Consider the following 57,671-nt stretch of genomic DNA (forward strand, 5'->3'; position numbering starts at 1 on the left):
AGCTCGTGGGGCGGGGAAGCCTGGTGGGGCGGGTACCGCACGCGGGGCGGGGCACCGGACGACGTCCGGTGCCCCGCCCCTCGTGCGTCCCCCTGCGTGCCTCCGTCCGTGCCCGGCGCCGGGCCCGGGCGAGACGCTCAGCCCCGGAGCGAGGCCATCCACTCCTCCACGGCGCCCGGGTCGCGCGGGAGGGCGGCGGAGAGGTTCTCGCAGCCGTCGGCCGTGACGAGGACGTCGTCCTCGATGCGCACGCCGATGCCCCGGAGCTCCTCGGGGACGAGCTCGTCGTCGCTCTTGAAGTACAGCCCGGGCTCGATGGTGAAGACCATGCCGGGCTCGAGGACCGCGTCGAGGTACATCTCCCGCCGCGCCTGCGCGCAGTCGTGGACGTCGAGGCCCAGGTGGTGCGAGGTGCCGTGGACCATCCAGCGGCGGTGCTGGCCGCCCTCGGCCGACAGGGCCTCCTCGGCGTCCACCGCGAGCAGGCCCCACTCGTCGAGACGGGCCGCGATGACGCGCATGGCCGCCTCGTGGAGGTCGCGGAAGCGCGAGCCCGGGCGGGCCACGGCGAAGGAGGCGTCCGCCGCGTCCAGCACCGCCTGGTAGACGCGGCGCTGCGGCTCGGTGAAGCGGCCGTCGACCGGCAGGGTCCGGGTGACGTCGGCCGTGTAGAGGCTGTCGACCTCGACCCCGGCGTCGAGGAGCACGAGCTGCCCGGGGCGCACCGGCCCGTCGTTGCGGGTCCAGTGCAGGGTGCAGGCGTGCTCGCCGGCGGCGGCGATCGTCTCGTAGCCGACCCCGTTGCCGTCCTCCCGGGCCCGGGCGGCGAAGGCGCTCTCGACGACCCGCTCGCCGCGCACGTGGTCCAGGGCGCGCGGCAGCGAGCGCACGACGTCCTCGAAACCGCTGGCGCTGGCGGCCACGGCCAGGCGCATCTGCTCGACCTCGTGCTCGTCCTTGACGAGCCGCAGCTCCGACAGCGCGACGACGAGCTCGTCGTCGGCCACCTCGGCGGCCGCCGGGTCCGTGCCGGCGGCCGTGCGCAGGGCGGAGACGCGGGCGGTCAGCGCGGGGTCGGCGTCCGCGACGACGCGCAGGGGCGCACCGCCCTCGGCGAGGAGGTCGTCGAGGTCGCGCGCGTCCCGGCACGTCAGCCCGAGCTCGGCCTCGGCGTCGGCGAGCGAGGGGCGCGCGCCCACCCAGAACTCGCCGTAGCGAGCGTCGGCGAAGAACTCCTCCGACGTGCGCGGCGTGCGGGGGCGGAAGAGCAGGACGGCCTCGTGCCCCTCGTGCCCGGCCTCTCCCCGCTGGGCGCCGTCCTCCGACGCGCGGGGGTCGAGGACGAGCACGGCGTCGGGCTCGCGCTCGCCGCCCAGGCCCGTGAGGTGGGCGAAGGCGGAGTGGGCGCGGAAGCGGTAGTCCGTGTCGTTGGAGCGGGTCTTGAGCGGACCCGCCGGGATCACGAGGCGCTCGCCGGGGAACATCCGCGAGACCTCGGCGCGGCGGGCGGCCGCGAAGGGCGCGGCGGCCGCGCGCCCGGGGGTGCCCTCCTGAGCGGCCGCCCAGCCGGACGCCATGAGCGCGCGGAACGCCTCGGACGTCGGGCGCTGGCGGTGGCTGCGCGCGGCCTGCCGGGCGGCGACGTCGTCGGGGGCGGCCCCGCCCTCGCCCTCGGAGGAGGAGTCGCCCTCGCCGGGGTGCGCCGGCGGCTGCAGCGGGGCGCCGCCCTCCGTCGCCGGGGCGTCCGCGCCGGGGGAGGTGCGGGCCTGCTGGGCCGGTGCGGTGGACGTGCGGGGGGCCGGCGTCGTCGGCGTCGTCATGCCGCCAGGATGCCACCGGTGCCGGCCCGCGGCTGCGGGCGACGGCGCTGCCCTCGGCGTCGTCGTCAGCGCTGCGCGCGGTGCTCTCCGTCCGCGCTGCGCGGGAGGGCGCACCGGGTGGCACCGTGGGGCGGTGGTCAGCGGTGCGGGCGGAGCGGGTGCGCGGGGCGGCTCGGAGGGCGAGCTGGCGGACGGCGTCGTCGAGCACCTGCGGCAGCAGGCGGCGACGTGCCGTGGCCTCGGGGCCCGCTTCACGGCCGCGCTCTGCGAGGCCGCCGCCGACGACGCGGAGCGCGGCGGGCCGGTGGCCCGCGTCCTGCGCGGGCAGGAGGGCGAGCCCGGTCCCTCGGCGCTGGCCCTGCGCCTCGTCGGCGCCCTCGGCCGCCTGGTGCTGCGGGGGGCCGCGCCGGAGCTGGCCCGGGCCTACCCGGCCGACGAGGGCGACGACGGCGCGCCGGGGCCGCGGCCGGGCGACGCGGCGCGGGCCGCCGCGCTGCTGCCCGGGGTCGTGGCCGCCCACGAGGACGCGCTGCGGGCCGACCTCGGTGCCGCGCCGCAGACCAACGAGGTGGGCCGCGCGGCGGCGCTGTGGGGCGGCCTCCTCCACGTCCTCGCCGAGGGGGCGGGCCGGGGGGTCGCGGGCGCGGACGACGACGTCCCCGTGCGCCTGCACGACGTCGGCTCCTCGGCGGGGCTGCTGCTGCAGGCCGACCGGATGCGCATGACGGCCCGCGACGGCGGGGCCTGGGGCCCGCCCGGCTCGCCGGTGCAGCTGGGGGGCGCCTGGGACGTGGCGCCGTGGCGCGCGGCGGGCGGGGGCGACGCCCCGCCCCGCGCCGTCGTCGTCGAGCGCGTCGGCGTCGACGTGGCGCCCCTCGACCCGGGCGACCCGCGGGACGCCCGGCGGCTGCTCTCCTTCGTCTGGCCCGAGCAGCGCGAGCGCGTGCACCGGCTCCGCGGCGCCCTGGAGCTGGCCGCGGCGCACCCGGTGGCCGTCCGCCGGGCGGGGGCCGGCGACCTGGCCCGGGGGCTGGCGCTGCGCGAGGGCGCCGTCACCGTCGTCTGGCAGTCCGTGGTGCGCCAGTACGTGCCGCCCGCCGAGCGCCGCGCGGCGGAGGCGGACCTGGAGGCGCTCGGGCGGCGCGCCTCGCCGTCCGCGCCGCTGGTGCTCCTGGCCCTCGAGCCGCGGCGCCTGCCGGGCGAGCGCCACCAGCGGTTCTGCGTCGAGGCCCGCGTCCACGGCGCGCCCCCCGGCTCCCGGGCGGCCGCGGCGGGCGCCGGGCTGCGGCTGCTCGGCGAGGCCGCCCCGCACGGGGTCCCCGTCCGGTGGGGCCTTCCGGGCTGAGTCCGGTGGGGCCTCCGGGCTGAGTCCGGTGGGGCCCTCCGGGCTGAGTCCGGTGGGGCCCTCCGGGCTGAGTCCGCTGGGGCCCTCCGGGCCGAGTCCGGTGGGGCCCTCCCGGCTGAGCCGCGCGGCCCCGGGCGGACGGCGGTGGCGGGCGCGGGTGCGGCGGGGCGCTCGCCCGGCGCCACCTAGGCTGCCGGGGTGACGATCGACCTCCACGCGCACTCCAGCGCGTCGGACGGCACCCAGCCGCCGGGCGAGGTCGTGGCCGCGGCGGCAGCCGCGGGCCTCGACGTCGTGGCCCTCACCGACCACGACACGACGGCCGGGTGGGACGAGGCCGTCGCCGCCTCGCTCGCCACGGGGACCGCGCTCGTGCGCGGCGTCGAGATCTCCTGCCACAGCGGCGGGGTGAGCGTGCACCTGCTCGCCTACCTCCACGACCCGGCGGCCCCGGGCCTGCGGGCGGCGCTGGCCCGCTCGCGCGCCTCCCGGCTCCACCGGGCCCGCGCCATGGTGGACCGCCTGTCGGCCGACCTGCCCCTCACGTGGGAGGACGTCCTCGAGCAGGTCGACGGCGAGGCCACCGTGGGGCGCCCGCACCTCGCCGACGCGCTCGTCGCGAAGGGTCTGGCCCGCGACCGCGGGCACGCCTTCGCCACCGTCCTGTCGACGCGCTCGCCGTACTTCGTGGGCCACGCGGCGCCCGACGCGGTGGAGGCGGTGCGCCTGGTCCGGGAGGCGGGCGGGGTGCCGGTCTTCGCCCACCCGCGCGCCGTGCTGCGCGGGCGGGTCGTGCCCGACGCCGTCGTCGAGGAGCTCGCGGACGCGGGCCTCGTGGGGCTGGAGGCGCACCACCGCGACCACGACGCGCGCGCCGTGCGCGAGCTCGAGGACCTGGCCGCCGCGCTGGGGCTCGTCGTGACCGGCTCGAGCGACTACCACGGCGCCGGGAAGGCCAACCGGCTGGGCGAGCGCACGACGAGCCCGGCGGCCCTCGAGGTCGTCGAGGCCCTCGGCGCGCTCGAGGTCGTCCGGCCGTAGGGGCCCGGTCGGCGGCGGTCAGGCGAGCAGGCGCTCCCCGGCGTCGCGGCCGGCGGCGGCGAGGCGCTCGCGCGCGGCGCGCAGGGGCGGTGGCTCCCGCAGCGCGGGGACGACGACCTGCAGGCCGCCCACGCCCGCCCGGACGGCCCGCAGCGCCGTCGTCGTCGCGGCGTCCGAGGCGCGCGCGAGGACGGCCGGGCGGGGCACCGCGTACAGCCGCAGCGCCCACGGCGGCAGCGTGGCGAGCGCGAGGCCGGCCATGGACGCCCACAAGGGGAGGGCCGGCGTGGCGAGGGCGACGACCAGCGGCATCGGCGGGGCGACGACGCGGGCGACGGCGTCGCGCGCCGCGGGGCTCGAGCGCAGCGCGGGCCGGTAGGACTCGAGCGCCCGGGTCAGCTCGACCCGGTTCGCCGGGGCGCGGTCGGCGGGGATGCCGACGAGCTCGGCGGCCCGCACCTGCTCGCGCACGTAGGCGTCGCCGTCCTCGGCCGTGAGAGGGGCGCCCGCCCGCTCGGCCGTGGTGAGGAAGCTGTCCACGAGGCAGCAGTGCACCCACCGGAGCAGCTCGGGGTCGGAGGCGGCGTAGTCCTCGCCCGTCTCGGGGTCCGTGCCCCGGACGCGGCGGTGAACGCCGCGCACGCGGGCCGCGAGCGCCGTCGCCTCGGCCGTCGACCCGAAGGTCGTCGTCGCGACGAAGTCCGCCGTCGTCGTGAGCCGCCCCCACGGGTCCACGCGGAAGCGCGAGTGCTGGTCGACGCCCGCCATGGCGAGCGGGTGCAGCGCCTGCAGCAGCAGGGCGCGCAGGCCGGCCACCCCCGCCACGGGGTCCGCGTGCAGGCGCCAGGTGACGCTGTCGGGACCGAAGAGGCCGGGATCGCCCGCCGCCGGGTCCCGGTCGGCGCCGTCGCCGCGGCGCGCCGGCCCGCCCGGCCCGGTCCCGCGTGCGGCGCGCGGCGTCACGAGGCGAGAGGTGCGCTCGCCCGGAGCTCGAACCAGACGCACTTGACGGGCCGGCCGTCGTCGTGGTGGCGCCTGTCGTGGAGGCGGGAGCCCCATGCCGACGACAGCATCTCGACCAGCTGCAGGCCCCGGCCGCCGAGGTCGTCGAGGTCCGGGTCCTGCGGACGGATCGGGCTCGGGCTCGCGTCGTCGACCTCGACCCGCACCACGCCCGCACTGACCTCGGCGTGGACGTGGACGGGCGGGCGCCCGTGGCGGACGGCGTTGGTCACGAGCTCGGAGGCGAGCAGGAGGGTCGTGTCGGTCGCGTCCTCGTCGAGCTGCCAGGCCTGCAGGGCCCGACCGAGCAGCTGCCGGGCCCGGGGCACCTCGGCGGTGTCGGCCTCAAGCTCGGCGATCAGCTGCACGCCGGGATTGTGCCCTACGGCACCCGTGTCCCGGTCGACGGGGAGGTCGGTCGGCACGCCGTCACCCCTCGGTGGACGTGTCGGCGCCCGGCCGGCGCCCGCTCGCGAGGGAGCCGCTGGGCAGCTCGCCACCGGTCTGGCGGGCCGCGGGGGCGCCGCCCTCGGCGCGCCCCTGCCCCTGCTTCGGTCCCCGGTCCTGGGTCTGGCCCTGCGGCTGGCCCTGGCCGCCGGTGGCGCCCCCGCGGCCACCCCGGCGGCGCCGGCGCGGGCGCCGGGTGCCGTCCGCGTCCGCGCTCCCGCCGCCCGCACCGTCGGAGGTGCTGGGGCCGGTCGACGGCGCGTCCGCGGGGGCCTGCGCGGCCGCCGTCACCGCGTCGTCGTCGCCGCGGGTGCGACGTCGGCGGCGCGGGCGTCCCTCGCCCTCGCCGCTCCCGCGCTCGGCGTCCCCGCGCTCGGCGTCCCTACGGCCGCCGTCCCCGCGCCCGCCGCTGCGGGGCCTCTCGTCGCGGCCCCCCTCGCGGGAGCGCTCGCGCGGGCCGCCCCGGCCGCCCCGGCCGGTCTCGCCGAGGTCCTCGAGCTCCTCGGCCGCGAGGCCCGCGCGCGTGCGGCGGCTGCGGGGCAGCCGCCCGGTCGTGCCCTCGGGGATGTCGAGGTCGGAGAAGAGGTGCGGGGAGGTGGAGTAGGTCTCCACCGGCTCCGGGTGCCCGAGCCCGAGCGTGCGGTCGATGAGGCCCCAGCGCGGGACGTCGTCCCAGTCGACGAAGGTGACGGCGATGCCCGTCTGGCCCGCGCGGCCCGTGCGGCCGATGCGGTGCACGTAGGTCTTGTCGTCCTCGGGGCACTGGTAGTTGATGACGTGGGTGACGTCGGTGACGTCGATGCCGCGCGCGGCGACGTCGGTCGCGACGAGGACGTCCACCTTGCCGCTGCGGAACGCGCGCAGCGCCTGCTCGCGCGCCCCCTGGCCGAGGTCGCCGTGCAGCGCGCCCGCCGCGAAGCCGCGCTCCACGAGGTCGTCGGCCACCTTGGCCGCCGTCCGCTTGGTGCGGGCGAAGACGATGGTGAGCCCGCGGCCCTCGGCCTGCAGGATGCGCGCCAGCACCTCGACCTTGTCCATCGCGTGGGCGCGGTAGACGACCTGGCGGATGGCCTTGACGACGGCGCCGGCGTCGTCGGGCTCGCTGGCCCGGATGTGCGTCGGCTGCGTCATGTACCGCCGGGCCAGGGCGACGACCGGGCCCGGCATGGTCGCGGAGAAGAGCATCGTCTGGCGCCCGGCGGGCGTCATGGCGAGGAGCTTCTCGACGTCGGGCAGGAAGCCGAGGTCGAGCATCTCGTCGGCCTCGTCGAGGACGACGGTGCGGGCGTGGGCGAGGCGCAGGTGCCCCTGGCCGGCCAGGTCGAGGAGGCGGCCGGGGGTCCCGACGACGATCTCGACGCCCTTCTCGAGCGCCTCGACCTGCGGCTCGTAGGCCCGCCCGCCGTAGATGGTGAGGACGCGCACGGAGCGGCGCGCGGCGGCGGCGGTGAGGTCGCCGGACACCTGGACGGCGAGCTCGCGGGTGGGCACGACGACGAGCGCCTGCGGCGCGCCCGGCTCGGCCAGGGCGTCGAAGCCCTCCTCGCCCGGCCCGGCGGCGCGCTGGATCGCCGGGATGCCGAAGCCGAGGGTCTTGCCGGTGCCGGTCTTCGCCTGGCCGATGATGTCGTGGCCGGACAGCGCGACGGGCAGCGTCATCGCCTGGATGGGGAAGGGGCGCTCGATGCCCTTGGCGGCGAGCGCGTCGGCGATGGCCTGCTGGACGCCGTGCTCGACGAAGGTGGGGACGAGGGCGGCGGCCTCGGGCGCGGGCGCCTCGAGGGTCTCGACGGCGACGTCCTCGACGTCGGCGGGCGCGCCGGTGGTGGTCTCTGCGGTCTCTGCGGACATGGGGGAGGAGGCCTTCGGGTCGTCGGGCGGGGCCGCACGCGGGCCGGGCGCTCGGGCGCTCCGCACCACACGGGCCTCTCGCGCCGGGGGGGTGGCGGCCGATCGCTCTTGACGACCGGGCGTAGGCGTGTTCCCGTCCATGGTAACCACGAGCGGCTCGCCCCCGGGCGCGCGCGACGTCCGCGCGGCCGCGCGGCACCCGGCCCGGACGCGCCGAAGGCCGCCACCCGGGCGGGTGACGGCCTTCGGCGGCGGTGCGTCGGTCAGCGGCGGACGCTCTTGCGACCGCTGGTGCCGCCCACGATCGCCACGCCGATGACGGCGAGGACGACCTGGATGATCAGGGTGATGATGGAGAAGCCGTCGTCACCGCCCGTGATCGCGTTGCCGATGAAGCCGCCGATGAAGGCGGCGACGAGGCCGATGAGGATCGTCAGCAGGATGCTGATGTTCTGCTTGCCCGGCAGCACGAGCCGGGCGAGGGCCCCGACGATGAGCCCGACGATGATGGCGCTGATGATGCCGCTGACGGTCATGGCGGTGCCTCTCCGTGAGGTGACGTCACCGGTCGAAGGCCCGGTCGGGCCGGTGGTGACGTCTGGTGATCACACCGTGCCAGAGGCGCACCGCACCCGCGCGTCGAGATCGCGGGCGGCGACGGGCCGGGCCCGCTGACCACCCGGTCGGGTCGTCACCGGGCCCCGCCGACGGCGGTGCGGGTCGCGCTCAGGAGGAGCCGAAGCCGACCCGGCGGGGGCTCTCGGCCGCGACCTCCACGTAGCCGAGCACGCCGGACGGCACGACGACGCGGCGGCCGCGCTCGTCGACGAGGTCCAGGACCGCCGCCGAGCCGGACAGGGCGGCGTCGACCGCGCTGCGCACCTCGTCGGCCGACTGCGACGACTCCAGGACGATCTCCCGCGCCACGTTCTGCACGCCGATGCGGATCTCCACAGCTGCTCTCCTCTGGGTCGGGTGGCGGGCCGCGGACGGCTCCCCGGCGCTCGGCGCCGCGGGGGCCCGCCTGCGGCGAACCTAGCCCCGGCGCGCCCGGCGGGCCGCCCCCGGGCCGCGCTGTTCGCCAGCGGCGCAGCCGGTGCCGTGGTGGGGCGGGCCGTCAGGGCGGACGGGGCGCCGGGCGGGCCGGGTGCGGGGCGCGAGGGGCTCGGGCCCTCAGCGCTCCTGGCGGGGCAGGCCCCGCAGGCCGCGCCAGACGAGGGAGGAGATGAGCGCGGCGGCCTCCTCGCGCGGGACCTCGCGCCCGGCGGCCACCCACGAGCGCGCGGCGACCTGGGCGCTGCCGGCCAGCGCGACGGACAGCACGTGGGCGCTGGCGCGCGGCAGGCCGGTGTCGGCGGCGACGACGTCGGCGATCGCGGCGGCGCACGCGGACTCGAGCGCGTCGAGCCGCTCGCGCACCGCGGGGTCGCTCGTGAGGTCGGACTCGAAGACGAGGCGCGCGCCGTCGTCCTCGTCGACGAAGGCGAAGTAGGCGCCGATCGTCGCCGCGACGCGGACCCGGTTGTCGTCCGTCCCGGCCAGGGCCGCGCGCACCGCGGCCTCGAGGTCGGCGCAGGCCCGGTCGACGACGGCGAGGTAGAGGTCCCGCTTGCCGGGGAAGTGCCGGTAGAGCACCGGCTTGGTGATGCCGGCGCGCTCGGCGATCGCGTCCATGCCGCTGCCGTGGTAGCCGGCCCGGGCGAAGACGCGCTGGGCGGCGCGCAGCAGCTGCGCGCGCCGGGCGGCACGGCCGAGGCGCGCCGGGGCCGTCGCGGGTCCGGCCGCCGGCGCGCCCGCAGCGCCGTCCGGGGTGCCGTCGGTGTCGTCCGGGAGGCGGTCCACGGCTCCTCCTCGGGGCGGGCGTCGTCGGTCGGTGCGCTCGTCGGCGGGCCTGCCCGGCCCCGGCAGCCGCCGATCGTAGGCTGCGCCGGGTGGTGAGCAGGAGGGTCGTCCGCCGCCGCCGCCAGGTGCTCGCCGGCGGCGTCGGCGTCCTGGCGATCGGCACGGCGCTGGCCCTCGCAGGCGGCGGCGACGAGGACCGGGGCGATCCGGGGGCGGCGGCCCCGGCGTCCTCCGCGCTGCCGCCGCCCTCCACGCCGGAAGCCACCGGCGCGAGGGTGGCCGGCGCGTCCGGCGGCCCGGACGGCGAGGCCCCGCCGGACGCCCGGCCCGGCGTCCCCGCGGAGGAGGTGCGCCCGGCGGGGGCCGACGAGCGCGCGGGGGTCCTCTCGGCGGAGGTGCCCGACGCGGGGACGGGCCGGCTCGTCACCGTGCCCGGCACCGCGCCCGCGGCCGAGGGCGGCGGGGACGGGCCGGTGGTGCAGGTGCGCGTCCAGGTCGAGGAGGGCCTGCCGGCCGACGGGGCCGCGGTCGCGGGCACCGTCATGGACGTGCTGCAGGACCCCCGCGGCTGGGGTCCCGACGGCTGGGCCTTCGCCCGCACCGACGACGCGGCCGGCTCGCCCGCGGCCGACGTCACGGTCGTCCTCGCGAGCCCCCGCCTCACCGACGAGCTGTGCGCCCCCCTGCGGACGGGCGGGGTGCTGTCGTGCCGGGACGGCGAGCGCGCGGTGCTCACGTGGTACCGCTGGGCGGGCGGCGCCGAGGCGTACGGCGAGGACCGGGAGGGCTACCGGCGCTACCTCGTCTCCCACGAGGTGGGCCACTTCCTCGGCCACGGCCACGAGCCGTGCGCCGGCCCGGGCGAGCCCGCGCCCGTCATGCTCCAGCAGACGAAGGGGTTGGACGGGTGCGCGCCCCAGCCGTGGCCGCACCCGTGAGCGCGACGAGCGGGCCCTTCCCGCCGCTCGTCGCGCCCGGACCGCCGCTCGGCGCCGAGCGCCGCCGGCGGGCGGCCCGCCACCTCGTCCTCGCCGAGCTGGGGGAGGAGGGCCAGCGGCGCCTCGCCGCGGCGCGGGTGCTCGTCGTCGGGGCGGGCGGCCTCGGCTCTCCCGTCGTGAGCTACCTCGCGGCCGCGGGCGTCGGGACGCTCGGCGTCGTCGACGACGACGTCGTCAGCACCTCCAACCTCCAGCGCCAGGTGCTCCACGGGGCGGCGGACGTCGGGCGGCCCAAGACGGCGAGCGCCGCGGACGCCGTCCGCGCCCTCGACCCGGGCGTGGGGGTCGTCGAGCACGGGCGCCGGCTCGCGGACCCCGACGAGGCGGCCGAGCTCGTGCGCGGGTACGACCTCGTCGTCGACGGCGCCGACAACTTCCCGACCCGCTACCTCGTCGCCGACGCCTGCGCGGCGGCCGGCGTGCCGGAGGTGTGGGGGTCGGTGCTGCGCTGGGACGGCCAGGTCAGCGTCTTCTGGCCCGGCCGCGGGCCGACCTACCGCGACCTCTTCCCCGCCCCGCCGCCGACCGGCTCCGTGGCCTCGTGCCAGGAGGCGGGCGTGCTCGGGGCGGTGTGCGGCGTCGTCGGCTCGGTCATGGCGGCCGAGGCCGTCAAGCTCCTCACCGGCACGGGCCGCCCGCTCGTCGGGCGCGTCGTCGTCCTCGACGCCCTGGCGATGTCGTGGCGGGAGCTGCCCCTGCGGGCCGGCGGTCGCGACGCCGCCGCGGCCGCAGCGCCCGAGGAGGGGCGGCGGCGCGGGGACCACGGGCAGGTCGTCGCCGCCGACCGCCCCGGCGTCCCCGAGGTGGCCCCCGAGGACCTCGACGCCCTCCTGGCCTCGGGCGCGGCCGTGGTGGACGTCCGCGGCGAGGCCGAGCGGGCCGCCGCGCCCGTGCCCGGCGGCGTCCGCGTGGACCTGCACGAGGTGCTCGCCGCGCCGGGCCGGCGACCGGCGGCCCTGGAGGAGGGCGGCGCGCTGGCCGACCTGGACGCGTGGGCGCCCGTGGTCGTCGTGTGCTCCACGGGCGTGCGGTCGCTGCTGGCGGCCGAGCAGCTGCAGGACGCCGGCTTCGCGCGGGTGCTGCACCTGCGCGGCGGCGTCACCGCCTGGCTGGAGCGGTAGGTGGTCGGCCCGCCGGCGGACGGCGCCCCCCGGCGCCCGCCCTCTGGGCACCCGCCCCCGGGAGGTCGGCCGGCCGGGCGCCGGCTGCGGGGGGAGGAGTGGACGCGCGCCGTCCTCGACCTCGTCGAGCAGGTGCCGCCCGGGCGCGTCCTCACCTACGGCGACGTGGCGGAGCTGCTCGGCAGCGGCGCCGCGAGGTCGGTGGGGCGCACGATGGCGCTCCACGGCGCCGAGGTGGCCTGGTGGCGCGTGGTCCGCGCCGACGGCACCCTGCACGACCCGCTCGTCCCACGGGCCGCCCGCGAGCACGAGCGCGAGGGCACGCCCCGGCGCCCGGGCGGCGCCGTGGACCTCGAGCGGGCCCGCTGGGACGCCGCGGGGTGGGACGGCGCCGCGGGCTGAGGCCCGGCCCGCCCCGGCCCGCCCCACCACCGGCGGACGGCGCGGCGGCACGGGCCGCTCCCGAGGTCGCCCCGCGCTGTCGGGGGCGCGTGCTTGGGTGGCGACGTGGTGGACGAGCAGCGCAGCGGGGCGGCGCCGGCGGGGCGCGGGCGCCCGGGGGCGTCCGGCGCGGTGCGCCTGGTCCGCCGCCCCCGACCCTTGCGCGCCCTCCCGGTGGACGACGCGCAGCAGCGGGCCGTCGTCGCCTGGCCGCCCGGCGCCGGGCGGCTCGTCGTCCTCGGCGCGCCCGGCACGGGCCGCACCACCTCCCTCGTCGACCTCGTCGCCGCCCGCGTCGAGCAGCACGGGGCCGACCCGGGGGCGCTGCTGCTCCTCGCGCCCGGCCGCCTGGCGGCGGCCTCCCTGCGCGACCGGGTCGGGGAGCGCCTGCGCCGCACGGCCGTCGAGCCCGCCGCCCGCAGCTGGCACGCCTACGCCTTCTCCCTGCTGCGCCGCACGGCGCTCTCCCGCGGCGAGCCCGCGCCGCGGCTCGTGTCGGGGCCGGAGCAGGACAGGGTCATCGCCGACCTCCTCTCCGGGCACGCCGCCGGCCGGGGGCACCGCCCCGGCTGGCCCGCCGGCGTGCTGCCCGCGCTGGGCCCGTCGGGCACGGGCCTGCGCGGCCTGCGCGACGAGCTGCGGGACCTGCTCATGCGCTGCCTCGAGCGGGGCACCACGGCGGGGGAGCTCGCCGACCTCGGGCGCTCCGCCGACCGCCCCGAGTGGGTCGCCGCGGCCTCCGTCCTCGCGGAGTACGAGGAGGTGGCGGCCCTGCGCGGCGGGGGCGCCCACGACCCCTCGGCGCTCGTCGACGCCGCGGCCCGCCTCCTCGAGGAGGACGAGGAGGTGGCCGACGCGGAGCGGGCGCGCTGGAGCCTCGTCGGCGTGGACGACCACCACGAGGCCGGCGCCGCCGTGGCCCGCCTCCTCGACGCGCTGAGCCCCTCCGGCACGGCGCCCGACCTCGTGGTCACGGGGGACCCGGACTCCACCACCCAGTCCTTCCGCGGGGCCGACCCGGCCCACCTCGCGGAGCTCGCGTCCCGCTCGCGCGTCGTCGTCCTCGGCACCCGGCACCGGTGCGGCCCCGCGCTGGCCGCCGCGGTGCGCCGGGTGGCCGACGGCGTCCCCAGCGCGGGCCTGGTGGCCCAGCGCCGCGCGACCGCCGGCCCCCCGCCCGGCGCCGCGCCGGAGCCCTCCCCCGGCGCGCCGGGGGAGGACGGGCGCGAGGAGCCGCCCGCGGTGTCCCGCGCCGTCCTCGCCTCCGTCGCCGCGGAGGGCGCCTACGTCGCCCACGTGCTGCGCGAGGCGCACCTGCTGGGCGGGCTGGCCTGGGACCGGATGGCGGTCGTCGTCCGCAGCGCCGGGCGCACGGGCGGCCTGCGGCGGGCGCTCTCGGGCGCCGGCGTCCCGGTCGGGGACGCCGGGCCGGGCCTGCCCGTGCGCGACGAGCCCGCGGTGCGCCCGCTGCTGCTCGCGCTGGCCGTCGCGCTCGACCTGCGGGCCGGCACCCGCGAGCACCTCGACGCCGACGCGGCGGTCGCCCTGCTCACCTCGCCCCTGGGCGGGGCCGACCCGGTCTCCCTGCGGCGCCTGCGCCGGCGGCTCCGGGCGCTGGAGCGCGAGGCCGCCCCCGACGCGCCGCCCCGCAGCAGCGACGAGCTGCTCGTCGCCCTCCTCGCCGACGAGGCCGGGCCCGCCGCGGCCCGGGCCCTCGCCGAGGACGACCGCGACGTCGCGCCCGCCGCCGCGGTCCTGCGCGTGCTGCGGGCGGCCGTCGCGGCCCTCCCGCCCCCCGCGGCGGCGGCGTCGACGTCGCCGGGGGAGGGGTGCTGCACGAGCGGGGCGGACGCGCCCCCGCGCGCGAGCGGCGGCGACCCGGGCGACGCCGAGGAGGTGCTGTGGGCCCTCTGGTCGGCCAGCGGCCTCGGGCCGCGCTGGCGCGAGCAGGCGCTGGCCGGGGGAGCCGCCGGGCGCCGGGCCGACCGCGACCTCGACGCCGTCGTCGCGCTCTTCGAGGCCGTGGCCCGCTTCGCCGACTCCGCCGTCGTGCGCGGGCCGCGGGCGCTGCTGGCCCAGCTCGCGGGGCAGGACCTCCCGCAGGACACCCTCGCCGAGCGCGCGCCGGCGGGCGGCAGCGTCGCCCTGCTCACGCCGCAGGCCGCGGCGGGCGGGGAGTGGGACCTCGTCGTCGTGGCGGGCCTGCAGGACGGCGTCTGGCCCGACACGCGCGTGCGCGACGGGCTGCTCGGCGCGCAGGCGCTCGTCGACCTCCTCGCGGGGCGCGGCGACGGCGGGGCGCGCAGCGCCGGGGCCCGGGCCCAGGTGCTGGCCGACGAGCGCCGCCTGCTCCACGTCGCCGTCTCGCGGGCCCGTCGGCGGCTGGTCTGCACGGCCGTCGCGGACGGCGACCTGCGCCCCTCGCCCTTCCTCGACGTCGTGGTGCCGCCGCCCCCGGCCCGGCCCGGCGGCGAGGCCGACGGCGAGGTGGAGGAGCGCACGCGCGTGCCCCGCCAGGTCTCGCTGCCCGCGCTCGTGGCCGAGCTCCGCCAGGTGCTCACCACGCCCGACGGCGGCCGCGACGGATCGGGCCGGGCCGTCGACGAGGAGCGGCGAGCCGGCGCGGCCGCCGAGCTCGCGCGCCTCGCCGCGGCGGGCGTGCCCGGGGCCGACCCCGACGACTGGTACGGGCTGGCGCCGCTCAGCGATCCCGGGCCCCTGCACCCCGGCGACGAGCCGGTGCCCGTGTCGCCGTCGAAGGTCGAGCAGCACGGCGCCTGCCCGCTGCGCTGGGTGCTCGAGGCGTCGGGCGCCGTCGCGCAGGAGTCGTCGTCGGCGGGCGTCGGGACGCTGGTGCACGACCTCGCGGCCACCGCGCCGGACGCCGACCGCGCCGCGCTCGGCGCCGAGCTCGACCGCCGCTGGCACGAGCTCGGGGTGCCGGCCACCTGGGCCGGTCGGCGCGAGCGCGCCCGGGCGGAGCGGATGCTCGACAACCTGGCCCCCTACCTCGCCACCTCGGGCGGCCGCGAGCTGCTCGGCACGGAGGTCGAGGTGCGGGTGGCCGTCGGCCGGGCGCTGCTCACGGGCCGGGTCGACCGGCTCGAGCGCGACGCGCAGGGCCGCCTCGTCGTCGTCGACCTCAAGACGGGCTCGGCCGCGGCGAAGGCGGAGCTGGCCGAGCACCCCCAGCTCGGCGCGTACCAGGCGGCCGTCGAGGCGGGCGCCTTCGCCGCCGTCGCCCGGCCGGGGGAGGACGGGTCGGGGGAGGACGGGTCGGTGGAGCAGGGGTCGGGGGAGCGCGGGTCGGGCGCGGGCGGGTCGCGCAGCGGGGGCGCGCGCCTCGTCAACGTCGCCCCGACGCGCGGCAAGGCCCTCGAGCAGGCCCAGGCCCCGCTCGAGGCGGCCGAGGACCCGGGCTGGGCCCGGGCGCTCGTCGAGCGCACGGCCGAGGGGATGGCCGGGGCCGTCTTCCCCGCCCAGGACGGCCCCCAGTGCCGCACCTGCCCCGTCCGCACCTCGTGCCCCGTGCGCGCCGAGGGCCGGCAGGTGGGCCGGTGAGCGGCGCCGGGACGCCGCGAGGAGGGGCTGCCGCCGCGGCAGGCGCCGTGGGCGAGCAGCTGGGCCTGGACCTGCCGGGCCCGGGCCCGGCGCCGGCGCCGCGGGTCCCCGACGCGCTGGAGGTGGCGCGGCTCCTGCGCCGCCACCCGCCCACCCCGGAGCAGCGCGCCGTCGTCGAGGCGCCCCCCGAGCCGCTGCTCGTCGTCGCGGGCGCCGGGTCGGGCAAGACGGAGACGATGGCCGCCCGCGTCGTGCAGCTCGTCGTGTCCGGGGCCGTGGCGCCCGACCGCGTCCTCGGGCTGACCTTCACGCGCAAGGCCGCGGGCGAGCTGGCCGAGCGCGTCCGCCTGCGGCTGCGGGCCCTGCGGGCGGCGCTGGAGGCCGCCGGCGACGCCTCGGCGCCGGTGGTCCCGGACGGCGAGCCGGTCGTGGCCACCTACCACTCCTACGCGGCCGGCGTCCTCGCCGAGCACGGCCTGCGGGTCGGGGTCGAGCCGGGCGCGCGCGTGCTCGGCGAGGCGGCGGCCTGGCAGCTGGCCTCCGAGGTCGTCGAGCGGTGGACGGGGGACCTGCCGAACGTGGACTCCGCCGTCTCCACGGTGGTCCAGGGCGTGCTCTCCCTGGCCGCCGAGAGCGCCGAGCACCTCGTCGAGCCCGACGAGCTCGACGACGCCCTGGGCGAGGTCCTCGAGCGGGTGGGCCGGCTGCCGAAGGACGAGGCGGGCGGGGCGCCCGCGCGGCCGACGCCGTCCTCGCCCCTGGGGAAGGCGGTCGGGGCGCTGCGCGCCCGTCGCGCGCTCGTGCCGCTGCTGCACGCCTACGCCGAGCGCAAGGCCGCCGCCGAGGCCCTGGACTTCGGCGACCAGGTGCGCCTCGCCGCGCTCGCCGCGGCGCGCGCCCCGGCCGTGGGCGCCGCCGAGCGCGCCCGGTACGGCGTCGTGCTCCTCGACGAGTACCAGGACACGAGCCACGCCCAGCTCGAGCTGCTGCGCAGCCTCTTCGGCGGCGGCCACCCGGTCACGGCGGTCGGGGACCCGCACCAGTCGATCTACGGGTTCCGCGGCGCGAGCGCCGGCGCCCTCGAGCGCTTCCCCGAGCACTTCCCCCGGGCGGGAGGAGCTCGCTCGCGCGTGCTGCACCTGTCGACGAGCTGGCGCAACGACCGGACGGTGCTCGTGGCGGCCAACGCCGTCTCGGCCCCGCTGCGGGACGGCGGCGCGGCGGTCCCGCCCCTCGGCGCGCGCCCGGGCGCCGGGGAGGGGGAGGTCCGCGTCCGCTGGTCCGGCACGGCGGACGACGAGGCGAGCGCCCTGGCCGCCGCCGTCGCGCGCGAGTGGCGCGCCGACGGGCCGCGGCCCACCGCCGCGGTGCTGTGCCGCCGCCGGGCCCAGATCCCCGCCGTCGAGCAGGCGCTGCGCGCGGAGGGGCTGCCCGTCGAGGTCGTCGGCATGGGCGGGCTCCTGGAGCGGCCCGAGGTGCTCGACGTGCTGGCCGTGCTGCGCGTCCTCCACGACCCCGGCCGCGGCGACGCCCTCGCCCGCCTGCTCACGGGCCCGCGCTGGCGCCTCGGGCCGCGCGACCTGCGGGCGCTCGGCCGCTGGGCCCGCAGCCTGGCGGCGGACGCCACCGGCGTCCCCGCCCCCGCGCCGGCCGGGGAGGTGCGCGACCCGGTCGAGGGGGGCGCGGCGGCTGCGGCGCCGGAGGCGGCGACGGGGGAGCCGGCGGGAGCGGCGACCGGGCCGGCCCGTCGGGACCACCCGGAGCCGTCGGAGGCCGGCGGCCTCGTCGAGGCGCTGGCGTCGCTCGCCGACGACCGTCCCGACGGGCGCGGGCGGCACGGGCTGTCGCCGGAGGGCCACCGCCGGCTCGTCCGGCTCGCGCGCGAGCTGGCGGGCCTGCGCGCCCGGGCCGGCCAGCCCCTGCCCGACCTCGTGGCGGACGTCGTGCGCGCCGCCGCCCTCGACGTCGAGCTGGCCGCCGCCCCCGGCGCGGCGCCGTCGGCGGCGCGCGCCCAGCTGGACGCCTTCGTCGAGGTCGCGGCCGCCTTCGCCGACGCGGCCCGCGGCGCCTCCCTCGGGGGCTTCCTCGCGTGGGTCGACGCCGCCGCGGCCCGCGAGCGCGGCCTGGAGCAGGCGGAGGAGGACGACCCGGTGGGCGAGCCCGACGAGGTCGAGCCGAGCCGCACGGCCGTCCAGGTGCTCACGGTGCACGCCGCGAAGGGCCTCGAGTGGGACGTCGTCGCCGTCCCGGGGCTGGCCGAGGGCACCTTCCCCAGCCGCGCCGGCGGGGGCCGCGCCGCCGGCGCCGGCGCGCCCGCGGACACGGCCTCGGGGTGGCTCGTCGGGCTGGACGCCCTGCCGTACGAGCTGCGGGGGGACGCGCCGTCCCTGCCGCGCTGGGCCTGGCGGACGGCGACCTCGCTGGCCGACCTCACGGCGCTGACCGCGGCGTTCAAGGAGGAGTGCGGCGCCCACGCCGTCGCCGAGGAGCGGCGTCTGGCCTACGTGGCGCTGACGCGCGCGCGGCGGCTGCTCCTCCTGTCGGGGGCGTCGTGGACGCCGGGCCGGTCGACGCCGGTGCGCCCGTCGCGCTTCCTCCTCGAGGTGGCGGCCGCGCTCGGGGCCGACGTGCTCGAGGAGGTCGAGCGCGCCGCCGCGGAGGCCGGTGACGGCGCTCCGCCGCCCGAGCGCGCCACGGCGCCGTGGCCCGACCCGGCCGGCCCGCCCGCCGTCCTGCGGGAGGCCGCCGCGGCCGTGCGGGCGGCGGCGCGCGCCGGGGGGCCGGCTCCCGCCACCGAGTGGACGCGGGAGGTCGACCTCCTCCTCGCCGAGCGCGCGGCGTCGCGCCGGCCCGTGCGCGACGTCGAGCTGCCCCCGCACCTGTCCGCCTCGCGGCTCGTCGCGCTGGCCCGCGACCCGGCGGCCCTGGCGCTGGCCGTGCGCCGTCCGGTGCCCTCGCCGCCGGCGCGGGCCGCCCGGCGGGGCACGGCCTTCCACGCCTGGCTGGAGCAGCGCTGGGGCGCGGCGCCCCTCGTCGAGCTCGACGACCTGCCGGGCGCCCAGGACGAGGGGGCGGCCGACGACGCCGCGCTGCCGGCGCTGCAGGCGAGGTTCGAGGCGTCGGAGTGGGCGTCGCGCACGCCCGTCGCGGTCGAGGTGGCGGTGGAGACGCCGGTGGACGGCACGGTGCTGCGCGGACGCCTGGACGCCGTCTTCCGGACGCCGTCGGGCGGGTACGAGGTCGTGGACTGGAAGACCGGCCGCCCGCCCGCGGCGGAGGACGCGGCCGCGGCGGCCGTGCAGCTCGCCGTGTACCGCCTGGCCTGGTCGCGCGTCGCCGACGTGCCCCTCGACCAGGTGTCCGCGGCCTTCTTCTACGCGGCCACGGGCACCACGGTGCGCCCGGTCGAGGGCCTGGACGAGGCGGCGCTCGTCGCCGTCCTGCGCTCGGCGGCCGTGCTGCCGGCGGAGGCCTGAGGGGCCGGGGCCGCTCCCCGTCCGTGGTGGGCGCGCGTCGCGTCAGCCGCGCGCGGGCACCTCGAGGTCCACGCACAGGGGGCGGTGGTCGCCGACGCCGAGCGCGAGGTCGACCTCGTCCGTGCGCCAGGGCAGCAAGGGGTGGTCGCGCCGGTCGCCGGCGGGCGGCAGCGCGAGGACGTGGTCGAGCTGCCGGGTGGGCTCGGGCAGCGGGTAGGTGGGCCGGGTGACGAGCGCGCGGGCGCGCAGGACGCGCGCGGGCAGCGAGCCGGGCAGGTTGAGGTCGCCGACGAGCAGCACGGGCCCCGGCAGGGAGGCCGCCCAGGCGCGCACGGCGCGCAGCTGCCGCAGGCCGACCGGGGGCGCGAAGGACAGGTGGGCCGCGACCACCGTGACGCCGTCGAGCTCGGCCGCCACGGCGACGCGGGGCTCGTCTCGCACGACGAGGAGCCCGGGGCGGTCGGTCGTCGGGTGCCGCACGGGCAGCGGGAGGGGCAGGCCGCCGGCGCGCAGGGGCAGGGCGCTCCAGCGGCGCACCGGGCGGCGCACGAGCAGGGCCGTGCCGTAGCGGGGGCGGTCGTCCTCGGGCCAGCGCGGGTCCTCGAGGCGCCCGGCGACGGGCAGCTGCTCGGCGCCGGAGCCGGGGACCCCGAGGACGGTGGGGGCGAAGCGCCAGTCGACGTCGCCGCCCGCGGCGGCCAGGGCCCGGGCGACGACGGACGGCTGGTGGACGCCGCCGGAGCGCTCGGCGCCGACGTCGAGCTCCTGCACGGCGAGGACGTCCGGGGCGACGTCGCCGAGGGCGGCCAGGGCCGCCCCCAGGGCGTCGGCGTCGCGCACGTGGCTCGGTCGGGTGGGGTCGGACGCGCCCGACGGGGAGCTGCCGTCCTCGGCGGGGTCGCCCGAGGAGGGGGCCGGCGGAGCGAGGGGCGGAGCCGTGCCCGGCCCGCGGCCGGAGGCGATGTTGGCCGTGGCGACGCGGAGCCTCAGAGCGCCTCGCCCCCCACGTCCGAGTCCAGGTCGCGCAGCATCTGGACGGCGTCGTCGACGACGGACGCGTCGTCGGTCCGGACGCCGTGGAGGAGCCAGCGCACGAGGGCCACCTCGCCGGACAGCTGCGCCCGCACCGGCAGGTGCCGGTCGGGCTGCTCGTGGCGGGCGACGGCGTAGGCCTCGAGGACGGTGTCGAGCGCGTCGGTGTCGGCGCCGACGGCGACCCACGCCAGGTCGTCGGCGGGGTCGCCGACGCGGGCCTCGCCCCACTCGACGACGCCCGTGACGTCGCGGCCGTCGGCGAGGACCCGCTCGGGCGTCAGGTCCCCGTGCAGCAGGCACGGGGAGAAGCGCCAGCGGCCCACGTCCTCGGTCGCCTTCTCCCACCGGCTGAGCAGGCCCGGCGGCACCTGCCCCGTGCTGGCGGCGCGGTCGAGCTCGACGAGGCGGCGCTCGCGGTGCTCCTCGGCGGTGTAGCCGGGCAGGCCGACCTCCTCGGCGAGAGAGGCCGGCAGGTCGTGGAGGCGCCCCAGCGCGGTGCCGAGGGAGGAGGAGAGGCCGGGCCCGGGGTGCAGGTCGCCCGGGTGCAGGGGCCGCCCCGGCAGGCGGCGGTGGACGACCGCGCGGCCGCCGCCCTTGAGGGCGGCGCTGCCCGCCGGGTCCGGCACCGCGAAGGGGAGGGCGTCGGGCTCGAGGGCGCGCAGGCGCCGGAGCAGCGCCCCCTCCTGCTCGAGCAGGAGGCCGGAGCTGGCGTCGACGGGCGCGCGCACGACCCACTCGGCGCCCGCGTCGTCGGCCACGACGGCCGCGTCCACCTCCTCGCCCACGCCGTCCTCGACGCCCGCGCGGCGGGCTCCGGAGACCACGAGCCCGGGGACGGCGGCGCTGGCGAGGGCCGCGAGCACGAGGGGGGAGCGGGGCACCGGCACACGGTAGACGCCCGCGGCGCTCCCGCACGCGCGGCGCGGCTCCCCGTGCGGGTGGCTGTGCGGCGGGGCGCGCGGGCGGCGGGAGCGGCCCCGGCGGGCGCAGGTGGCCCGCTCGCCCGACGCGCGGGCGCGCCTACGGTGGCGGGGTGAGCCCCCTGCGCAGCCTCCTGCTCTCCCGCTCCGCGGTCGACCGGGACGGCGAGCGCCGCACCGACCCCGGGCTGCTCGAGGCGCTGTGGGCCGACCCCGCGACCCGGGTGCTGCGCGTGCGGCCCGACGGGTCGGCGCCGCTGCGCGCCCGGGCGCAGGGGTCGGCGGAGCCGGCGGCGCTCGAGCTCGTCGCCCCCGGCGACGTCGCCCGCGCCCTCCCCGAGCCCGGACCGGTCGTCTACCTGGGCCGGGAGGAGGACGGCACCGCCCACGTGGCGGTCGAGGTGCCGGACGACCAGGAGGTCGCCGACGCGGCCGGGTGGCCCGTGCGCTCCGGCGACGAGGAGTGGGCGGGTCTGCGCGCCGTCGCCGCCGAGCTCGACGACCGCGACGCGGGGCTGCTCGTCGAGGCCGTCGGCGTCCTCAACTGGCACCGGGTGCACCCGCACTGCCCCCGGTGCGGGTCGCGCACGGCCGTCACGACGTCGGGGTGGACCCGCACCTGCCCCGTCGACGGCAGCGAGCACTACCCGCGCACCGACCCGGCGGTGATCATGGCGGTCGTCGACGAGGACGACCGGGTCCTGCTCGCCCACAACGCGCTCTGGCCCGCGGGCCGCTTCTCCGCCCTCGCCGGCTTCGTCGAGCCCGGCGAGCCGCTCGAGGCGGCCGTGCGCCGGGAGGTCCTCGAGGAGGTCGGCGTCGTGGTCGGCGAGGTCGAGTACAAGGGGAGCCAGCCGTGGCCCTTCCCGGCGTCGCTGATGCTCGGCTTCACCGCCCGCGCCGCCTCGACGGGCGTCCGCGTCGACGACGTCGAGATCTCCGACGCGCGGTGGTTCTCCCGCGAGGAGCTCGCGGCCGCCGTCACCTCGGGGGAGGTGCTGCTGCCGCCGTCGACGTCGATCGCCCTGCGCCTGGTGGAGGACTGGTACGGCGAGGAGCTGCCCGCGCGCCCCTCCTGGTGAGGGCCCGCGTCCGCGCTCGGCCCGGCGGCGCCGGTCTCCGGCCGGTCAGGCCCAGGCGCTCGGCGCGTCGCCCGTGACGAGCGCCGGCCGGCGCGGGTCCTCGGCGCGCACGACGAGGTCGGCGCGCGGGGCCGGGTCGGTCTCCTCGACGTAGAGCGCCCAGGCCCCGGTCTGGCGGTCGGCGTCCGCGGGGGGCAGGCGACGGCGCACGGCGGCGTCGGAGACCAGCAGGTGCACCGAGAGGTCGAGGGCGTCGGCGGTCTCCCACCGCAGCAGGAAGGGGCCGTCGAGGACGAGCACCGAGCCGGGGGGCGCCGTCCGCCGCGCGGCGCGGGTGGCGCGGTCGGCCCGCTCGTCCCACAGCGCCGGCAGCCAGGTGGCGGCGCCGCCGGGCCCGAGGGGGTCGAGCACCTCGCGGCGCAGCCCCAGGTGGTCGGTCCAGCTCGTGTACCCGTTGTCGGCGTCCGTCGGGCCGGCGGACAGGCGCACGGAACGGGGGCGCAGGAAGTCGCGGGCGCGCACCCGGAGCACGCCGGCGCCCTGCGCGGCGAGGGCCTCGGCGACGGCGTCCGCCACCAGCTCGCCGTCGGCGGGGACGCAGGCGTCGACGCCGACGCGGACCGCCGCCCCCGCGCCGGGGTCGTCGCGCGCCGCGAGCGCGGCCGCCATGGCGCGGTCGGCCACGCGGGCGGCCAGCACGTCGAGCGCCAGCGGCTCGGCGACCGCCGTGCGGTGGCCGGGCGCCGCACCGGCAGGTCGTCGGGCCACGGGTCCTCCGTCCTCCTCGGGCGTCGTCGCCGCCGTCGGACCCGGGCGACGCGGTGCGCCGCCCGGGCCGGTGGCTCAGAGGTGGCTCTTGACCTCGGCGAGCGAGGGGTTGGTGGCCGTCGAGCCGTCGGCGAAGAGCAGCGTCGGGACGGTCTGGTTGCCGCCGTTGACGGACGCGACGAACTCCGCCGTGCCGGGCGTCTCCTCGATGTTGACCTCGGAGTAGGAGATGCCCTCGCGGTCCATCTGCCGCTTGAGGTTGCGGCAGTACCCGCACCAGCTCGTGGTGAACATCGTGACGGCCCCCTCGGCGGGGCGGTGCTCGGTGCTCGCGCTCATCAGCTCTCCTCGGTCTGCGCGGGGCCGCCTGGCACCCGCTCGGTCTGCGGACGTCGGTGGTGCGCGGAGCCCCTGCGGGCTCCCGCCGTCCACCGTCCCGCGCTGCAACGCGGCGGACGGCGCGCGTCATCCACGACCGGAGCCCGTCGACCACGGCCGGAGCCCCTCGTCCACCGCCGGAGCCCCTCGTCCACCGCCGGAGGCGGGGCGGCGGACGCCGTCGGCGGGCGGTGCGAGCATGGGCCCCGCCATGACGACGCCCGCCGCCCTCCGCCCCGCCGGCGACCCCGACGCGGTCCTCGAGGCCCTCGACCCCGAGCAGCGGGAGGTCGCCCGCGCCCTGCAGGGCCCGGTCCGCGTGCTCGCCGGCGCGGGCACCGGCAAGACGCGCGCCCTCACCCACCGCATCGCGCACGGCGCGCTCGCGGGCGCCTGGCAGCCCACCCAGGTGCTGGCCGTCACCTTCACCGCGCGCGCCGCGGCGGAGATGCGCACGCGCCTGCGCGACCTCGGCGTCCCGGGGGTGCAGGCCCGCACCTTCCACGCGGCGGCGCTGCGCCAGCTGCAGTACTTCTGGCCCCAGGCCGTCGGCGGCGCCCTGCCGCCCCTCGTCGAGCACAAGGCGCAGCTCGTGGCCCAGGCCGCCTCCCGGCTGCGCCTGCGCGTCGACCGCGCCGCCGTCCGCGACCTGTCGGCCGAGGTGGAGTGGGCCAAGGTCGGGATGCTGACGCCCGACGCCTACGTCGAGGAGGCGCGCCGGCGCGGCCGCTCGGCGCCCGCCGGGCTCGACCACCTGGCCGCCGCTCGCGTGCTGCGCGGCTACGAGGAGGTCAAGACCGACCGCGGCGTCATCGACTTCGAGGACGTCCTGCTGCTCACCGTCGGCATCCTCGAGGAGCGCGAGGACGTGGCCCGGACGGTCCGCTCGCAGTACCGCCACCTCGTCGTGGACGAGTACCAGGACGTCAGCGGCCTGCAGCAGCGCCTCCTCGAGCTGTGGCTCGGCGAGCGCGACGACGTCTGCGTCGTCGGCGACGCCAGCCAGACCATCTACTCCTTCGCCGGTGCCGACCCCCGCCACCTGCTCGACTTCGACCAGCGCCACCCGGGCACGACGACGGTGCGGCTCGTCCGGGACTACCGGTCCACCCCGCAGGTCGTCGGGCTGGCCAACGGCCTCCTCGACCGCGCCCCGCGCGCTGCCACGCGCGCCCGCGTCGAGCTCGTCGCCCAGCGCCCGCCCGGCCCCGCGCCGGAGTTCTGGGAGAACGCCGACGACGACGCCGAGGCCGCCCGCGTGGCGTCCTGGGTGGCCGACCGGATCGCCGAGGGCCACCCGGCCAGCGAGATCGCCGTCCTCTTCCGCACCAACAGCCAGTCCGAGCCGCTGGAGCAGGCGCTGTCCGCGCGCGGCGTCGGCTACCTGCTGCGCGGCGGCGAGCGGTTCTTCGCCCGCAAGGAGGTGCGTGACGCCGTCCTCCTGCTCCGCGGGGCCGCGCGCTCGGACGACGGCGAGCAGCCCCTCGGCGCGCTCGTGCGCGACGTGCTGTCGGGAGCCGGCTGGTCCGAGCAGGCGCCGTCGGGGTCCGGCGCCGTCCGCGAGCGGTGGGAGTCGCTGCAGGCGCTCGTCGCGCTCGCCGACGACGTCGCGGCGGCCCGGCCGGAGGACCGGCTGCCGCAGCTCGTGGCCGAGCTCGACGAGCGGGCGCAGGCCCAGCACGCGCCGGTCGTCGAGGGCGTCACGCTGGCGTCCCTCCACGCCGCCAAGGGCCTGGAGTGGGACGCCGTCGTCCTCGTCGGGCTCTCGGAGGGGCTCGTGCCCATCTCCTTCGCGGCCGACGACGCCGACGCCGTCGAGGAGGAGCGCCGGCTCCTCTACGTCGGCGTCACCCGCGCCCGCGAGCGCCTCGTGTGCTCGTGGACCCTCTCCCGGACGCCCGGCGGTCGCGCCTCGCGCAAGCCGTCGCGCTTCCTCGACGGGCTGCGGCCCGCGTCGGGCTCCGACGCCGTGCCCGGTCGGGCGGGCGGCGGCGGCCGCGGGGGCCGGTCGGGGCGCCGGGGGGCGACCCTCAGCCGCTGCCGGACCTGCGGCGAGCCGCTGACGACGGCGGCCGCCCGCAAGACGGGACGCTGCGAGGACTGCCCGCCGACCTACGACGAGGGCGTCTTCGAGGCGCTGCGCGAGTGGCGCTCGCGCACGGCGTCCGAGGCGAAGGTGCCGGCCTACGTCGTCTTCACCGACGCGACGCTCGTCGCCGTCGCGGAGGCGCGCCCCGTCGACGCCGCCGGGCTGGCGGCCATCGCCGGCATCGGCCCGGCGAAGCTGGACAAGTACGGCGAGAGCGTCCTCGCCGTCCTCGCCGCCGGCGCCTGACCCGCCCCGCCGGGGGTGCTCGGGCACCCCGCGGCACGGCCGCGGCGTGGTGACGCCGAGCCCTTCCCCGGGTGCGCGGGAGGACTGGTCCGGAAAAGACGTTGTGCTCGTCCGCGGGGCCCCCTTAGCGTCCTCCCCGGAAGCGCAGGAGCGCGCCCCCGCCAGCCGCGGAGGGCGCCGAGCAGGGCGAGGAGGTGGTCCCCGGTGGTGAGCACGACGAACGACGTCCGCACGGGCCGCGTCCGCATCGCCGAGCACCTGCTCGTCGTCGGCCGCCCCGTCGCCCGCGACGCCGCCCTCCCTGTGAGCGCGCCGCGCCTCGCGCCCGTCGCGGGTCGGCCCGGGGGAGAGCTCCGTCCGCAGGACGGCGCCGTGCCCGCCGGTCGTGCTCTCGGCGGTCTCGAGCCCACCACCTCCTCCGCGGACCTCACCAGCCCCGTGAACGGCGCCTCCGGCGCCGTCGTCGCGACCGGCGCCTCCGGCGCCGTCATCGCGACCGGCGTCTCCGGCGCTCTGATCGCGACCGGCGTCTCCGGCGCTCTGATCGCGAACGGCGCCTCCGGCGCCGAGCGTCCCTTCCGCTCCTGCGGGACCCCCGTCCCCGGCAGCGCTCCGACCGGCACGGCCCCCTAGGCCGCCGCTCGAGGCCCTGCCGAGGCCGCGGCTCCCGACCCGGGAGCCGCGGCCTCTCCCGTCCCACCGCCGCGGCTCCTCCTGACCGCCCACGCCCGACGCCCTCGGGCAGCACCACCAGGAGAAGACCCGTGCAGCTCACGGCCATGCTCGAGCCGACCGCCCGAGGCGTCGACGACCTCTCCGTCCCCTGCCGGGACGGCGAGGGCGACCTCTGGTTCGCCGAGGCCCCCGCCGCCCTCGAGGAGGCGAAGGCGCGCTGCGCCCCCTGCCCCCTCCGGGAGGCCTGCCTCGCCGGCGCCCTCGACCGGCGCGAGCCGTGGGGCGTCTGGGGCGGCGAGATCTTCGACGGCGGAGCCGTCATCGCCCGCAAGCGGCCCCGCGGCCGCCCCCGCAAGCACCCGGTCGCCGTCGCCTGACGGCGCCCGCCGCACCACCTGCCCTCGCACCACGGCCCGACGACCCGCCAGCCGGGCGGGAGGGCCCGCCCCCGGGAGCCGCCATGACCACCCGCCCGACCACCCTGACCCCCTTCCCCGACACCGCCGGCGTGATGGCCCGGCCGACGGTGTCCCCGACCACCTCGGCCGTCCTGTCGGCGCGGGCCCTGCGCGGCTCCCGCGACGAGCGGCGCGTCGCCGACGCGCTCGCCCGGCGCGCCGCCGAGCGCCTCCAGGGGCGCGCCGACCGGGCCGCCGCGCGGGCCGCCCGGGCCCGCTCGCGGGCCGAGTCCGCCGCCGTCCTCGCCCGGGCGTGACGCCCGGCCTCGGACCCGGACCCGGCCGGGGGACCGGTCGGCCCGGCGTCAGCACGACCCCAGGAGCCCGCCACCCGTCGGTGGCGGGCTCCTGCCGCTCCCACGCCGGCGCCGGTCGGGACCTCCCCGCGCGCGGGGCGCCCGGTCGCTAGCGTCCGGGGCGTGCGCAGCCACCTCTTCGACCCCCGCCACGCCGAGCAGGAGACGCAGGACCGCTGGGCGCGCCAGAACGACAAGATGGCCCGCGTCGTCCTGGGCCCCGACGTGCTGGCCGCCAAGGGCTCGATGGTCGCCTTCCAGGGCGACGTCCGCTTCGACCACGAGGGCTCGGGCAGCATCGGCCGGCTCGTCCGCCGGATGGTCTCCTCGGCCGACACCCCCCTCATGCGGTGCTCGGGCCGCGGGGAGGTCTTCCTCGCCCGCCGCGCCGAGGACGTGTTCACCGTCGAGCTCGAGGGGGACGCCATCTCGGTCGACGGCGCCAACGTGCTCGCCTTCGACGCCGACCTCGACTGGGACGTCCGGCGCGTCCAGGGCGCCGGCACCCTCACCGGCGGGCTCTTCACCCTGGAGATCAGCGGCCGCGGCACGGTGGCCCTCACGAGCGACGGCCCGCCGGTGCTCCTCGACTGCTCGCGGCAGCCGACGTCCGTCGACCTCCAGGCCGCCGTCGCGTGGTCGGCGGACCTGCGACCGGAGCTGCGCAGCAGCCTCAACGCCCGCTCGATGCTGCGGGGCGGCTCGGGGGAGGCCTTCCAGTACGTCTTCTCCGGGCCCGGGTTCGTCGTCGTCCAGCCGAGCGAGGGCCAGCCGGTGCCGCAGGGCGGCGGCGGGGGCGGCGGCGGGGGCCTGGGAGACCTCTTCTCCTGACCCCGCGGGGGCGGGTCCTCCTGACCCGGCGGGCGCGAGCGTCCGCCGGGCGGGCCGGCGCCCGGGCGTAGGCTCGGGCCTCGTGGCTGCCGTCGACTTCCCCGCCGAGATCCGCGACCTCCGGACCACGTACGGGTCGATCCGCGACGTCACGGACGTCGAGGCGCTGCGCGCCACCATCCGCGAGCTGTCCGAGCAGGCGTCGGCTCCGGACCTGTGGGACGACGTCGACCACGCCCAGCAGGTCACGAGCCGCCTGTCGCACGCCCAGGGCGAGGCCGAGCGCATCGACCGGCTCGGGCGCCAGCTCGACGACCTCGAGGTCCTCGTCGAGATGGCGGAGGCGGCCGAGGGGGAGGAGCGGACCGAGACCCTCGCCGAGGCCGGGCGCGAGCTCGAGCAGCTGAAGGCCGCCATGGGGCAGCTCGAGGTCCGGACCCTGCTGTCGGGGGAGTACGACCCCCGCGAGGCCATCGTCACCATCCGCGCGGAGGCGGGCGGCGTCGACGCCGCCGACTTCGCCGAGATGCTCCTGCGGATGTACCTGCGCTGGAGCGAGCGCCACGGCTACCCGACGGACGTCTACGACACCTCCTTCGCCGAGGAGGCCGGCATCAAGTCGGCCACCTTCAAGGTCGCGGCGCCCTACGCCTACGGCACGCTCTCGGTCGAGCAGGGCACCCACCGCCTCGTCCGCATCTCGCCCTTCGACAACCAGGGGCGCCGCCAGACCTCCTTCGCGGGCGTCGAGGTGCTGCCCGTCGTGGCGGAGACCGACCAGGTCGACATCCCCGAGAACGACCTGCGCGTCGACGTCTTCCGCTCCTCCGGCCCCGGCGGCCAGAGCGTCAACACGACCGACTCGGCGGTGCGCCTGACGCACCTGCCCACCGGCATCGTCGTGTCCTGCCAGAACGAGAAGAGCCAGCTGCAGAACAAGGCCGCCGCGCTCCGCGTGCTCCAGGCGCGCCTCCTCGAGCGGGCGCGCGCCGAGCGCCAGGCCGAGCTCGACGCCCTCAAGGGCGCCGACGCCGGCAGCTGGGGCAACCAGATGCGCTCCTACGTGCTGCACCCGTACCAGATGGTCAAGGACCTGCGGACCGAGCACGAGGTCGGCAACACCTCGGGCGTCTTCGACGGCGACATCGACGGCTTCCTCGAGTCCGGCATCCGCTGGCGCCGCCAGGCCGACCGCGCGTCCGCCTGACCCGCCCGTCCGCCCCGCCGTCCGACCACGCCGGCTCCCCGCCGCCACCCCTCGGGGGCGCACCTCGCGGGCGGGCGGCGGGCTGCGCCGTCCGCGTGGTCCTCCACCACGGTCCGGCCACGATCCGTGGTGGATCGTTGACCGATCGTGACCTGTGTGGACGGCCGTTTCGGGATGCGGTGTGGCAGGACGTATGGTCGGCCACGGCCAGGGAAGCTGCGCGTCCGGCGCGCAGGCGGGTCGAGCAGGACGGCGGTGACCCCGCCGTCCCGGAGGCCCGCGTCGACGCACCATCCGCAAGGACGACCCCGAGACCCCGAGACCCGGCCCCGCAGGACGTGCAGTGATCCGCTTCGACGACGTCACGAAGACGTACGACCGCACCGCCCGACCGGCCCTCGACGGGGTCGACCTCGAGGTGTCGCGCGGTGAGTTCGTCTTCCTCGTTGGCGCCTCGGGGTCCGGGAAGTCCACCTTCCTCCGCCTCGTGCTGAAGGAGGAGGACGCCACGTCCGGGGCGGTGCAGGTCGCGGGCAAGGACCTGCGCCGGCTGTCGAGCTGGAAGGTCCCGCACCTGCGCCGTCAGATCGGCGTCGTGTTCCAGGACTTCCGCCTCCTGCCGGGCAAGACGGTCTTCCAGAACGTCGCCTTCGCGCTGCAGGTCATCGGTCGCTCCCGCGGCTCCATCGCCGCCGCCGTGCCCGAGGTGCTCGAGCTGGTGGGCCTCGAGGGCAAGGGCGACCGCCTGCCGCACGAGCTGTCCGGCGGTGAGCAGCAGCGCGTGGCCATCGCGCGCGCCATCGTCAACAGCCCCGCCATCCTCCTGGCCGACGAGCCGACGGGGAACCTCGACCCCACGACGAGCCTCGGCATCACCCGCCTGCTCGAGCGGATCAACGGCCGCGGCACCACCGTCGTCATGGCCACCCACGACGACGACATCGTCGACAGCATGCGCAAGCGGGTCGTCGAGCTCGTCGACGGCCACGTGGTCCGCGACGAGCACCAGGGCGGCTACGTCACGGGGGCGATCCCCGTGGTGCCCGCGCCCGAGGTGTCGGTGGACCACCGGGGCGCGGCGGCCGTGGACGTCCCGGCCGACGGGCGCCCCGTCGCCGAGCAGGGCGGTGGCGCGCGGTGAGGCTCCAGTTCGTGCTCTCCGAGATCGGCATCGGCCTGCGCCGCAACCTCGCCATGACGATCTCCGTGGTGCTCGTCACCTTCGTCTCGCTGACCTTCGTGGGCGCCGGCGCGCTCATGCAGCAGCAGGTGTCGACGATGAAGGGCGACTGGTACGACCGCGTCCAGGTGGCGATCTTCCTGTGCACGCAGGACAGCCTCTCGGCGAGCTGCTCGGGCGCGGCGACGGACGCCGACAAGGCGGCGATCGAGCAGGCCCTCGCCTCCCCGCCGCTGTCCCAGTACGTCTCCGAGGTCGAGTTCGAGACGAGCGACGAGGCCTACGCCCAGTTCCAGGAGCAGGACGCCGAGCTCAGCGCCTCCGTGACGCCGGACCAGCTGCCCGAGTCCTTCCGCGTCGGCCTCGAGGACCCGGAGCGCTTCGGCGTCATCAGCGAGAGCTTCCAGGGCAGCCCGGGGGTCGAGCAGGTCGTCGACCAGCGCGAGGTGCTCGAGCCCTTCTTCGCCGTCCTCAACGCCGCGACGGCCGGCTCGCTGGCCCTGGCGGGCGTCATGCTCGTCGCCGCCGTGCTCCTCATCGGGACGACGATCCGCCTGGCGGCCTTCAACCGGCGCCGCGAGACGGGCATCATGCGGCTCGTCGGCGCCTCCAGCACCTTCCTGCAGCTGCCGTTCCTCCTCGAGGGCGTCATCGCCGTCTGCCTCGGGGCGGGAATGGCGGGCGCCGTCCTGCTGCTGGCCGTGGACCGGGGCGTCACCGGCTGGCTGGCCGAGCAGGTGCCCGCGTTCGACTACATCACCACGACCGACGTGTGGGCCACGATCCCGTGGCTGTTCGTCGGCGGCATCGTCCTGGCGAGCGTCGCGTCGCTCGTGTCCCTGTCCCGCTACCTGAAGGTCTGACTCGATGAGCCTGCCCCCCGCGTCGGCGCTCGTGCGCCCCCGCTGCCTCCTGCGCCCGGCCGTGGCCGCCCTCGGGCTGGCCCTGGCCGTGTCGTTCGTCCCGGGTGGGGGCCCGGCGACGGCGGCCCCCGGCGACGGCGCCAAGGCCGACAAGCAGGCGGTCGACCAGGCCCTGCACGCGCTGCAGGAGGACCTCGTCGGCACGTCCGAGGAGCTCACCTCGGCCTACGCCGAGTACGCCGCGGTGCAGGAGCAGCTGCCCGGCGCCCAGAAGGCGGCCGACCTCGCGCGCCAGGTGCAGGCGGAGGCGCAGGCCCAGGCCGACGACCTCGCGCAGCGCCTCAGCGCGTCGCAGAAGGCGCAGACGGCCGCCGAGGAGTCGGTCCGCGAGACCGAGCAGGCCATGACGGCCTCGCGGAGCAACCTCGGCAACATCGCCGCGTCGGCCTACCGCAGCAACGGCGTGCCGAAGGGCCTGGCGCTGGCGATGGGCTCGGCCGACCCGGACGACTTCGCCTCCAGCACCGCCGCCGTCTCGAGCCTGTCGACGGCCGAGAAGGACGTGCTCGCGGCGCTGAGCTCCGACGAGGCCGTGCGGCAGAGCGCCACGACGCGCCTGACGGCGGTGCGCCAGCAGGTCGCCGACCTCAAGGCCGAGGCCGAGCAGAAGCTCGCCGTGGCGACCGAGGCCGCGGAGGCCGCAGCGCAGCGCCAGGCCGAGGTCGAGACCCTCATCGCCCGCCAGCAGCAGGCCGTCGCGACGATCGAGTCGCGGCAGGCCGAGGAGCAGGCCCGCATGGACCAGCTCCAGGCGGAGTCCGACTCCCTGGGCGCTCAGCTGCGCGCCATCGCCGAGGAGGAGCGCGCCCAGGAGGAGGCCCGTCGGGCGGCCGAGGCCGCCGCCGCGCAGGCGTCCGGCCGCAGCGCGCCCTCGGCGGTCAGCCGCGGCACCTTCCGCGACACCGGGGGCACCTTCCTGCGGCCCGCCGGCACCATCAGCTCGCCGTTCGGCATGCGCATGCACCCGATCAAGCACTACATGAAGCTCCACAGCGGGCAGGACTTCGCCGCGGGCTGCGGGACGCCCGTCCGCGCGGCCGCGGACGGCGAGATCGTCTCCGCCGGGTCGAACGGCAGCTACGGCAACATCACCGTCATCAACCACGGCATCGTCCGCGGCCAGCCCGTGGCCACGGCCTACGCCCACATGCAGAGCTTCGCCGTGACGTCGGGCTCGGTGACGCGGGGCCAGGTCATCGGCTACGAGGGCTCCACCGGCGGGTCGACCGGCTGCCACGTGCACTTCGAGGTGCGCGTCGACGGCGCGCCCACCGACCCCATGGCCTGGATCTGACCCGGAGCCGTCGGGCGGGCGCCCGCTCCGCCCCGGTCGCCAGGGCCCACGGCTCGTAGACTGACCTCGGACGTCCGCCGCCGGCGGTCCTCGCGGACCGCCGGCGGTCGTCCGTCCGGGGCCCGCCGGGGCCCCCGGACCGCACGCGCGACGCAGCAGGAGGAGGGGCCGTGGCCAGGGCCGGGCACAAGACCGCCCAGAAGAAGGGCGGGCGCGGCGACGACGGGCGCCTCGTCGTCGCCACGAACCGCCGCGCGCGGCACGACTACCTCCTCTCCGACACCTGGGAGGCGGGGATCGTGCTCTCCGGCACCGAGGTGAAGTCGCTGCGCGCGGGCCGTGCCTCGCTCGTCGACGGCTTCGTGTCCGTGGACCGCGGGGAGGCGTGGCTCGAGGCCGTCCACATCCCCGAGTACACCGAGGGCACCTGGACCAACCACCCGCCCCGGCGCCGGCGCAAGCTCCTCCTGCACAAGCTGGAGATCGAGAAGATCGGCGCCGAGGTGCGCGAGGGCGGCATGACCGTCGTCCCGCTCCAGCTCTACTTCACGGGCGGGCGCGCCAAGGTCGAGATCGCCCTCGCGCAGGGCAAGAAGAACTGGGACAAGCGCCAGGCGCTGCGCGAGCGCCAGGACACGCGCGAGGCGCAGCGGGCCATGTCCCTGCGCCTGCGCACCGGCGAGTAGGGCCCGCCGACCGGTGGGCCCCCGGACGAGGCGAGGACGTCGATGAGCGGCAGCGAGCAGCCCTTCGAGCTGGGGATCACCACCTTCGCGGAGACCTACCCCGACCCGAGCACGGGCCGCACCCTCTCCCACGGCGAGCGGCTGCGGCAGGTCGTCGCCGAGGTCGAGCTCGCGGAGCAGGTGGGCCTCGACGTCTACGGCGTGGGGGAGCACCACCGGGCCGACTTCGCGGCGTCCTCGCCGGCCGTCGTCCTGGCGGCGGCGGCGGCGCGGACGTCGCGGATCCGCCTGACGAGCGCCGTCACGGTCCTGTCCTCCGACGACCCGGTGCGGGTCTACCAGGACTTCGCGACGCTCGACCTTCTGTCGCAGGGGCGCGCGGAGGTCATCGCCGGTCGCGGCTCCTTCATCGAGTCCTTCCCGCTCTTCGGCTACGACCTCGGCGACTACGACGAGCTCTTCGCCGAGAAGCTGGAGCTGCTGCTCGCCATCCGCTCGGCGTCCTCGCGGGGCGAGCCGGTCACGTGGTCGGGCCGCCACCGCCCGGCGCTGGACCGGCAGGAGGTGCACCCGCGCACGGAGGGGCACGAGCTCCCCGTCTGGGTCGGCGTCGGGGGCAACCCGCAGTCGGTCGTGCGGGCCGGCCTGCTCGGCCTGCCGATGGCGCTCGCCATCATCGGCGGGCAGCCGGCGCGCTTCGCGCCGCTCGCCGACCTGCACCGCCGCGCGGTCGCCGAGGCCGGTCACGACCCGCTGCCCGTCGCCGTCCACGCCCACGGCTTCGTCGGGGAGGACACCGCCTCGGCCGCCGACGCGTACTACCCGTCCTACGCGACGGCGATGTCCCAGCTCGGCCGCGAGCGGGGCTGGGGCGCCATGACCCGGCGGAGCTTCGACGAGATGCGCGCCCCGCAGGGCTCCCTCGTGCTGGGCGACCCGCAGCTCGTGGCCGACAAGGTCCTCGCCATGCGGCGCGACCTCGGCATCACGCGCTTCCTGCTGCACGTGAGCGTTGGCACGCTGCCGCACGACCAGGTGCTGCGGGCGATCGAGCTGCTGGGGACGCAGGTCCGCCCGCTCGTCGAGCGCGAGCTCGCCGGGGTCTGAGGGCGGGAGCTCGCCGGGGTCTGAGGGCGGGAGCTCGCCGCCGGGGAGGACGAACCTCCCGGCGGCGTGCTGCGCCGCAGGTCAGCGTGCTGCGCCACCGCTCCGGGTGGGGTTCGTCCTCCCGGGCGGCAGCCGGTCGGCGGGCTGCGCTCAGAGGTCGGGGTCGAGGCGGACGAGCATCTTCCCGGTGTTGGCCCCGGACAGGACGCCGCGGAAGGCGTCGAAGGCGCTCTCGACGCCCTCGGTGGCCGTCTCGCGGTAGACGACGTCGCCGCGGGCGATCCACCCGGCCATCTCGCGGGTGAACTCCTCGGTCCGGTCGAGGTGGTCGGTGACGATGAAGCCCTCGAGGCGCAGGCGCTTGCCGATGGCGACGCCCAGCGTCCGCGGCCCGGGGGGCGCCGAGGTGGCGTTGTAGCCGGAGATGGCGCCGCACAGGGCGACGCGGCCGTGGTCGCGCATGCGGGGGAGGGCCGCCTCGAGCGTCGGGCCGCCGACGTTGTCGAAGTAGACGTCGGCGCCGTCGGGCAGCAGGTCGCGGAGCAGGTCGGCCGGCGACGCGCTGCGGTGGTCACCGGCGCGGGTGAAGCCCGCGTCGTCGAGGAGCCAGCGCACCTTCTCCTCGCCGCCGGCCGTGCCGACGACGGCGCTCGCGCCCTTGAGGCGGGCGACCTGGCCGGCGACCGAGCCGACCGCGCCGGCGGCCCCGGAGACGAGGACGACGTCGCCCTCGCGCATCTGCGCGACGTCGAGGACGCCGACCCAGGCGGTGAGGCCGGTGGTGCCGAGCACGCCGAGGTAGGCCTGCGCGGGCGCGAGGTCGGCGTCGACGACGCGGACGGCGTCCGCCCGCAGCACGGCGCGCTCGCGCCAGCCGCGGTCGTGGAGGACGCAGTCGCCCTCGGAGACCCCCTCGACGCCGTCGCCGACGAGCTCGACGACGCCGACGGCGCCGCCGGTCATGGGCTCCTCGAGCCGGAAGGGCGGCACGTAGGAGGGCCGGTCGTCCATCCGGCCGCGCATGTACGGGTCGACGGAGAGCCAGGTGTTGCGGACGCGGACCTCGCCCGGGCCGGGGTCGGGCACGTCGACCTCGTCGAGGCGGACGTCGGAGGGCTGCGGCTCGCCCTGCGGGCGGGCGACGAGGGACCACTGGCGGCTGGGGGCGAGGGCCATGCCCCGACGCTACGTCGGTGGGAGGGCCGTCGCGGTCGTCCGGTCGGGGCGGTCCCCGCGCGGGTCGGGAACAGCGCGTGACCAGCGGCCGTTGTGCGCAGTACAGTCGGTGGCCCAGCGGGCCTCCGGGAGACCGGGCCGGCTGGACCGGGACCACCGCCCAGGCGGCGGCCCCGGGGACAACTCAACAGGGGGGTGACAGGTTTCGACGTCGTTCTCTGAGCCAGGGGAAGCGGGTCGAGGATGCAAGGTCAACTCGTTGATGCTCCTTGCAAACCTATAGGTGCCGATTCCAAGCGCACCGACTTCGCCCTCGCCGCCTGAGCGAGGAGCAGAGGTCCGTCGGTCTGAGAGTGCTCTCGACTCAGTAACCGGCGTCAGCTAGAGAGCCACTGGGTGCGGTCCTCGCCATCGGGGCCGCTCCGACATCCAGATGGCTGGGCCCGGGTCAGCGGCGCGCCTGCGCGACCGCTGGGGCCGAGAAACTCCCGAGCAGGCTGCACCCGGAGAAGCCCTGGCGATGCGACGACGGACCCGGGTTCGATTCCCGGCACCTCCACGTGAGACGGCGAAGGCCCCGACCAGCAGGTCGGGGCCTTCGCCGTGCCGCGGGACGGGCGGGCGCCTCAGTCGCCCGTGATCCGCCCGCGCAGGGAGCCCTCGTCCTGCGACGAGGTGTCGGCGAGCACCTGCGTGGCCTCGTCGGTCTTCCCGGGCACGTCCCACAGCAGCACGCCGGTGACGCGGCCGTCGTCGTCGAGGTAGTAGACGACCCCCGGGCCGCCGACGCCGTCGCCCGACTGCCAGTCCTGCACCGTCCGCGCGGAGCCGTCGAGCGTGCCGACCGCCTCGTACCGGGTGCCGAGCACCTGCGAGTAGAAGAACGGCGTGTGGTCGTGGGCCTCGGTGCGCCCGGCCATGAGCTCGCCGACCGCCTGCCCCATGGTCTTGGCGTTGTCGACGTGCTCGACCCGCGTCGTCCCGAGCACCCGGTCGGGGTACTGGGCGACGTCCCCTGCGGCGAAGACGTGCGGGTCCGACGTGCGCAGGTGCTCGTCGACGACGACGCCGTCGTCGACGGTCAGCCCGGCCGCCTCGGCGAGGTCGGTGAGCGGGACGATGCCGAAGCCGTAGACGAGCGCGTCGGCGCCGAGCGTCGTGCCGTCGTCGAGCTCGACGTCGACGCCGTCCTCGCGGGCCGACCCGCCCGCCACCTTGGCGCCCGTGCGCAGGGCGACCCCCGCTTGCTCGTACAGGCCCTGGAAGTGGCGGGCCAGCTCGGGCGGGAACATCGAGGCGCCGAGCACCTCGTCCGGCGTCACGAGGGTGGTGCGCGTCTCGTTCTGGACGAGCGCCGCGGCGAGCTCGGTGCCGATGTAGCTGCCGCCGGCGACCACGACGTGCCGCTGCTCGCCCGCGAGCCGCCGCAGACGGCGGTAGTCCTGCGCCGTGCGGAAGGACAGGACGCGCGGCCCCTCCTCGACCGGGCCCGGCTTGGGGCGGCCGCCGGTCGCCAGCAGCAGGGACTCGTAGCCGAGGACGTCGCCGCCGTCGGTCGTCACCGTCCGCGCCGCCGGGTCGAGCGCCGTCACGCGCACCGACGTGCGCACCTCGGCGCCGGTGGCCGACGCGGTGCCGGCGTCGTTGTCCGCCTCGGTGAAGTCGGGGTCGGTCCAGAGCTTCTTGGACAGCGCCGGCCGCGTGTAGGGCGGGTCGGCGTCGTCGCCGAGGACGACGATGCGCCCCTCGGGGTCCCGGCTGCGGATGCCGCGCGCGGCCGCGTCGGCCACCATCCCCCCGCCCACGATGACGTAGGGCGCCCGGTCCGTCGTCTCTGCTGCCACGTCTGCCTCCTCGGGCCGTCCCCCGCCGGGGCCGGCGTCGTCGGTCGATGCCGCCACGCTAGGTCGGCTCCGGGTGACCCGCCCGGTGGTGGTCCCGGTGGTGGCCCCGGTGCTCGGACGCGGCCCTCCCGCGCGCGGACCGCCCCGACCCCTAGCCTCCGGAGCCGTGGTCGGCCTCCTCCTCGCCGTGCTCGGTCTGGCCCTGGCCGGCGTCGACCCCGCGGGGGCGCTGCTCCTCGGGGGCGCCCTGGCGGCCGGCGCCACGCGCCGCGGCGCCCTCGCCCACGCGGCGGCGTGCCTCGTGGGCGTCCCGCTGATCGGGGTCGTCCTCTCCCTCGTGCTCGGGGTCCGGGCCGACCGGCTCGACCTCCTCGGGCTGCTGCCCGACGGCCCGGCCGCCGTCGTCGAGGTCGCGCTGGCCGTGGTGCTGGCGGTGTGGGCCGTGCTGCGCCTGCGGGACGGCCGACCGCGGCCGGGACGGCGCAGGCGCCTCCGGCCGGGCGATGCCGCCCTGCTCGGGGCGGGGGGCGCCTGGGCCCTCTCCGCCCTCCTCGACCCGACCTTCCTGTCCGTCGTCGTCCTCGCCGCCCGCACCGACCGCTGGACCGACGTCGTCGCCGCGCACGCCCTCTACTCGGTCGTCTCCCAGCTGCCCCTGCTCGTCCTCGCCCTGGCCGTGCTCGGCGGCCGGCACGAGCCCGTCGTCCGGTGGCTCACGCGCACCTGGGAGCGCGTGCGGCCGGTCGCCCGGCACGTGCTGACGGCGGCGCTGCTGCTCGTCGCCGTCCTCCTGCTCGCCGACGGCGGGGCGTACCTGCTCACCGGGCGCTTCCTCGTCGGCTGAGGGGTCTGGCGGGTCAGGAGCCCGCCGGGGCGCCCGCTCGCTCCGGCTCGGGGCCGGGAGGCGGCATCGCCGGGCCCCCGTCGGCGAGCCCTCCGGGGGGCGACCAGGTCAGGGTCCGGGTGGGCCCCCGACCGCGCTTGCGGTCGTACATGGCGCTGTCGGCGCCTCTGAGCAGGACGTCGGCGAGGTCGTCCACCCCGCCTGCCGTCGCGGCGCCGACGGAGGCGCCCACGCGGACGGCCCGGCCGTCGTCGAGCACCACCGGGGCCGCGACGGCGCTGGCGACGCTCGCGGCCAGCTCGTCGGCACCGCCGGGCAGGCGCCCGGGGGGCGCCAGGACCGCGAACTCGTCGCCGCCGAGGCGCACCACCAGGAGGTCGGGGCCCGCGGCGACGTGCAGACGCCGACCCACCTCGCGGAGCACCGCGTCGCCGGCCGCGTGCCCCCAGGCGTCGTTGACGGCCTTGAAGCCGTCGAGGTCCAGCAGGAGGAGGTGGTGGGTGCCCTCGGCGGGCTCCTCCAGCGCCTCGAGGAGGGCGCGGCGGTTGGCCAAGCCCGTCAGGTCGTCGGTCAGGGCGAGCCTGCGGGCCTCCGTCGCGCTCCGGGCCTGGGCCAGCGCCAGGTGGAGCCGGACGAGCACCGCACCGAGGGTCGTCACCGCGACGGCGACCAGCGCCGCCCCCGCGGGTCCGGGAAGGAGCCCTCGCAGGCCCAGGACGGCGACCGCGGCGGCCGCCGCCACGAGCAGCGGCAGGCTCGACCTCGGCGCCGCCACGGACCTCGTGCCCGGGGAGCCCGCCACCGCACCGGCGGTGAGGGTCACGAGCCCCACGCCGTAGGTCCAGCGGTGCAGCGCCCCGGCCAGGTCCGGGAGCGGGACGTCGGCGGCGAGCAGACCGTCGGCGCCGGCGAGCGTCAGGCACCCCGTCGCCAGGAGCGCGGCGCCGGCGTCCGGCCGTCGCTGGCGGCGGAGCACCTGCAGGCCCACCAGGGCCGCCAGCGCCAGCCACACCGCCGGGTAGCCGAGCGCCAGCGCCTGCTCGGCGTCGAGGTGGCCGAGGTGCAGCGGCACGGCGAGGAGTCCGACGGCGGCGCTGGTGGCCCCGCCCACGAGGACGACCACGTCGGCGGCGAGCGCCGCCCACCAGGGCGCCCGCGGCGCCGAGAGCGGGCCGCGGGCGGGCGGTGCCGCGACGTCGAGGAGGAGGAAGGGGGTGACGCCGAGGAAGGAGGCGGCGAAGAGGCCCTCGACGGGGCTGGGGGAGACGAGGGCCGCGGAGCCGGACCCCTGCTGGGCGACGGCCGACCAGGCGGCACCAGCGGACCACAGCAGCCACCCGACGAGCAGCGACGCCGTCGCAGCTCGGCCCCCGGGAGCGGCGAGCCGGAGGCCCAGCCGCGCGAGGGGGAGGCTGAGCCAGACGACCGTGAGCGCGGTCAGGAGCAGGTCGGCCGCGCCCCCTGGGCTCAGGAGCCCGCCGACGACGAAGCCGACCAGTCCTACCGGGACGCTCGCCGCCAGCGCGACGTCCGCTCGGTGCGGCCACCGGGCCTCCCCGCCGACCCCCTGCGTCGAGGCTCGACGACGCACCCGTCCCCCCGTCACCCCGGAGGCCGGTCCCCCGCCGCGCGGGACTCTGCCAGGGCCCGGCCGCCCCTGAGGGCACATCGGGGGAAGCCGCACGGACGGGTGAGCGTCGTCCTCACGAGGTCCGCGCCGCGTACGGTCGCGCCGTGCCGGCCCGCGAGCTCGTCGTCCTCGGGACGTCCTCGGCCGTGCCCACCCGGACCCGCAACCACTCGGGGCACCTCCTGCGCTGGGACGGCGCGGGGCTGCTCGTCGACCCGGGGGAGGGCACGCAGCGGCAGATGCTGCTGGCGGGCGTCTCGGCGTCCGACGTCGACGTCGTCGCCCTCACGCACGAGCACGGCGACCACGTCCTCGGCCTGCCCGGCGTGCTGCAGCGGCGGGCCATGGACGGGCTGACGACGCCGGTGCCCCTCGTCTTCCCGGCCGCCGCGGCGCCCCTCGTCGGGCACCTGCTCGGTGCCGCGGCGCACGCGGGCTCCCTGGCGCTCCCGTGCCCGGTCGAGGGGGACGGCCCGGTGCGCGGGCCCGACGGCGACCCGCTGGTCGTCGGGGGCGCCGTGCTCCACGCGGTCGCGCTCGACCACCGCGTGCCCGCGTGCGCCTACCGGCTCGTCGAGCCCGACGGGCGGCGGATGCTCCGCGAGCGGCTGACGGCGCGGGGCGTGCGAGGGCCGGACGTCGGCGTGCTGCAGCGCGAGGGGCGCCTGCGGACGGCGTACGGCGTCGTCGCGCTCGAGGAGGTGAGCGAGCACCGCCCCGGGCAGGTCGTCGCCGTCGTCGAGGACACCCGGTGGTGCGAGGGGGCGCTGCGCGCCGCCGGGGGCGCCGACCTGCTCGTCTGCGAGGCGACCTTCGCCGACGCCGAGGAGGAGCTCGCCGGGCCCTACGGTCACCTGACGGCGCGGCAGGCCGGGCGCATCGCCCGCGAGTCCGGGGCGCGGCGCCTGGTGCTGACGCACTTCTCCTCGCGCTACCCCGACGTCTCGCCGCTGCTGGCGCAGGCGCGCGAGGAGCACGACGACGTCGTCGCCGCCGTCGACCTCGAGCGCGTCGCCGTCCCGTCGCGCCGCTGAGGCGCCCTCAGGGGTGGCTCCCGGCTCGGCCTCCTCAAGCGGGTGGGGGCGTCACGTCCGCGTGCGAGGGGTCGGCAGGGGTGAAGGAGGCGTCACCTTCGCGTCCGAGGGAGCCTCGGGGGGGAAGGAGGCGTCACCTTCGCGTCCGAGGCGGTCTCTCGGGTGAAGGGGGCGTCACCTCCGCGTCCCGGTGCGTGCGCCTCAGCGGTGGAGCCAGGTCCGCAGGTCGTGCGGGAGGAGGGCGCCGACCCGGGCGTCGTACCGCGCGAGGACGTCGGCCGGCGCCGCCGCGCGCCCGTCGCCCGAGCGGCCGCCGCGGAAGAAGGCGCGCCGGTCGAGCAGGACGCCGGCGTCGGGCGCCACCTCGTCGGCGCGCTCGCGCATCGCGCCGAGGGTCGTCGCCGCGGCGACGGCCCGGACCTCGTCCTCCGAGGCGTCGACGTCGAGGCGGTCGGCGAGGCGCCGCACCTCGCCCGGGGGGTCGGCGAGCAGGTCGGCGTAGTGGACGAGGACGACGTCGCGGCTGCCCGTCCGCCGCGCCCACGCGTCGCGCAGGTGGTGCGCCACGCCCGGCAGGGAGTCCAGCGCGACCCGCGGGTCGGGGTCGTCGTCGACCCACCGCGCGAGCCAGTCCTCGAGCGGCGGGCGCTCGCGGGCCGGGCCGGCGGCGGGGCGGGGTCCTCCGCTCAGGCGGGCGAGGGCGGCCCGGTCGAGGTTCGCGCCCTGGTGGAAGAGCGACACGGCGGCGTCGAGCGGGTGCCGCGCCACGACGACGTACGTCACGCCGTCGACGAGCGGGACGCCGTCGAGGGGCGTGTGCGTCTTGAGCACCCGTCGGTGATCCTGCGCGGCGAGGCGGGCCGCGAGCGCGTCGACCGGCTCGACGAGGTGGTCGACCCACGGCGCCAGCACGGGCAGGCGGTCGGGCAGCGGCCCCGGGCCGTGGAGGAGGTGGAGGAGCACCGCCTGCACCCACGTCGTCCCGTGCTTGGAGCGCGTGCTGACGACGACGTCGCCCGCCCGCAGCGGCACGGCGTCCCAGCGGGCGCCGTCCTCGTCGCCGGAGCGGTAGCGGCGGCGCGCGTCCACGGGCGCGACGCTAGCCGCGGCGGCGCCCCACCCTGCGCAGGACGGCCAGCCAGAGCCCGACGAGGGCGATGACCGGACCGGCCACCGCCCAGAAGCTGCTGCCCGTCATGGGGCTGCCGCCGACGACGCCCACGCCCTGGAGCGTGAAGAGGAGCCCGAGGAGGAGCAGGACGACGCCGACGACGGTGAGGACGCGGGAGGTCATGGACCCATCGTGGGCGCCGCGCGCTGGCCGTGCCCACCGGCCGCGGGCCCGGCCGGCCGGCCGGAGACGCCCAGGGGCGCACGTCCGTGGCGGACGTGCGCCCCTGGGCGCGGTCGGCGGGCCGGTGAGCGGCACGGCCCGCCTCACGGCGTCACGGGTGCAGCAGCACCTTCGTCCAGCCGTCCTCGCGGTTGTCGAAGTGCTCGTAGCCGCTGGCGGCCTCCTCGAGCGAGAGCTCGTGGCTGACGATGAAGCTCGGCTCCGCCTTGCCGGCGATGATGAGGTCGCGCAGCTGGCGGTTGTAGGCCTTGGTGTTGCACTGCCCGGTGCCCATGGACTGGCCCTTGAAGAAGAACTGGCCGAAGGGGAAGCGCAGGCGCCCCTCCTTCATGTCCGGGTCGGGGCCGTTCGGGTCCGCGGGCGGGAAGACCCCGACGACGCCGATGCCGCCCGTGGCGCGGACGACCTCGACGAGGGTGTCGAGCGTCCCGGCGGGGTGCTCGTCGCCGCTGTGGTCGTGGGCCTGCCAGCCCACGGCCTCGACGCCGCGGTCGACGCCGACGCCCTTCGTGGCCTCCATGATCTGGTCGACCGGCGAGCCCTGCGAGAAGTCCACGGGGGTGGCGCCGGCGCGCTCGGCCAGCCGCAGGCGGTCGGCGTGCTGGTCGACCACGTACACCTGGTCCGCGCCCTGGATCCGGGCGGACAGCGCCGCCATGAGGCCGACGGGGCCCGCGCCCATGATCGCGACGGAGTCGCCCGGCTGCAGGCCCGCGAGCCGCGTGCCGTGCCAGCCGGTGGGGAAGATGTCCGAGAGCATCGTGAAGTCGTTCTCGTGCTCGGTGCCGCCGGGCAGCCGCAGCGCGTTGAAGTCGGCGAAGGGCACCCGCAGGAACTCCGCCTGGCCGCCGTTGTAGGGGCCCATGTCGGCGTAGCCGTAGGCGCCGCCGGCCGAGCCCGGGTTCACCTCGAGGCAGAACGCCGTCTTGCCCTGCGTGCAGTTGCGGCAGTGCCCGCAGGCGATGTTGAAGGGCAGCGAGACGCGGTCGCCCTTCTTGAGGCGCGTGACGCCGGGGCCGACCTCCTCGACGACGCCCATGTTCTCGTGGCCGAGGACCTTGCCCTGCTCGACGTCGGTCCGACCTTCGTACATGTGCAGGTCGGAGCCGCAGATGTTCGTCGTGGTGATGCGGACGACGGCGTCGGTCGGCGCCTCGACCTTCGCGTCGGGGACGTCGACGACGCTGACGTCCTTCGGGCCGTTGTAGACGAGTGCTCGCACGGTGGAGACCTCCTGGTGCTGTGCGCGTCGGCCCCGTGTCTCGGGGCGCTGGCGTGCCTCGACCGTAGGAACGTCCGGCGCGGCACCGCACGTCGACAACGGTTCTCAGCCGCTCCGACGGTGCGGCCCGTCGTCGGCGCCCCCTCGCGGTGGCGAGCCCGAGGTGTGCCGCGGCGGCGCTGGGGCCACGCTGGGGCGATGGCGGGCAGCGAGGACGGCCGGGTTCTGGACGACGCCGAGGTGGAGGGCCTCGACCGGTGGTGGCGCGCGGCCAACTACCTGGCCGTCGGGCAGATCTACCTCATGGGCGACGACCCGCTCCTCACCCGCCCGCTGGCGGCGGAGAGCACCAAGCCGCGCCTGCTGGGCCACTGGGGGACGACGCCGGGCCTCAACCTCCTGTGGGCGCACGCCAACCGCTGCGTCCGCGAGCGCGACCTCGAGGCGATGTTCGTCACCGGGCCCGGCCACGGCGGGCCGGCGATCGTCGCGAGCACGTGGCTCGAGGGCACGTGGTCGGACGTCTACCCCGACGTCACCCGGGACGCCGCGGGCATGGGGAAGCTGTTCCGCCAGTTCAGCTTCCCCGGCGGTATCCCCAGCCACGTCGCCGCGGACGTCCCCGGCTCGATCCACGAGGGGGGCGAGCTCGGCTACTCCCTCGCGCACGCCCACGGGGCCGCCTTCGACGACCCCGACCTCGTCGTCTTCTGCGTCGTCGGCGACGGCGAGGCGGAGACCGGGCCGCTGCAGGCGTCGTGGCAGTCCACGGCCTTCGTCGACGCCGCCCGCGACGGCGCCGTCCTGCCGGTGCTCCACCTGAACGGCTGGAAGATCGCGAACCCGACGACGCTGGCGCGGTTGTCCGACGAGGACCTCGTGGCCCACCTCGGCGGCCGCGGCTACGCCCCCGTCGTCGTCGAGGGGCCGCGCGAGGGCGAGACGTCCGCGGACGTCCACCGCCGGCTCGCGGCCGCGCTCGACGACTGCCTCGACGGCATCGCCGCGATCCAGGCCCGCGCCCGGGGCCGGACCCGCGCCGGCGCGGACGAGGCCGAGGTGACCGCCGCCGCCGACGTCCCCCGCTGGCCCCTGCTCGTGCTGCGCACCCCGAAGGGGTGGACGGGGCCCCAGGAGGTCGGCGGCTCCCGGGTCGAGGGCACGTGGCGCGCCCACCAGGTGCCGATCTCCGACGTCCGCGGCGACGAGGACGCCCGCCGCCAGCTCGAGGCGTGGATGCGCTCCTACCGCCCCGAGGAGCTCTTCACCGAGGACGGCGTCCCGCAGCAGGACCTCCTGGACATGGTCCCGCCGCGCGGTCGTCGGATGAGCGACGACCCGCGGACGAACGGCGGTTCGGTCTCACGCCCGCTGCGGCTCACGGACTTCCGCCGTCATGCCGTCGAGGTCCGCGAACCCGGCGGGAGCGTCCACTCGCCGACGACCGTGCTCGGCGACTGGCTCGCCGAGGTGGCGCGCGACAACGGCACGACCTTCCGCCTCTTCGGCCCCGACGAGGTCGCGAGCAACCGCCTCCAGGCCGTCGTCGAGGCCGTCGGCCGGGCGTGGGCCGAGCGCGGCGACGCCGAGGACGACAGGATGCGCCCGTCCGGCCGGGTCATGGAGGTGCTCAGCGAGCACCTCCTGCAGGGCTGGCTCGAGGGGTACCTGCTCACGGGGCGGCACGGCGTCCTCACGAGCTACGAGGCCTTCATCCACATCGTCGACTCGATGGTCAACCAGCACGCCAAGTGGCTGAAGGTGACGAGCCAGCTGCCCTGGCGCGACCCGCTGCCCTCGCTGAACTACCTGCTGTCCAGCCACGTCTGGCGCCAGGACCACAACGGGTTCTCCCACCAGGACCCCGGCTTCCTCGACCACGTGGCCAACAAGAAGGCCGAGATCGCCCGGATCTACCTGCCGCCGGACGCCAACACGCTCCTGTCGACGATGGACCACTGCCTGCGCAGCCGGCACTACATCAACGTCGTCGTCGCCGGGAAGCAGATGGTCCACGACTACCTGCCGGTGCAGGAGGCCGTCGAGCACTGCGCCCGCGGCCTCGGCATCTGGGACTGGGCCTCCACCGACGAGGGCGAGGAGCCGGACGTCGTCATCGCCTCGGCGGGTGACGTGCCCACGCTCGAGGCGCTCGCCGCCGTCGACCTCGTGCGCACCCACCTGCCGCACGTCAGGGTGCGCTTCGTCAACGTCGTCGACCTCATGCGGCTGCAGAGCGACCGCGAGCACCCCCACGGCCTCTCCGACGCCGAGTTCGACACCGTCTTCACCCACGACCGGCCCGTCGTCTTCGCCTTCCACGGCTACCCGAGCCTCGTGCACCGCCTCACCTACAAGCGCACCAACCACGCGAGCTTCCACGTGCGCGGCTTCATCGAGGAGGGCACGACGACGACGCCCTTCGACATGGTGTCGTCCAACGAGACCGACCGCTTCCGCCTGGCCGTCGACGTCATCGACCACGTGCCCGGCCTCGTCCCGCGGTACGCCGCCCTGCGCCAGCGGCTCCTCGACGCACGGCGCCGCGCTCGCGAGTTCGCCTACCTCCACGGCGAGGACCCGCCGGAGATCAGCGGTTGGCGCTGGCCCCACGGCGGCGTCCACCACCCCATGCCGGGCGGGCAGGCCCAGGCGCCCCTCGCGGACGCCGCGGACGGTGCGGGCGACCGTCCCGGGTAGGCGGCCGGTCGCCGCCTCGGAGGGGCGCGGGAAGCGTCGGAGGTCGGGCGCGGTTGCGGCGCAGGTGACCTCCCTCTTCGAGCCCCTGCGGCTGCGCGACGTCGAGATCCCCAACCGCGTGTGGGTCTCGCCGATGTGCCAGTACTCCTGCGACCCGGTCGGCGCCCCCGGCGTCGTCCACGACTGGCACCTCGCGCACCTCGGCGCCTTCGCCGTCGGCGGCGCGGGCCTCGTGCTCACCGAGGCCGCCGCCGTCAGCCCGGAGGGCCGGATCTCGCCGGAGGACGCCGGCCTCTGGACCGACGAGCAGGCGCGCGCGTGGGCGCGGGTCGTCGACTTCGTCCACGCCCGCGGCTCCCGCGCCGGCGTCCAGCTCGCCCACGCCGGCCGCAAGGCGTCGACGTACCGGCCCTTCGAGGCCGCCGGCTCCGGCTCCGTCCCCGCCGCCGAGGGCGGGTGGTCGACGGTCGCGCCCAGCGCTGTGGCCTTCGGCGGCTTCGCCGAGCCGCAGGCCCTCGACGCCGAGGGGCTGCGCCGCGTCGTCGACGACTTCGCCGCCGCCACCCGCCGCGCCGACGCCGCGGGCTTCGACGTCGTCGAGGTCCACGCCGCCCACGGCTACCTGCTCCACCAGTTCCTCTCGCCGCTCGCCAACCACCGCGAGGACGCCCACGGCGGAGACCTCGACGGCCGGGCCCGCCTCCTCCTCGAGGTCGTCGACGCCGTCCGCGCCGCGTGGCCGGCCGGCAAGCCCGTCCTCGTCCGCGTCTCCGGCACCGACTGGGCCGAGGGCGGCCTCACCCCCGACGAGGTCGTCGAGGTGTCGGGGTGGCTGCGCGAGCACGGCGTCGACCTCGTCGACGTCTCCAGCGGCGGTCTCGTGCCGGGGGCGAGCATCCCCGTCGCCCCGGGCTACCAGGTGCCGCTCGCCGAGGCCGTCCGCCGCGGCGCCGGCGTCGCCACGGGCGCCGTCGGCCTGATCACCGACCCCGCCCAGGCCGCCCAGGTGGTGGCGCAGGGCCAGGCCGACGCCGTCCTCCTCGCCCGCGCGCTGCTCCGCGACCCCCGCTGGCCCCAGCGCGCCGCCCGCGAGCTCGGCGTCGAGCTGCCGCTGCCGCCGCAGTACGCCCGCGCCTGACGGGGCACGGCCGCTCGCCCGGCCAGCGGCCCGCCCGGATCGGTACAGGGCCAGCCCCGACGGCCGGCTGACCGGCGCGCGAGCGGGCGGGCGGGGGCGCGCGGAGAGCACGTCAGGCCGGCGCCCCGACCGCAGCGGCGCCCGGCCGGAGAGCGCCGAGCCAGTGCCGGAGCGCGGCCGCGCCCGTCCGCGGACCGGACCTGCGCCCGCTCGGACGGGCGGGGGCTCCGCAGGGTCGCGGGGGCGGCCACGCGCACGACGCCGGGCCCGCTCCGGCACTGGCTCGGCGCTCCTCGGTCGCCTCGGCGAGGGCTCGGGGCGCCGGCCTGACAGTGAGGATGTGGGTGAGCCCCGCAATGGCCGGTCCTGACTCCCGGCCTGACCGGCACGGTTGCCTTCAACACGATCTGTCGGTCCGGCCCGCTGCGGGGCTCGTGCACCCACCGACGAGGGTCGTGACCTCATAGGAGCTTGTGCCAGCAAGCACCCGTCACTGTCTTGTCCGCTCTTCGGCGGTGCGTGCCGTCCCGCGCCACCTACCAGGAGAGAAGGACGACGTGACCACCATCGCACCCGCCTGCCCGCAGACCCAGCCCGACCCGGGCCCCCGGCCCGCGAGGGTGCGCCGCGGTCGCCGCCAGGCGGTCGCCCCGGTCGCGGTCGCGCTACCGGCCGAACAGGTCATCGGCGGGGTCGACACCCACGCCGAGACCCACACCGCCGCGGCCGTCGACCTCGCAGGACGCACCCTGGGCCACGCCACCTTCCCCACCACCACAGCCGGGTACATCGCCCTGCTGCGGTGGTTGACCGGCTTCACCACCACCGGCTCCGCCGATCACCTCACGACCGGGGTCGCCGGCGAGGACACCACCAGGGTCGTCCGGATCGGGGTCGAGGGCACCGGCACCTACGGCGCCGGCCTGGCCCGCTACCTGCGCGACGTCGCCGGCGTGGAGGTCGTCGAGGTCGACCGCCCCGACCGCAGGACCCGCCGCTTCGCGGGCAAGTCCGACCCCATCGACGCCGAGGCCGCCGCCCGTGCCGCCCTCAACGGCCACGCCGCCGGGACGCCGAAGCTGCGCACCGGACCCGTCGAGGCGATCCGGGCGCTGCGGGTGGCCCGCAGCAGCGCCGTCGGCGCCCGCGCGCAGGCGCTCGTGCAGATGAAGTCCCTGATCACCACCGCACCGCAAGCACTGCGCGAGCGGCTACGGGCCCTGTACACCGCACCCGCGAAGCTGGTCGCGACCTGCGCCGCGCTGGGCCCGGACCCGGTCGTGCTGGCCACCGGAGACCCCACCGCCGCCGCCGAGGCCAGCCTGCGCGCCCTGGCCCGACGCCACCAGCACCTGTCCGAGGAGATCACCGAGGCCGACGCCGTCCTCGACCAGCTGGTCGCCGCGACCGCCCCCACCCTGCTGGAGGCCCTCGGCGTCGGCACCGAGGTCGCCGGGCAGCTGCTGGTCACCGCCGGGGACAACCCCGAACGGCTGCACTCCGAAGCCGCGTTCGCCGCGTTGTGCGGGGTCAGCCCCGTGCCGGCGGGCTCAGGCCGGACCGACGGCGCGGTACGCCTCAACCGAGGCGGGGACCGCCAGGCCAACAGCGCACTGCACCGGGTAGTGATCACCCGGCTGCGCCACGACCAACGCACCCAGACCTACCTCCAACGGCGCACCGCGCAGGGCAAGCCGAAGAGGGCGATCCTGCGATGCCTCAAGCGCCACGTCGCCCGGGAGATCTACCGCCTGATCATGCTCGACCTGGCCCCCACCACAACGCCCCGAGCCACTTGACGGCCCATAGGAGCATCGTGCTCTCCGCGGACCCGCCGCTGCACGCTCGTGCAGGGCGTCACCTCTCCGCGGCAGCCGCCGTCCGGAGCCTCCCGCCCGTGGCTCCGTCAGGCGGGGGCGGCGCCGCCCGTGGCGAGGCGCTCGCGGTGGGCGGCGACGGCGTCGCGCAGCGCCGCGAGCACGTAGCCGGGCACCTCCATGCCCTTCTGGCCGGCCCAGAGGAGCTCGCGCTCGACGCGGGAGATGTCGCGCGCGAAGCCCTCGAGGTCGTCGCCGAGCCCGAGCGTCTGCACGACGCGGCCGTAGTCGGCCTCCTGGCCGGGGCGGTTGACGCCGACGAGGGCGAAGGAGCGACGGCGCAGCACCTGGGTGAGCCGCAGCTGCCAGGGGGCCAGCAGGCCGGCCTGGAGCATCTGCGTGGCGGCCAGCCGGTAGTAGGCGAAGTGGCCGGGCTCCTGCTGCTTGATGGGGGCGACGACGGTGCGCGCCGTCGCGGTCTCGCCCAGCCGCTCGAGCCCCTCGGACAGCCGGTTGTAGGCGAGGACGGCGGACCGCTCGGTCGCGGCGCCCGTCAGGTAGTAGAGGAGGCGCGCCACCTCCTGGACAGGGCGCAGGTGGGCGAGGGCGCCGAGGACGCGGATCTTCGGGCTGACGACCGTCGTGTTCGGCTCGGCCGGCTCCATGCCGAGGTCCTGCTGCAGCCGGTCGAGGATGAGGCCGTGCTGGATCTCCTGCGGCTGCCAGACGTCGGCGAAGAAGAGGCGGTCGGTCTCGTCGACGTCGGGCAGGAGCGTGAGGAGCTCGAGGACGTTGCGGTCCACCTCGAGCTCCACGCGCGACAGGTAGGAGATGACGGGCCCGAAGGCCTCGCGCACGGCCGAGGGGTCGTGCACGGTCCGGTCCACGCTGTCGAGCGGGATCGGGGGGTGCTTCTCGCCGAGCTGGAGGACGTGGTCCCGCAGCTGCTGCGGCGTGATCGTGGCGCGCGGCACGGTGCAGATCTTAAGGACCGTCGCGCGCGACACGGACGTGCCTTCCGTCGCACGGACGGCGGTGGACGCCGGAGGCGCCCTGGGCGGCCGCTAGCGTCCCCGGCGTGGACGAGGACGGGGGCCGCGCGAGCGCGGAGGACGGCGCGGGGGCGTCCGGGGCCGGGCCGGCCCTGGAGCTCGTGGGCCTGGTCAAGCGCTTCGGCGGGCGGGCGGTCGTCGACGGCGTCGACCTGCTCGTCCCCGCCGGGTCGGTGACGGGCCTCGTCGGGCCCAACGGCGCGGGGAAGACGACGACGCTGTCCATGGCGACGGGGCTGCTGCGCCCCGACGCCGGGACGGCGCGCGTGCTCGGCCACGACGTGTGGGCCGACCCGGTGGGCGCTAAGCGCCTCCTGGGGGTCCTGCCCGACGGGATGCGCCTGTTCGACCGGCTCTCCGGGCGGGAGCTCGTCCGCACGACGGGCGAGCTGCACGGGCTGGCGCGCGCCGTGGCGCGCGAGCGGGCGGAGGAGCTGCTCGACGTCCTCGGGCTCACCGCCGCCGGGGACGAGCTCGTCGTCGACTACTCGGCCGGCATGGCGAAGAAGGCCGCGCTGGCCTGCTCGCTCGTGCACGCGCCGCGGCTGCTCGTGCTCGACGAACCCTTCGAGGCCGTCGACCCGCTGTCGGGGGCGTCCATCCGCGGGCTGCTCGGGGACTTCGTCGCCGGCGGGGGCACCGTGGTGCTCAGCAGCCACGTCATGGAGCTCGTCGAGCGGCTCTGCGACCGCGTCGCCGTGGTCGCCGGCGGCCGGGTCCTGGCCGCCGGGACGCTCGAGGAGGTGCGGGGCGGGCGCACGCTCGAGGAGCGCTTCGTCGAGCTCGCCGGTGGCGGGGAGCGCGGCACCGGCGAGGGGCTCGCGTGGTTGCGGCGCTCCTGAGGCTGCGCCTCGCGCTGTGGCGCGGGGCGCTGCGGCGCGACACCTGGCGGGTCGTCGTCCTCGTGCTCGGCGGCTTCTACGGGCTCGGGATGCTCGCCGCGGCGCTCGTCGGCCTCGCGGCGCTCGCGGGCGCCCCCGTCGAGGTGGCGCGGGCCGTCGTCGTCGCCGGGGGAGCGCTGCTCGTGCTCGGGTGGACGCTCGTCCCGCTGCTGGCCTTCGGCGTCGACCCGTCCCTGGACCCGGCGCGCTTCGCGACGCTGCCCGTGCCCCCGCGCCCGCTGGCCGTCGGGCAGCTGCTGGGCGCCCTGCTCGGGGTGCCGGGGGCCCTCACGCTGCTGCTCGGGGCGGGGACGGCGCTGGCCTGGCTGCGCGGCCCCGCCGCGCCGGCGCTCGGGGTGCTCGGCGTGGTGGGCGGCGTCGTCGGGGTCCTCACGGCGGTCGCGCTCGGGCGCCTCGTGACCTCCGCGGCGGCGGGGGTCCTGGGCGGCCGCCGCGCCGGCGAGGCGACGGCGGTGGTCGGGGTCCTCGCCCTCACGCTCCTCGGGCCGGCCTTCGCCGCGGCCGGGGCGGCCGTGCCGGCGGTCGACCTGGACGACCTGGCCCGGGCGCTCGACGTCCTGGCGTGGACGCCGCTGGGCCTCGCCTGGGCGGCGCCCGCGGACGCGGCGGCCGGGGCGTGGGGCACCGCGCTGGTCCGCCTGGCGCTCGCCGTCGCCGTCCTCCTCGCGCTCGTGCTGGCCTGGGCGGCCGTGCTGGCCCGGCGCCTGGTGAGCGCGCGGCCTCCCTCCGCGGCGGCGCCGGCGCACCGGCGCGACCTGCTCGCGCGCCTGCCGGAGGGGCCGCGGTGGGCGGTCGCCGCGCGCTGCCTGCGCTACTGGCGGCGCGACCCGCGCTACGTCGCCGCGGCCGCCAGCGCCCTCGTGCTGCCGGTCGTCCTCGCGGCGCTGGCCGGGCTCGGGACCCTGCCCGCCGGCGCCCTGTGGGTCGTGGGTCCCGTGGCCGGCCTGCTGCTCGGGGCGTCCCTGCACAACGACGTCGCCCTCGACGGCCCCGCCTTCTGGGCGCACCTCGCCGCGGGCCTGCCCGGGCGCGAGGACCGCGCCGGGCGCACCGCCGCGCTCCTGCTCTGGGGCCTGCCCCTCGTCGTCGTCGCGAGCGTCGTGGGCGCCGTCGTCGCGGGCGCTCCCTGGACCGCCGGGGCCGCCGACACCGGCGACTGGCTCGGCCGGGCGGCGGGGGCGCTGGGGGCGGCGCTGGGGCTCCTGCTCTCGGGGGCGGGGGTGTCCGCCGTCGTCAGCGCGGTGCGCCCCTACCCGGCGCAGGCGGCGGGGGACAGCCCCTTCTCCTCGCCGAGCGGGGCGGCGCTGCCCGGCGCGCTCGCCCAGCTCGTCACCACGGGGGCCACGGGCCTGCTCGCGCTCCCGGCCGTCGCGCTCGCGCTCGCCTCCGCGCTGTGGCCCTGGTGCGGGGCGCTCGCCCTGGGCGCGGGCGCGGGCCTCGGGGCGCTGGTCGTGCGCGAGGGGGTGCGGCGGGGCGGCGCGCTGCTCGACCGGCGCGGCCCGGAGCTGCTCGTCGCGGTGCGCCGCGACCGCTGAGGCGGTGCGGCAGGATGCCGCTCATGCCTGCTGCCCCGAGCGTCTCCTACTCGATCACGGTCCGCCTCGAGCTCCCGGCGCGGCCCACCGCCGTGAGCGAGCTCACGTCGGCCATCGAGAGCGGGCACGGCATCGTCACGGCGCTCGACGTCACGGCCTCCGGCGCTGGCCGGGTCCGGGTGGACGTGACGTGCGCCACGCGCGGCACCGACCACGCCGACGAGATCGTCGAGCACCTGCGCGCGCTCGACGGCGTCGACATCGGCCGCGTGTCGGACCGGACCTTCCTCGCCCACCTCGGCGGCAAGATCTCCGTCGAGCCCAAGATGCCGATCCGCAACCGCGACGACCTCTCGCTCATCTACACGCCCGGCGTCGCCCGGGTCTGCGAGGCCATCGCCAAGGAGCCGGCCGACGCGCGTCGCCTGACCATCAAGCGCAACACCGTGGCCGTCGTCACGGACGGCACGGCCGTGCTCGGCCTCGGCGACATCGGCCCGCTCGCGGCGCTGCCGGTCATGGAGGGCAAGGCCGCGCTCTTCAAGCGCTTCGGCGGCATCGACGCGTTCCCGATCTGCCTCGACACGACCGACACCGAGGAGATCATCAGCGCCGTCAAGGCCATCGCCCCCGTCTTCGCGGGCATCAACCTCGAGGACATCGCCGCGCCGCGGTGCTTCGAGATCGAGGACAGGCTCCGCGAGGAGCTCGACATCCCCGTCTTCCACGACGACCAGCACGGCACCGCCATCGTCTGCACGGCGGCCCTGCTCAACGCGCTCAAGGTCGTGGGCAAGCAGCTGCCCGACGTCCGCGTCGTCATGTCCGGGGCCGGGGCCGCCGGCACCGCGGTGCTCAAGCTGCTGCTCGCCGCCGGGGCGCGCGACGTCGTCGTCGCCGACATCGACGGGGTCGTGCACGCGGAGCGCCCCGGCCTGCACCCCTCGGCCCGCTGGACGGCCGAGCACACCAACCCCCGCGGCCTCACGGGCACGCTCAAGGACGCCCTCGCGGGGGCGGACGTCTTCATCGGCGTCAGCGCCCCCAACATCCTCACCGGCGAGGACATCGCCACGATGGCGGGCGACGCGGTCGTCTTCGCGCTCGCCAACCCGGTGCCGGAGGTCGACCCGACGGCGGCCGCCGAGCACGCCGCCGTCGTCGCCACGGGGCGCAGCGACTTCGCCAACCAGATCAACAACGTGCTCGCCTTCCCGGGCGTCTTCCGGGGGCTGCTCGACGCGCAGTCGCACTCGATCGACGAGGACATGCTCCTCGCGGCCGCCCGGGCGCTCGCGGCGGTCGTCGGCGACGACGAGCTCAACGCGGCCTACATCGTCCCGAGCGTCTTCCACCCCGACGTCGCCACGGTCGTGGCCGACGCCGTCGAGGCCGCCGCCCGGGCCGCTGGCGCGGGGGAGACCCCCTCGCCCGTCGTCGCCGCCACCGAGGCCGCCGCCGAGGCGGGCGAGGACGTCGGCTCCTCCGCGGGCGCGGTCGCCGGCACGCTCTGAGGGCCCGGCCCGGCGGGCGCCGTGGGGACGCCCGTGGTGACGCCCGTCGCGCGGCCGGTCGGGGCGGTGGCGATGATGGCGCCGTGGCGAGGGACGGCGACCGGTACGTGGGGCGGCTGCTCGTGGCCGCGCCCTCGCTGTCGGAGCAGGAGTTCAGGCGCACCGTCGTCCTCGTCCTCGACCACGACGACGCGGGGGCGCTCGGCGTCGTGGTGAACCGGCCCCTGCCCGTGCGGGTCGACGCCGTGCTGCCGCCCTGGCAGGAGCACGTCACCGAGCCGGCACGCCTCTTCCGCGGCGGCCCGGTGGCCCTGGACTCCGCGCTCGGCCTCGTCGTCGTGCCCGGCGACGGCCCCGAGCCCGTCGGCGTGCGCCGCATCATCGGCGCGCTGGGCCTCGTCGATCTCGACGCCGTGCCCGCCGACGTCTCCCGCTCCGCCTCCGGGCTGCGCATCTTCGCCGGGTACGCGGGCTGGAGCCCCGGCCAGCTCGAGGGGGAGGTCGCCGAGGGCTCCTGGCTCGTGCTCGACGCCGAGCCCTCCGACGCCGTCACCCCGCGCCCGGCCGGCCTGTGGGCCGACGTGCTGCGCCGCCAGCCGGGCCGGCTCTCGCTGCTGGCGAGCTTCCCCGACGACCCGACGCACAACTGACCCGCCCGGCGTCTCGCCCCGCCCCCTCGGGGCGATGTGTGGCCATGTCGTCCTGCTGCGCCCTCTCCGAGGGCGACGTGTGGCCATGTGGCCCTCCCGCCGGACCCTCCCGGGCGATGTGTGGCCATGTCGCCCTCCCGCCGTGCCCTGCCGGGGCGACGTGTGGCCATGTCGTGCCTGCAGCGCGTCCCGAGCCCCTACGGCCCGATGTCGCCCCGCGGCGGGGCGATCCGAGGGCGACATGGCCACACGTCGCCCCGCGGGGGAGCGATTCGAGGGCGACATGGCCACACATCGCCCCTCGGGACGGTGGGCGACGGCGGCAGGGCCGCACGTCGACCGTGAGGGCGGCGCGGCCGTCGTCGCTGCCCGCCGCCGGGGGCGAGCCGACGTAGCATCGGCGCCCATGAGCACCTCCTCGCCCGAGCCCCCCGACGGCCCGTCGTCGGACCCGTCGCGCTCCGCGACGTCGGTCCTCGAGCGCGAGGTCGTCGAGCAGCCGCAGCTGTCGGAGCCCGGCGACCACGAGCGCTTCGCGCACTACGTGCGCAAGGAGAAGATCATGGAGTCGGCGCTGTCGGGGGAGCCCGTCACCGCCCTCTGCGGGAAGGTCTGGGTGCCGGGTCGCGACCCGAAGCGGTTCCCGGTCTGCCCGCAGTGCAAGGAGGTCTACGAGGGCCTGCGCGAGCCCGCCGACGGCGGCGGCTCCGGCGGCGAGAAGTGACGGCGGCCGCCCGGCCGACCGGGGGCGCACCGGCCGCGTGAGCACCCGCACCTCCCGCGCCGTCCCCGCCCAGGGGGCGCAGCGCCGCGCCAGCACGCCCGCGCGAGCCCTGCGCGCCTGGCAGAGCGCCGCCCTCGACCTCTACGACGCCGAGCCCGGCCGCGAGGACTTCCTCGTCACGGCCACGCCCGGCGCCGGCAAGACGACGTTCGCGCTGGCCCTCGCCTCCCGCCTGCTCGAGCGCCGGGTCATCGACCGCGTCGTCGTCGTGTGCCCGACCGACCACCTGCGCACCCAGTGGGCCGACGCCGCCGACCGCGCCGGCGTCGTCCTCGACCCGGCGCTGCCCAACAGCGTCGGGCCCGTGCCCGCCGGCGCCCAGGGGTACGTGACGACGTACGCGCAGGTCGCGGGCAAGCCGGCGCTGCACGCCGCGCGCTCCACCGCCAAGCGCACGCTCGTCGTGCTCGACGAGGTGCACCACGCCGGCGACGGCCTCTCGTGGGGCGACGCGTGCGCCGAGGCCTTCGAGGGCGCGCGCCGCCGCCTGTGCCTGACGGGGACGCCGTTCCGCACGAAGCCCGGGGAGCGCATCCCCTTCGTCCACTACGAGGACGTCGGCGGCGGCGAGCTGCGCAGCCGGGCCGACTACACCTACGGCTACCGCGAGGCGCTCGCCGACGCCGTCGTGCGCCCCGTCGTCTTCGCCGCCTACACCGGCACCTCGCGGTGGCGGAACAGCGCGGGCGAGGTCGTCGCGGCGTCGCTGTCCGAGCCGGGCACGCGCTCGGTCGAGGCGGCGGCGTGGAAGACGGCCCTGGACCCGCGCGGCGGCTGGGTGCCCCATGTCGTCGCGGCCATGGACGACCGGATCACCCACCTGCGCGAGACGGGCATGCCCGACGCCGGCGGCCTCGTCCTCGCCAGCGACCAGGACGACGCGCGCGCCTACGCCGACGTCGTCAAGCGGGTCACGGGGACGGCGCCCGTCCTCATCCTCTCCGACGACCCGAAGGCGTCGAGGAAGATCGAGGACTTCGCGGCGGGCACCCAGCGGATGGCCGTCTGCGTCCGCATGGTCTCCGAGGGCGTCGACGTGCCGCGGGCCGCGTGCCTGGCGTGGATGACGAGCTACCGCACGCCCCTCTTCTTCGCCCAGGCCGTCGGGCGCGTGGTGCGCTCCCGCTCGCCGCGGGAGTCCGCCACCGTCTTCCTGCCGGCCGTGCGGCCGCTGCTGGCGCTGGCGGCCGAGCTCGAGAGCGAGCGCGAGCACGTCCTCCCGGCCCCGGCGCAGGCGCCCGACGACGCCCTCGACCTGCTGCCCCCGCCGGAGCGGGAGGCGTCCGACGCCGTCGGCCAGCACGAGTCGCTGGAGGCCGACGCGCAGTTCGCGCACGTCCTCCACGGCGGGCGCGCGGTCGTGGCGGAGCCCGCGGGCCCGGAGGACGAGGAGTTCCTCGGCATCCCGGGCCTGCTCACGCCGGAGCAGACCGCGTCGCTGCTCGCGAGCCGCGACGAGGAGACCCGACGGCGGATCGCCGCCTCCCGCGGGGGTGACGGCGCTGAGGACGAGGGGGCCGCCGTCGAGGACGCGCCCGAGGAGCCCGACGAGGCCGCGTGGCGCAGCACCGCGGGCCTGCGCCGGGAGGTCAACCGGCTCGTGGGCCAGCTCGCGGCGCGCACGGGCGTCCCCCACGCGGTCGTCCACCGGCGTCTGCGCACCGAGGTCCCGGGGCCCGGCTCGGCGACCGCGTCGCCCGAGCTGCTGGCGCGGCGGCGCGACCACCTCCTCGCCTCCCTCTGACGTGGCCGCCCGCCCCGCGGCCCGCCCGGCTGTGGTCCCATCTCCTGAGATGCGCCGCGGCCGAGGCGTGGACCGCGAGAGGATCGTCGGCGGTGCCCGCCCCCTCGGGGTCGGCGCTCCGCCCGGCGTCCCGGTCCTGACCTGCGGAGGTGCTGCGTGAACGAGCGCGTGCTGCGCGTGGCGCTGCTCGGCTGCGGCGTCGTCGGCTCGGAGGTGGTCCGCGAGCTGCTCGAGCAGCCCGAGGAGCTCGCCGCCCGGTGCGGCGCGCGCCTGGAGCTGGTCGGCGTCGCCGTCCGCCGCCCCGGCCGCCAGCGACCGCCGGGCCTCGACCCGGCCCTGCTGACGACCGACGCCGAGGGCCTCGTCGAGCGCGCCGACCTCGTCGTCGAGGTCATCGGCGGCATCGAGCCCGCCCGCTCGCTGCTGCTGCGGGCCATGGCGCACGGGGCGTCCGTCGTCACGGCGAACAAGGCGCTGCTGGCCGAGGACGGCCCGCGGCTGTACGCGGCGGCCGACGCCGCGGGCGTCGACCTCTACTTCGAGGCGGCCGTGGCGGGGGCCATCCCCATCGTCCGCCCGCTGCGGGACTCCCTCGTGGGCGACCGCGTGGA

General features: G+C 78.0%; 49 protein-coding genes and 1 other RNA gene (1 of these 50 running past the window's edge). 32 read left to right on the top strand and 18 right to left on the bottom strand.

Annotated features, from left to right (window positions below; translation table 11 throughout):
* Nucleotides 1-137: 137 nt before the first annotated feature.
* Nucleotides 138-1,820, bottom strand: coding sequence for an aminopeptidase P family protein (locus Q0789_RS12245; protein ID WP_298805579.1), 1,683 nt, complete (start codon nt 1,818-1,820; stop codon nt 138-140).
* A gap of 133 nt (nt 1,821-1,953) precedes the next feature.
* Here Q0789_RS12245 and Q0789_RS12250 point away from each other — a divergent pair, with 133 nt between their 5' ends.
* Together Q0789_RS12250 and Q0789_RS12255 are read left to right on the top strand one after the other, a co-directional pair.
* A complete protein-coding gene (locus Q0789_RS12250; protein WP_298805581.1) occupies nt 1,954-3,165 on the top strand; it encodes a DUF2332 domain-containing protein in 1,212 nt (403 codons plus the stop codon).
* A gap of 198 nt (nt 3,166-3,363) precedes the next feature.
* Complete coding sequence (locus Q0789_RS12255; protein WP_298805584.1) at nt 3,364-4,206, top strand: PHP domain-containing protein; 843 nt, start codon at nt 3,364-3,366, stop codon at nt 4,204-4,206.
* An 18-nt stretch (nt 4,207-4,224) separates the two neighbouring features.
* On the opposite strand, the gene Q0789_RS12260 is transcribed toward Q0789_RS12255, so the two are convergent.
* The 6 genes from Q0789_RS12260 to Q0789_RS12285 form a co-directional block, all read right to left on the bottom strand.
* Nucleotides 4,225-5,169 carry an oxygenase MpaB family protein gene (locus Q0789_RS12260; protein WP_298805586.1) on the bottom strand — a complete coding sequence of 315 codons (945 nt, stop codon included), beginning with the start codon at nt 5,167-5,169 and terminating at the stop codon, nt 4,225-4,227.
* Nucleotides 5,166-5,576: an ATP-binding protein gene (locus tag Q0789_RS12265; protein WP_298805588.1), complete on the bottom strand. Its 411-nt coding sequence runs from the start codon at nt 5,574-5,576 to the stop codon at nt 5,166-5,168. Before Q0789_RS12265 ends, Q0789_RS12260 begins: the two co-directional genes overlap by 4 nt.
* A gap of 61 nt (nt 5,577-5,637) precedes the next feature.
* Nucleotides 5,638-7,506 carry a DEAD/DEAH box helicase gene (locus Q0789_RS12270; protein WP_298805590.1) on the bottom strand — a complete coding sequence of 623 codons (1,869 nt, stop codon included), beginning with the start codon at nt 7,504-7,506 and terminating at the stop codon, nt 5,638-5,640.
* 263 nt (nt 7,507-7,769) lie between these two features.
* Nucleotides 7,770-8,042, bottom strand: a complete 273-nt coding sequence (locus Q0789_RS12275; RefSeq protein ID WP_171204238.1) for a GlsB/YeaQ/YmgE family stress response membrane protein — start codon at nt 8,040-8,042, stop codon at nt 7,770-7,772.
* A gap of 190 nt (nt 8,043-8,232) precedes the next feature.
* A complete protein-coding gene (locus Q0789_RS12280) occupies nt 8,233-8,460 on the bottom strand; it encodes a DUF3107 domain-containing protein (protein ID WP_298805593.1) in 228 nt (75 codons plus the stop codon).
* A 219-nt stretch (nt 8,461-8,679) separates the two neighbouring features.
* Nucleotides 8,680-9,348: a TetR/AcrR family transcriptional regulator gene (locus Q0789_RS12285; RefSeq protein ID WP_298805595.1), complete on the bottom strand. Its 669-nt coding sequence runs from the start codon at nt 9,346-9,348 to the stop codon at nt 8,680-8,682.
* 89 nt (nt 9,349-9,437) lie between these two features.
* Between Q0789_RS12285 and Q0789_RS12290 the strand changes: the two genes are divergently transcribed.
* The 5 genes from Q0789_RS12290 (at nt 9,438) to Q0789_RS12310 (ending at nt 18,945) form a co-directional block, all read left to right on the top strand.
* Complete coding sequence (locus tag Q0789_RS12290) at nt 9,438-10,286, top strand: DUF3152 domain-containing protein (RefSeq protein WP_298805597.1); 849 nt, start codon at nt 9,438-9,440, stop codon at nt 10,284-10,286.
* On the top strand, nt 10,283-11,467 hold the full coding sequence (moeB, locus tag Q0789_RS12295; RefSeq protein ID WP_298805599.1) for a molybdopterin-synthase adenylyltransferase MoeB: 1,185 nt from the start codon (nt 10,283-10,285) through the stop codon (nt 11,465-11,467). The genes Q0789_RS12290 and moeB overlap by 4 nt, the downstream gene beginning before the upstream one ends.
* An 84-nt stretch (nt 11,468-11,551) precedes the next feature.
* A complete protein-coding gene (locus tag Q0789_RS12300; RefSeq protein WP_363326097.1) occupies nt 11,552-11,869 on the top strand; it encodes an MGMT family protein in 318 nt (105 codons plus the stop codon).
* 105 nt (nt 11,870-11,974) lie between these two features.
* A complete protein-coding gene (locus tag Q0789_RS12305; protein ID WP_298805602.1) occupies nt 11,975-15,469 on the top strand; it encodes a UrvD/REP family ATP-dependent DNA helicase in 3,495 nt (1,164 codons plus the stop codon).
* Complete coding sequence (locus Q0789_RS12310; protein ID WP_298805605.1) at nt 15,466-18,945, top strand: ATP-dependent DNA helicase; 3,480 nt, start codon at nt 15,466-15,468, stop codon at nt 18,943-18,945. Before Q0789_RS12305 ends, Q0789_RS12310 begins: the two co-directional genes overlap by 4 nt.
* A 42-nt stretch (nt 18,946-18,987) precedes the next feature.
* Here Q0789_RS12310 and Q0789_RS12315 read toward each other — a convergent pair whose 3' ends face one another.
* Both Q0789_RS12315 and Q0789_RS12320 read right to left on the bottom strand, forming a co-directional pair.
* The gene (locus Q0789_RS12315; RefSeq protein WP_298805607.1) at nt 18,988-19,785 is read right to left on the bottom strand and encodes an endonuclease/exonuclease/phosphatase family protein; all 798 of its coding nucleotides are present in this window, start codon (nt 19,783-19,785) and stop codon (nt 18,988-18,990) included.
* 146 nt (nt 19,786-19,931) lie between these two features.
* A complete protein-coding gene (locus Q0789_RS12320; protein ID WP_298805610.1) occupies nt 19,932-20,861 on the bottom strand; it encodes a phosphotransferase in 930 nt (309 codons plus the stop codon).
* A gap of 152 nt (nt 20,862-21,013) precedes the next feature.
* On the opposite strand from Q0789_RS12320, the gene nudC reads away from it, so the two are divergent.
* The gene (gene nudC / locus Q0789_RS12325; RefSeq protein ID WP_298805613.1) at nt 21,014-21,982 is read left to right on the top strand and encodes an NAD(+) diphosphatase; all 969 of its coding nucleotides are present in this window, start codon (nt 21,014-21,016) and stop codon (nt 21,980-21,982) included.
* Between the two features lie 45 nt (nt 21,983-22,027).
* Here the strand turns inward: nudC and Q0789_RS12330 are convergent, their stop codons facing one another.
* On the bottom strand, nt 22,028-22,750 hold the full coding sequence (locus Q0789_RS12330) for a hypothetical protein (protein ID WP_298805616.1): 723 nt from the start codon (nt 22,748-22,750) through the stop codon (nt 22,028-22,030).
* Nucleotides 22,751-22,825: 75 nt separating this feature from the next.
* Complete coding sequence (locus Q0789_RS12335; RefSeq protein ID WP_171201899.1) at nt 22,826-23,089, bottom strand: mycoredoxin; 264 nt, start codon at nt 23,087-23,089, stop codon at nt 22,826-22,828.
* Nucleotides 23,090-23,339: 250 nt separating this feature from the next.
* On the opposite strand from Q0789_RS12335, the gene Q0789_RS12340 reads away from it, so the two are divergent.
* From Q0789_RS12340 to Q0789_RS12390, 11 genes are all read left to right on the top strand, one after another.
* Nucleotides 23,340-25,463, top strand: coding sequence for an ATP-dependent DNA helicase UvrD2 (locus Q0789_RS12340; RefSeq protein ID WP_298805618.1), 2,124 nt, complete (start codon nt 23,340-23,342; stop codon nt 25,461-25,463).
* A 204-nt stretch (nt 25,464-25,667) separates the two neighbouring features.
* A complete protein-coding gene (locus Q0789_RS12345) occupies nt 25,668-26,096 on the top strand; it encodes a hypothetical protein (protein ID WP_298805620.1) in 429 nt (142 codons plus the stop codon).
* A gap of 146 nt (nt 26,097-26,242) precedes the next feature.
* A complete protein-coding gene (locus tag Q0789_RS12350) occupies nt 26,243-26,515 on the top strand; it encodes a WhiB family transcriptional regulator (RefSeq protein ID WP_171201901.1) in 273 nt (90 codons plus the stop codon).
* A gap of 83 nt (nt 26,516-26,598) precedes the next feature.
* Nucleotides 26,599-26,853, top strand: a complete 255-nt coding sequence (locus Q0789_RS12355) for a hypothetical protein (protein ID WP_298805624.1) — start codon at nt 26,599-26,601, stop codon at nt 26,851-26,853.
* A gap of 162 nt (nt 26,854-27,015) precedes the next feature.
* Complete coding sequence (locus Q0789_RS12360; protein ID WP_298805626.1) at nt 27,016-27,723, top strand: AIM24 family protein; 708 nt, start codon at nt 27,016-27,018, stop codon at nt 27,721-27,723.
* Between the two features lie 82 nt (nt 27,724-27,805).
* Nucleotides 27,806-28,930 (top strand): peptide chain release factor 2, encoded by a 1,125-nt coding sequence (gene prfB, locus Q0789_RS12365; protein WP_298805628.1) that lies wholly within the window; start codon nt 27,806-27,808, stop codon nt 28,928-28,930.
* 343 nt (nt 28,931-29,273) lie between these two features.
* Nucleotides 29,274-30,071, top strand: coding sequence for a cell division ATP-binding protein FtsE (gene ftsE / locus Q0789_RS12370; RefSeq protein ID WP_363326094.1), 798 nt, complete (start codon nt 29,274-29,276; stop codon nt 30,069-30,071).
* On the top strand, nt 30,068-30,973 hold the full coding sequence (ftsX, locus tag Q0789_RS12375) for a permease-like cell division protein FtsX (protein ID WP_298805631.1): 906 nt from the start codon (nt 30,068-30,070) through the stop codon (nt 30,971-30,973). Before ftsE ends, ftsX begins: the two co-directional genes overlap by 4 nt.
* A gap of 4 nt (nt 30,974-30,977) precedes the next feature.
* Complete coding sequence (locus Q0789_RS12380; RefSeq protein ID WP_298805633.1) at nt 30,978-32,327, top strand: M23 family metallopeptidase; 1,350 nt, start codon at nt 30,978-30,980, stop codon at nt 32,325-32,327.
* A 170-nt stretch (nt 32,328-32,497) separates the two neighbouring features.
* Nucleotides 32,498-33,013 carry an SsrA-binding protein SmpB gene (smpB, locus tag Q0789_RS12385; RefSeq protein WP_171201890.1) on the top strand — a complete coding sequence of 172 codons (516 nt, stop codon included), beginning with the start codon at nt 32,498-32,500 and terminating at the stop codon, nt 33,011-33,013.
* Nucleotides 33,014-33,055: 42 nt separating this feature from the next.
* Nucleotides 33,056-34,120 carry an LLM class flavin-dependent oxidoreductase gene (locus tag Q0789_RS12390; RefSeq protein WP_298805638.1) on the top strand — a complete coding sequence of 355 codons (1,065 nt, stop codon included), beginning with the start codon at nt 33,056-33,058 and terminating at the stop codon, nt 34,118-34,120.
* 150 nt (nt 34,121-34,270) lie between these two features.
* Here Q0789_RS12390 and Q0789_RS12395 read toward each other — a convergent pair whose 3' ends face one another.
* A complete protein-coding gene (locus tag Q0789_RS12395) occupies nt 34,271-35,296 on the bottom strand; it encodes an NADP-dependent oxidoreductase (RefSeq protein WP_298805640.1) in 1,026 nt (341 codons plus the stop codon).
* A gap of 191 nt (nt 35,297-35,487) precedes the next feature.
* Here Q0789_RS12395 and ssrA point away from each other — a divergent pair.
* Nucleotides 35,488-35,858, top strand: a transfer-messenger RNA (tmRNA) gene (ssrA, locus tag Q0789_RS12400).
* A 64-nt stretch (nt 35,859-35,922) separates the two neighbouring features.
* On the opposite strand, the gene Q0789_RS12405 is transcribed toward ssrA, so the two are convergent.
* Nucleotides 35,923-37,140, bottom strand: coding sequence for an FAD/NAD(P)-binding oxidoreductase (locus tag Q0789_RS12405; protein ID WP_298805642.1), 1,218 nt, complete (start codon nt 37,138-37,140; stop codon nt 35,923-35,925).
* Between the two features lie 166 nt (nt 37,141-37,306).
* Between Q0789_RS12405 and Q0789_RS12410 the strand changes: the two genes are divergently transcribed.
* Entirely contained in the window at nt 37,307-37,984 is a 678-nt protein-coding gene (locus Q0789_RS12410) for a hypothetical protein (RefSeq protein ID WP_298805644.1), read from the top strand.
* A gap of 13 nt (nt 37,985-37,997) precedes the next feature.
* On the opposite strand, the gene Q0789_RS12415 is transcribed toward Q0789_RS12410, so the two are convergent.
* The gene (locus tag Q0789_RS12415) at nt 37,998-39,575 is read right to left on the bottom strand and encodes a GGDEF domain-containing protein (RefSeq protein ID WP_298805646.1); all 1,578 of its coding nucleotides are present in this window, start codon (nt 39,573-39,575) and stop codon (nt 37,998-38,000) included.
* A gap of 143 nt (nt 39,576-39,718) precedes the next feature.
* Here Q0789_RS12415 and Q0789_RS12420 point away from each other — a divergent pair, with 143 nt between their 5' ends.
* Entirely contained in the window at nt 39,719-40,648 is a 930-nt protein-coding gene (locus Q0789_RS12420) for an MBL fold metallo-hydrolase (protein WP_298805648.1), read from the top strand.
* A gap of 201 nt (nt 40,649-40,849) precedes the next feature.
* Here the strand turns inward: Q0789_RS12420 and Q0789_RS12425 are convergent, their stop codons facing one another.
* The 3 genes from Q0789_RS12425 to Q0789_RS12435 form a co-directional block, all read right to left on the bottom strand.
* On the bottom strand, nt 40,850-41,737 hold the full coding sequence (locus Q0789_RS12425) for a sulfotransferase domain-containing protein (RefSeq protein ID WP_298805650.1): 888 nt from the start codon (nt 41,735-41,737) through the stop codon (nt 40,850-40,852).
* Between the two features lie 10 nt (nt 41,738-41,747).
* Nucleotides 41,748-41,942, bottom strand: a complete 195-nt coding sequence (locus tag Q0789_RS12430) for a hypothetical protein (RefSeq protein ID WP_298805652.1) — start codon at nt 41,940-41,942, stop codon at nt 41,748-41,750.
* Between the two features lie 151 nt (nt 41,943-42,093).
* Nucleotides 42,094-43,224, bottom strand: coding sequence for a glutathione-independent formaldehyde dehydrogenase (locus tag Q0789_RS12435; RefSeq protein WP_298805654.1), 1,131 nt, complete (start codon nt 43,222-43,224; stop codon nt 42,094-42,096).
* A 198-nt stretch (nt 43,225-43,422) separates the two neighbouring features.
* On the opposite strand from Q0789_RS12435, the gene Q0789_RS12440 reads away from it, so the two are divergent.
* The 3 genes from Q0789_RS12440 (at nt 43,423) to Q0789_RS12450 (ending at nt 48,861) form a co-directional block, all read left to right on the top strand.
* Entirely contained in the window at nt 43,423-45,924 is a 2,502-nt protein-coding gene (locus Q0789_RS12440; protein WP_298805656.1) for a phosphoketolase, read from the top strand.
* Nucleotides 45,925-45,988: 64 nt separating this feature from the next.
* The gene (locus tag Q0789_RS12445; RefSeq protein ID WP_298805658.1) at nt 45,989-47,062 is read left to right on the top strand and encodes an NADH:flavin oxidoreductase/NADH oxidase; all 1,074 of its coding nucleotides are present in this window, start codon (nt 45,989-45,991) and stop codon (nt 47,060-47,062) included.
* A gap of 683 nt (nt 47,063-47,745) precedes the next feature.
* Nucleotides 47,746-48,861: an IS110 family transposase gene (locus Q0789_RS12450; RefSeq protein ID WP_298805734.1), complete on the top strand. Its 1,116-nt coding sequence runs from the start codon at nt 47,746-47,748 to the stop codon at nt 48,859-48,861.
* A gap of 107 nt (nt 48,862-48,968) precedes the next feature.
* On the opposite strand, the gene Q0789_RS12455 is transcribed toward Q0789_RS12450, so the two are convergent.
* The gene (locus Q0789_RS12455; RefSeq protein ID WP_298805660.1) at nt 48,969-49,853 is read right to left on the bottom strand and encodes a GTP-binding protein LepA; all 885 of its coding nucleotides are present in this window, start codon (nt 49,851-49,853) and stop codon (nt 48,969-48,971) included.
* Between the two features lie 104 nt (nt 49,854-49,957).
* On the opposite strand from Q0789_RS12455, the gene Q0789_RS12460 reads away from it, so the two are divergent.
* The 7 genes from Q0789_RS12460 to Q0789_RS12490 all read left to right on the top strand — a co-directional run.
* Complete coding sequence (locus Q0789_RS12460) at nt 49,958-50,773, top strand: ABC transporter ATP-binding protein (protein ID WP_298805662.1); 816 nt, start codon at nt 49,958-49,960, stop codon at nt 50,771-50,773.
* Nucleotides 50,755-52,368, top strand: coding sequence for a hypothetical protein (locus tag Q0789_RS12465; protein WP_298805664.1), 1,614 nt, complete (start codon nt 50,755-50,757; stop codon nt 52,366-52,368). Before Q0789_RS12460 ends, Q0789_RS12465 begins: the two co-directional genes overlap by 19 nt.
* 23 nt (nt 52,369-52,391) lie before the next feature.
* Nucleotides 52,392-53,882, top strand: coding sequence for an NAD-dependent malic enzyme (locus Q0789_RS12470; RefSeq protein ID WP_298805666.1), 1,491 nt, complete (start codon nt 52,392-52,394; stop codon nt 53,880-53,882).
* A gap of 83 nt (nt 53,883-53,965) precedes the next feature.
* Nucleotides 53,966-54,532, top strand: a complete 567-nt coding sequence (locus Q0789_RS12475; RefSeq protein WP_298805668.1) for a YqgE/AlgH family protein — start codon at nt 53,966-53,968, stop codon at nt 54,530-54,532.
* Nucleotides 54,533-54,938: 406 nt separating this feature from the next.
* Nucleotides 54,939-55,256, top strand: a complete 318-nt coding sequence (locus Q0789_RS12480) for a DUF3039 domain-containing protein (protein ID WP_298805670.1) — start codon at nt 54,939-54,941, stop codon at nt 55,254-55,256.
* A 37-nt stretch (nt 55,257-55,293) separates the two neighbouring features.
* Nucleotides 55,294-57,060: a DEAD/DEAH box helicase family protein gene (locus tag Q0789_RS12485; RefSeq protein ID WP_298805672.1), complete on the top strand. Its 1,767-nt coding sequence runs from the start codon at nt 55,294-55,296 to the stop codon at nt 57,058-57,060.
* A 156-nt stretch (nt 57,061-57,216) separates the two neighbouring features.
* Nucleotides 57,217-57,671, top strand: the start of a protein-coding gene (locus Q0789_RS12490; RefSeq protein ID WP_298805674.1) for a homoserine dehydrogenase. The gene runs 868 nt beyond the window's last position; 455 of the gene's 1,323 nt are visible here — the first part of the coding sequence; the start codon lies at nt 57,217-57,219; its stop codon lies beyond the right edge, outside the window.

The organism is uncultured Pseudokineococcus sp. (assembly GCF_947499845.1).
In the GTDB taxonomy this organism is placed as follows: domain Bacteria; phylum Actinomycetota; class Actinomycetes; order Actinomycetales; family Quadrisphaeraceae; genus Pseudokineococcus.

Bases quoted from the DNA above. Each gene is read 5' to 3' on its own strand.
- Q0789_RS12480 (WP_298805670.1), top strand. From the start codon at position 54,939: ATGAGCACCTCCTCGCCCGAGCCCCCCGACGGCCCGTCGTCGGACCCG.
- Q0789_RS12350 (WP_171201901.1), top strand. From the start codon at position 26,243: ATGCTCGAGCCGACCGCCCGAGGCGTCGACGACCTCTCCGTCCCCTGC.
- Q0789_RS12470 (WP_298805666.1), top strand. From the start codon at position 52,392: ATGCCTGCTGCCCCGAGCGTCTCCTACTCGATCACGGTCCGCCTCGAG.
- Q0789_RS12390 (WP_298805638.1), top strand. From the start codon at position 33,056: ATGAGCGGCAGCGAGCAGCCCTTCGAGCTGGGGATCACCACCTTCGCG.
- Q0789_RS12395 (WP_298805640.1), bottom strand. From the start codon at position 35,296: ATGGCCCTCGCCCCCAGCCGCCAGTGGTCCCTCGTCGCCCGCCCGCAG.
- Q0789_RS12270 (WP_298805590.1), bottom strand. From the start codon at position 7,506: ATGTCCGCAGAGACCGCAGAGACCACCACCGGCGCGCCCGCCGACGTC.
- Q0789_RS12430 (WP_298805652.1), bottom strand. From the start codon at position 41,942: ATGACCTCCCGCGTCCTCACCGTCGTCGGCGTCGTCCTGCTCCTCCTC.
- Q0789_RS12440 (WP_298805656.1), top strand. From the start codon at position 43,423: ATGGCGGGCAGCGAGGACGGCCGGGTTCTGGACGACGCCGAGGTGGAG.
- Q0789_RS12335 (WP_171201899.1), bottom strand. From the start codon at position 23,089: ATGAGCGCGAGCACCGAGCACCGCCCCGCCGAGGGGGCCGTCACGATG.
- Q0789_RS12380 (WP_298805633.1), top strand. From the start codon at position 30,978: ATGAGCCTGCCCCCCGCGTCGGCGCTCGTGCGCCCCCGCTGCCTCCTG.
- Q0789_RS12355 (WP_298805624.1), top strand. From the start codon at position 26,599: ATGACCACCCGCCCGACCACCCTGACCCCCTTCCCCGACACCGCCGGC.
- Q0789_RS12340 (WP_298805618.1), top strand. From the start codon at position 23,340: ATGACGACGCCCGCCGCCCTCCGCCCCGCCGGCGACCCCGACGCGGTC.
- Q0789_RS12245 (WP_298805579.1), bottom strand. From the start codon at position 1,820: ATGACGACGCCGACGACGCCGGCCCCCCGCACGTCCACCGCACCGGCC.
- Q0789_RS12275 (WP_171204238.1), bottom strand. From the start codon at position 8,042: ATGACCGTCAGCGGCATCATCAGCGCCATCATCGTCGGGCTCATCGTC.